The 57671-nt window shown below is 58.4% G+C and carries 33 protein-coding genes (1 of these 33 running past the window's edge); 20 read left to right on the top strand and 13 right to left on the bottom strand.

Features of this window, described 5'->3' with window-relative positions; translation table 11 throughout:
* On the bottom strand, positions 1-69 hold the 5' portion of the coding sequence (locus QEH54_RS14195; protein WP_309019355.1) for a response regulator. 1536 nt of this gene lie to the left of the window's left edge; 69 of the gene's 1605 nt are visible here — the first part of the coding sequence; the start codon lies at positions 67-69; its stop codon lies off the left edge, out of view.
* A gap of 306 nt (positions 70-375) precedes the next feature.
* Between QEH54_RS14195 and QEH54_RS14190 the strand changes: the two genes are divergently transcribed.
* From QEH54_RS14190 to QEH54_RS14180, 3 genes are all read left to right on the top strand, one after another.
* The gene (locus tag QEH54_RS14190; RefSeq protein WP_309019354.1) at positions 376-3675 is read left to right on the top strand and encodes a chemotaxis protein CheB; all 3300 of its coding nucleotides are present in this window, start codon (positions 376-378) and stop codon (positions 3673-3675) included.
* Positions 3676-3741: 66 nt separating this feature from the next.
* Complete coding sequence (locus QEH54_RS14185; protein WP_309019353.1) at positions 3742-4869, top strand: ATP-binding protein; 1128 nt, start codon at positions 3742-3744, stop codon at positions 4867-4869.
* 62 nt (positions 4870-4931) lie between these two features.
* Positions 4932-5942: a metal-dependent hydrolase gene (locus QEH54_RS14180; RefSeq protein WP_309019352.1), complete on the top strand. Its 1011-nt coding sequence runs from the start codon at positions 4932-4934 to the stop codon at positions 5940-5942.
* A 34-nt stretch (positions 5943-5976) separates the two neighbouring features.
* Here QEH54_RS14180 and nhaC read toward each other — a convergent pair whose 3' ends face one another.
* Entirely contained in the window at positions 5977-7437 is a 1461-nt protein-coding gene (gene nhaC, locus QEH54_RS14175; RefSeq protein WP_309019351.1) for a Na+/H+ antiporter NhaC, read from the bottom strand.
* 210 nt (positions 7438-7647) lie between these two features.
* Here nhaC and QEH54_RS14170 point away from each other — a divergent pair, with 210 nt between their 5' ends.
* The 3 genes from QEH54_RS14170 (at position 7648) to QEH54_RS14160 (ending at position 12145) form a co-directional block, all read left to right on the top strand.
* Complete coding sequence (locus QEH54_RS14170; RefSeq protein WP_309019350.1) at positions 7648-9348, top strand: serine hydrolase domain-containing protein; 1701 nt, start codon at positions 7648-7650, stop codon at positions 9346-9348.
* 91 nt (positions 9349-9439) lie between these two features.
* A complete protein-coding gene (locus tag QEH54_RS14165) occupies positions 9440-9826 on the top strand; it encodes a hypothetical protein (protein ID WP_309019349.1) in 387 nt (128 codons plus the stop codon).
* A gap of 234 nt (positions 9827-10060) precedes the next feature.
* On the top strand, positions 10061-12145 hold the full coding sequence (locus QEH54_RS14160; protein WP_309019348.1) for a TonB-dependent copper receptor: 2085 nt from the start codon (positions 10061-10063) through the stop codon (positions 12143-12145).
* Positions 12146-12168: 23 nt separating this feature from the next.
* Here QEH54_RS14160 and QEH54_RS14155 read toward each other — a convergent pair whose 3' ends face one another.
* Positions 12169-13239, bottom strand: coding sequence for a methylated-DNA--[protein]-cysteine S-methyltransferase (locus tag QEH54_RS14155; RefSeq protein WP_309019347.1), 1071 nt, complete (start codon positions 13237-13239; stop codon positions 12169-12171).
* A 226-nt stretch (positions 13240-13465) separates the two neighbouring features.
* Between QEH54_RS14155 and QEH54_RS14150 the strand changes: the two genes are divergently transcribed.
* Together QEH54_RS14150 and QEH54_RS14145 are read left to right on the top strand one after the other, a co-directional pair.
* Positions 13466-14317 (top strand): RluA family pseudouridine synthase, encoded by an 852-nt coding sequence (locus tag QEH54_RS14150; protein ID WP_309019346.1) that lies wholly within the window; start codon positions 13466-13468, stop codon positions 14315-14317.
* A gap of 133 nt (positions 14318-14450) precedes the next feature.
* Positions 14451-14768 carry a DUF4405 domain-containing protein gene (locus QEH54_RS14145; RefSeq protein ID WP_309019345.1) on the top strand — a complete coding sequence of 106 codons (318 nt, stop codon included), beginning with the start codon at positions 14451-14453 and terminating at the stop codon, positions 14766-14768.
* Positions 14769-14881: 113 nt separating this feature from the next.
* Here the strand turns inward: QEH54_RS14145 and QEH54_RS14140 are convergent, their stop codons facing one another.
* The 9 genes from QEH54_RS14140 to QEH54_RS14100 all read right to left on the bottom strand — a co-directional run bounded on the left by QEH54_RS14140 (position 14882) and on the right by QEH54_RS14100 (position 28939).
* Complete coding sequence (locus QEH54_RS14140) at positions 14882-19999, bottom strand: fibronectin type III domain-containing protein (RefSeq protein WP_309019344.1); 5118 nt, start codon at positions 19997-19999, stop codon at positions 14882-14884.
* Positions 20000-20191: 192 nt separating this feature from the next.
* Positions 20192-20371: a CsbD family protein gene (locus tag QEH54_RS14135; protein WP_309019343.1), complete on the bottom strand. Its 180-nt coding sequence runs from the start codon at positions 20369-20371 to the stop codon at positions 20192-20194.
* Between the two features lie 392 nt (positions 20372-20763).
* On the bottom strand, positions 20764-22992 hold the full coding sequence (locus QEH54_RS14130; protein WP_309019342.1) for an NADP-dependent isocitrate dehydrogenase: 2229 nt from the start codon (positions 22990-22992) through the stop codon (positions 20764-20766).
* Positions 22993-23133: 141 nt separating this feature from the next.
* Positions 23134-24399, bottom strand: a complete 1266-nt coding sequence (locus QEH54_RS14125) for a glycine betaine ABC transporter substrate-binding protein (RefSeq protein WP_309019341.1) — start codon at positions 24397-24399, stop codon at positions 23134-23136.
* Between the two features lie 7 nt (positions 24400-24406).
* Complete coding sequence (locus tag QEH54_RS14120; RefSeq protein ID WP_309019340.1) at positions 24407-25510, bottom strand: transporter substrate-binding domain-containing protein; 1104 nt, start codon at positions 25508-25510, stop codon at positions 24407-24409.
* Positions 25511-25719: 209 nt separating this feature from the next.
* On the bottom strand, positions 25720-25989 hold the full coding sequence (locus QEH54_RS14115) for a hypothetical protein (protein WP_309019339.1): 270 nt from the start codon (positions 25987-25989) through the stop codon (positions 25720-25722).
* A 255-nt stretch (positions 25990-26244) separates the two neighbouring features.
* Positions 26245-26634, bottom strand: coding sequence for an ACT domain-containing protein (locus QEH54_RS14110; protein WP_309019338.1), 390 nt, complete (start codon positions 26632-26634; stop codon positions 26245-26247).
* A 142-nt stretch (positions 26635-26776) separates the two neighbouring features.
* The gene (locus QEH54_RS14105; protein ID WP_309019337.1) at positions 26777-27619 is read right to left on the bottom strand and encodes a sialate O-acetylesterase; all 843 of its coding nucleotides are present in this window, start codon (positions 27617-27619) and stop codon (positions 26777-26779) included.
* A 138-nt stretch (positions 27620-27757) separates the two neighbouring features.
* Positions 27758-28939, bottom strand: coding sequence for an alpha/beta hydrolase-fold protein (locus QEH54_RS14100; RefSeq protein ID WP_309019336.1), 1182 nt, complete (start codon positions 28937-28939; stop codon positions 27758-27760).
* Between the two features lie 776 nt (positions 28940-29715).
* Here QEH54_RS14100 and QEH54_RS14095 point away from each other — a divergent pair.
* The 11 genes from QEH54_RS14095 to QEH54_RS14045 all read left to right on the top strand — a co-directional run bounded on the left by QEH54_RS14095 (position 29716) and on the right by QEH54_RS14045 (position 48691).
* The gene (locus tag QEH54_RS14095; protein WP_309019335.1) at positions 29716-33414 is read left to right on the top strand and encodes a TonB-dependent receptor plug domain-containing protein; all 3699 of its coding nucleotides are present in this window, start codon (positions 29716-29718) and stop codon (positions 33412-33414) included.
* Between the two features lie 11 nt (positions 33415-33425).
* The gene (locus tag QEH54_RS14090) at positions 33426-34421 is read left to right on the top strand and encodes an HAD-IA family hydrolase (protein ID WP_309019334.1); all 996 of its coding nucleotides are present in this window, start codon (positions 33426-33428) and stop codon (positions 34419-34421) included.
* Positions 34414-35958: an MFS transporter gene (locus QEH54_RS14085; RefSeq protein ID WP_309019333.1), complete on the top strand. Its 1545-nt coding sequence runs from the start codon at positions 34414-34416 to the stop codon at positions 35956-35958. The genes QEH54_RS14090 and QEH54_RS14085 overlap by 8 nt, the downstream gene beginning before the upstream one ends.
* 3 nt (positions 35959-35961) lie before the next feature.
* Entirely contained in the window at positions 35962-38277 is a 2316-nt protein-coding gene (locus tag QEH54_RS14080) for a glycosyl hydrolase family 65 protein (RefSeq protein ID WP_309019332.1), read from the top strand.
* A 36-nt stretch (positions 38278-38313) separates the two neighbouring features.
* Entirely contained in the window at positions 38314-40038 is a 1725-nt protein-coding gene (locus QEH54_RS14075; protein ID WP_309019331.1) for a glycosyl hydrolase family 28-related protein, read from the top strand.
* Between the two features lie 272 nt (positions 40039-40310).
* The gene (locus tag QEH54_RS14070; RefSeq protein ID WP_309019330.1) at positions 40311-41393 is read left to right on the top strand and encodes a glycoside hydrolase family 71/99-like protein; all 1083 of its coding nucleotides are present in this window, start codon (positions 40311-40313) and stop codon (positions 41391-41393) included.
* Between the two features lie 237 nt (positions 41394-41630).
* Positions 41631-44618, top strand: a complete 2988-nt coding sequence (locus tag QEH54_RS14065; RefSeq protein ID WP_309019329.1) for an ATP-binding protein — start codon at positions 41631-41633, stop codon at positions 44616-44618.
* Positions 44615-45268 carry a response regulator transcription factor gene (locus QEH54_RS14060; RefSeq protein WP_309019328.1) on the top strand — a complete coding sequence of 218 codons (654 nt, stop codon included), beginning with the start codon at positions 44615-44617 and terminating at the stop codon, positions 45266-45268. Before QEH54_RS14065 ends, QEH54_RS14060 begins: the two co-directional genes overlap by 4 nt.
* Positions 45269-45363: 95 nt before the next feature.
* Positions 45364-45963, top strand: coding sequence for a chalcone isomerase family protein (locus tag QEH54_RS14055; RefSeq protein ID WP_309019327.1), 600 nt, complete (start codon positions 45364-45366; stop codon positions 45961-45963).
* A gap of 133 nt (positions 45964-46096) precedes the next feature.
* Positions 46097-47092, top strand: coding sequence for a hypothetical protein (locus tag QEH54_RS14050; RefSeq protein ID WP_309019326.1), 996 nt, complete (start codon positions 46097-46099; stop codon positions 47090-47092).
* Positions 47093-47356: 264 nt separating this feature from the next.
* Positions 47357-48691 carry an NAD(P)/FAD-dependent oxidoreductase gene (locus QEH54_RS14045; RefSeq protein ID WP_309019325.1) on the top strand — a complete coding sequence of 445 codons (1335 nt, stop codon included), beginning with the start codon at positions 47357-47359 and terminating at the stop codon, positions 48689-48691.
* Positions 48692-48757: 66 nt separating this feature from the next.
* Here QEH54_RS14045 and QEH54_RS14040 read toward each other — a convergent pair whose 3' ends face one another.
* Positions 48758-51265, bottom strand: coding sequence for a flagellin (locus tag QEH54_RS14040; RefSeq protein ID WP_309019324.1), 2508 nt, complete (start codon positions 51263-51265; stop codon positions 48758-48760).
* A 361-nt stretch (positions 51266-51626) separates the two neighbouring features.
* Here QEH54_RS14040 and QEH54_RS14035 point away from each other — a divergent pair, with 361 nt between their 5' ends.
* A complete protein-coding gene (locus QEH54_RS14035; protein WP_309019323.1) occupies positions 51627-57473 on the top strand; it encodes a S8 family serine peptidase in 5847 nt (1948 codons plus the stop codon).
* The last annotated feature ends 198 nt before the right edge of the window (positions 57474-57671 follow it).

Raw genomic sequence — 57671 nt, 5'->3', positions numbered from 1 at the left:
GCTGTCGTCGACCAAGAGCGTCTCGAGGGCTGAAGTCTCTTCCGGAGATCGTTGGTTAGAGCGTGTCATGGTTACTCCTAAGCGGCGAGGAGGTTGGGAGCACTATGTCTAAAAAGCGGTCCTTCGCAACCGAGTGAACGATGGTCGATCCGAAATCGGGCTCCTGGGCTTGGCGTTTTCCGGGATCTCGCTTAGCTGCCTGCCGGACTCGCGATTGCGGGGCTCAGGTCTAGCCGGAATTCGATTCGTGGCGAGATCGGAAGAATCGTCTCGCTGAAAAGACGCCTGAATTTCGCGTCCCCCATTTGCAAACTCCGGCAAGAGGCGGCCCCTTTATGCTTCGCAACCCGTTGCCCGACTGAGCTCGTTTACCCAATGAACTTCCAAGACAACCCCAACCCCACCCGACAGGAATCCGGAAAGCGCGGCGTCAGAAAACCTGAATACATCGTTGGCATCGGAGCCTCCGCGGGCGGATTGGAGGCGCTCGGCCGCTTTTTCTCCCAGATGCCGTCTCGCACCGGTTTGGCCTACGTGGTGGTCCAGCACCTCGCTCCCGATTTCAAGAGCGTGATGGACGAGGTGCTGGCTCGCCGCACGGTCATGCCGGTTCGCATGGTCACAGGTAGGACGGAGATCGAAGCGGATTGCGTCTACCTGATTCCGCCCAACAAGGAAATGTTTCTCGTAGATCGTTGTCTCCTGCTAAAGGACAAGGATTCGACGCGTTCCTCGAGTCTTCCCATCGACCTCCTCTTCACTTCCATGGCCTCGGACCTTGGGGACCGAGCTATCGCCATCGTGCTTTCGGGAACGGGGTCCGATGGAACGGCAGGGATTTCGTGCATCCACGAAGCTGGAGGAATGGTGATCGCCCAAAGCGAGGAGTCGGCGAAGTTCGATGGCATGCCGCAAAGCGCCATCGCGACCGGATTGGTCGATTGCGTGACCTCGCCCCAGCGCATGCCACAGGTCTTGCTTCGGCGCATCGGGAGCCCGCTCGCCGAGGAGATCGATGCAGGGAAGGATCCCGCAGATTCGGCTGTTCGGGAAGATCAGCGCCAGGCGCTCTTCGAGCGGTTGCGCTCCGCCTTCAAGACGGACTTCTCGCACTATAAGCTCGGCACCGTAAACCGTCGAATCGAACGCCGCATGGCCAGCCATCGGGTCGAAACCATGGAGCAATACCTTCGGATTCTGGACAACGACCCGGAGGAAGTCCGCTTGCTCTACAAGGACTTGCTGATCGGGGTGACCACGTTCTTTCGGGACGCGGAAGCTTTCGCGTTGCTGGAGCAGGAGATCATCCCTGCCCTCTTGGCGAGCAGGGACCCGGGCGAGCAAATCCGGGTTTGGGTGCCAGCCTGCGCAAGCGGGGAAGAGGCCTACTCCATCGCGATCCTTTTCCATGAGGCGATGCAGCGGTCGGGCGCTCTCCATGACATCACGATTTTCGCCACGGATTTGCATGCTGAGTCGGTGAAACATGCGGCCGATGGCCTCTACGAGCGGGAAGGTTTGAAAACCATCTCCCCCGAGCGCCTCGCACGCTACTTCACGCCCCACGGCGATCGGTTTCAGGTGGATTCGGAGCTGCGGCGCCTGATGGTTTTTACCGAGCAGAACCTCCTGAAGGACGCGCCGTTCACCAATATGGATCTGGTGAGCTGCCGAAATCTGCTGATCTATCTAACGCCAGCCGCCCAGAAGAAGACGCTTTCCATGCTTCACGTCTCGCTAAACGCTGGCGGGACCCTGTTTTTAGGACCCAGCGAAGCGCTCGGAGAGCTGGATGGGGCGTTCGAGTGCCTGAGTAGAACTTGGAATCTGTACCGGAAACGCCCAGAGAACGATGGTTCGTCGTACCTGCCTGGATCCGAGCGCTCGAGCGCTCAGTATTCAAATGATGGTGACGAAACGTCGTCGGAGTTGGACGCGTTTTCTGCCTTTCGCGAGCCCCGTCTGGAAGCGGAGCTGATCCAAGTCTACGACGCCCTGCTGTCGGAGTGCATGCCGCCGAGCCTCCTGATCGGTCCTGAGAACGAGCTGGTACAGGTCTTTGGGGATGCCCAACGGTACATCCGCCTGTCGCGCGGACAGGCGTCGCGGAACATTCTCGATCTGCTAGAGGGAAGCCTGCGTCTCGCTGTCGGCGAAGCTCTGAAGCGATTGGGCGAGCGAAATGCGCCTGTCACCTTGCGCGACATCCCCGTGGATGAGCAGGCCGAAGAAACGGAGTTGCTCACCCTCACCGCCAAGTCGCTAGCGGACCAACCGTATACCGTGATCCAATTCGCCAGGAAGCAATCCTTCGAGCAAGGGACGCGCAGCGATGCGTCGAAGTCGGACGATTTCGGCGCGAGCGGTTATTCGGAGCGTCGCATCCTCGCATTGGAAAACGAACTGAAACGCACCAAAGAAGGGCTGCAAACGACCATTGCGGAACTCGAATCGACCGGCGAGGAGTTGCAGGCCGCAAACGAGGAGTTGCTGGCATCCAACGAAGAGCTGCAGACGACGAACGAGGAGCTTCATTCGGTGAATGAAGAGCTCTTCGCCGTGAACGCGGAGTTCGAAAAGAAGAACCTCGAACTCGAATTGCTCAATGCGGACGTCGATAACCTCCTGAAGAGCACCGACATCGGCACGGTTTTCATCGACGATAGATTCTGTATCCGGAAATTCACTCCAGCGATTGCGGCGGTTTTCAATCTGCTGCCAGTGGATATTGGAAGGTCTTTCGATCACATCACGGTCAATCTCGTTGGCGGTGAAGAGATGCGCGACTTGGTGAAGGAAGTCGTATCCACGAAGCGGACGGTTGTCCGGGAGACCAGGGATCGCGCGGGCGCTTGGTACCTGACGCGTATCGGTCCATACATGACAGATAAGGACAGGTCGGCCGGGGTAGTGCTGACGTTGGTGGACATAACCGGGATCAAGAAGACCGAACGCGAATTGAGGTCTCATGCTAAGGCCCTTGAGAACGCCAAGCAGGACTTAGAACAGTTTGCGTATTCGGTTTCCCATGACTTGCAGACCCCGCTTCGAGCGGTCAGCGGATATCTGGACTTGCTCAGAAAACGAAGCGGCGCTGCGGATGCGGAATTGGGCGAGTACATCGATTGCGCCTTCGATGGCGCGCTGCGCCTGAAGAACATGATCAACGGATTGCTGACTTACACGCGGATCGAGACCCGGGCCTCCGATTTCGAGAAGTTCACATTGGATTCGGCGCTGGAGGAATCGATCGAAGCCAAGCAAGAGGAAATCGAGAAGGCTGACTGCGAAATCACTCGGGAGTTTACCAATTTGGTGGTGTACGGCGAGCGCCGCTTTATCGTGTACGCATTCACGGAACTGCTGGAAAACGCTCTGCGATACCGGGGCTCGGCTCGTCTGAGAATCCATATCCGAGCTGAGGTGCGGGATGGGCGCACGCTCGTCTCCTTTCGAGATAACGGCTTGGGCATCGAACCGGTCAATCATGCCTCCGTTTTCAACATTTTCTATCAGGAGGATCCTGCCGCGAATTCGGATGGAATCGGGGTGGGCTTGGCCATCTGCAAGCGCATTGTCCTCAAACATGGCGGCTCCATCGAATTGGATTCCGCGAAAGGAATGGGGACTACGATTCGCTTCACTCTGCCAAACAAGGAAGCTGAGATTGCCTGATGCAGAAGTTAAGATGTGGATACGAATGAAACGACGTTCTGGCGGAGCCACGTGAGTATGGGAGTTATGAAGACTGATTTGAAGGCGAAGACAGAAGGCGTAGCGAATGCCAGCCTTGGGAGCGAGGGAGCTGCAAGCGATTTCCATATCGAACAGGCGGCGCGAGCGGCCAACTTTGGCATCTGGACCTTCGAGGGTGAAGCGCTGCGATTCGAGTGCGATCGTCGAGGGACGGAGTTGCTTGGTCTCACGGAGAAGACCTCCGAGCAGCGACAGGCGGCCCTACGACGCATCGACTTTTGCCCGGAAACGTTTCTAAAACAGGAGGAATCGGATGCGCCTCTTGAGGATGGAGCGATTTATCGGGCCTGGAGCTTCGTCACCGAAACCGGCGTTAAGCGTTATTTGGCGACACGGGCTTTGGTGAGTCGCGATGATCAGGGACGAGTGTCGCGAATCAGCGGTGTGGTCTGGGACGAAACGGTTGCCAAGGAGAGCGCGTCTCAAGTCCTGGAAAAGAAGAAGGAGCTGGAAACCCTGCTCTATGTGATCTCGCATGACTTGCGGGAGCCATTGAGAGCGATCCGGAGCTATTCTTCCCTATTGCAGGATCGACATGGCGATTCGCTCGATGAACAGGCGACTGAGTTCGTGGACAGGATTCGCCAGGGTGGAGAGCGCATGTCGCGTTTGCTCGATGACGTGCTAAATCTTTCGCGTATTTATCAGATGAATACCGAGCGCGAACAGGTGCCGGCGCGGGGGCTGGTGGAATCGGCGCTGGAGTCGCTGAATCATCGCATCGCTGAAACGAAGGCAAAGATCGTGGTGGCGGACGACCTCCCCGAGCTGCGCGTGAATCCCGTCTACGCCAAACAGGCGTTGACCCATCTGATCGGAAACGCTCTGAAGTTCACACGATCGGGAGAGGCTCCCGAGTTGGAAATCGCTCCCTATGGCGCTGGCGGCGATCGCGTCGCAGGACTTGTTTTTAAGGATCGCGGACCGGGCATTCCGGAGGATCGCGTCGAACGCGTTTTCACTCTCTTCCAACGAGGGGTGGGCCGCGACGTCGAGGGCACGGGAGCTGGTTTGGCCATCGTGAGGCAGATCGCTCGCAAGCACGGAGGCGAGCTGTGGCACGAGCCGCGCGAAAGTGGCGGATCGCAGTTTACGGTGACCTTCGCTAAATAGGTGACGGGGGCAGCGAGTTCGTTCTTCTCATTTTCCGGAAATCGCTAGAGAACTCCAACCATATGGATCCAGTTTCTCAAGGGGCGCTCGGAGCGACGGCGGCGGCGCTCGGAGCCAAGAAGGATGAAGTGCGTCTCGCAGCTTTGGTAGGCTGGATCGGAGGCATGCTGGCCGACGCGGATGTTTTCATCCGCTCCTCCGAGGACCCGTTGCTGCAGATCGAATACCACCGCCATTTCACTCATTCGCTGCTGTTCATCCCGGTCGGCGGACTGATCGCCGCTGGGCTGCTGTTTCCGTTTTTGCGAAAGCGGATCTCGTTCGCGCGACTCTATCTGTATTCGTTATTTGGTTACGCGACATCGGGCTTGCTGGATGCCTGCACCAGTTATGGCACGCAGCTGCTTTGGCCGTTTTCGGATATGAGGGTAGCGTGGAATATCATTTCCATCATCGACCCCATCTACACCGGAGCGCTGTTGTTGGGTCTGGGGCTGGCCTGTTTTCGAAAACGACGCAAATGGGTGGTGGTGTCGGCCGCGTTTTCGATCGCCTATCTGCTGGTGGGCGTGGCCCAGAATCACCGAGCGACGCGACTGCTGGAGGAACTGGCCGAGTCGCGTGGACACCAAGAGATTGAAAAGCTCACGGTGAAGCCGTCCTTCGCCAATCTGCTGCTTTGGCGAGGCATCTACTCGTACGATGGGCGTTTCTACATCGACGCGATCCGCGTCCCTTTTTGGGGCGAAGGGCGTGTGTATGAGGGAGTGGATACGGAGCGAGTGGCAGTCGAGCCCTTGCTGCAGGGGCTTTCGGAAACGAGCGCCTTGGCTCACGACCTCAGGCGGTTCGACCACTTCTCAGACGGCTATCTGGTTTGGCATCCGGAGCGTCCCGAAGTGCTCGGTGACGCTCGTTATGCCATGGTGCCGGACAGCGACTTGCCGCTTTGGGGCATTGCCATCGATCGGTCGGGGCCCAACCAGCACGCTCCGTTTCTGAATTTCCGGGATCGAGACGCGGAAGCCCTCGCGCGCTTCGGAGATATGCTGGTGGGACGTGAAGTGGAGTAGCCGCCTCGCGGGGGCTACCCCCGATCGGTTGAGTCTAGACCTCGGCGATCTTCTCTCCCTTGGCCTTCCAATCGGCTATTTCCTCCTCGGTTGCCTTGGGGGAGAACAAGCCGGTGAAGGCGTAGAAGATGCCGATCAACGGAGCCAGCCAGCAGGCGAAGGACAGCGGGATGTAGAGCAAGTTCTCCATATGTCCATCGGCGATGCCGAGTCCCAAGGTGAGAATGACGAAGGATCCGCCAGCGTTCCATGGGATGAGGGGCGAGATCAGCGTGCCGCCTTCCTCGACTGCGCGGGACAGGTTGAGGGTGGAGTACTTGAGACCTCGATACACCGGGGCGTACATGCGGCCCGGAAGAGCGATGGAGAGATAGGGATCGCCCGCAACCAGATTGGTGGAGACGGAGGTGAGAATGGCTGAGGTTTGCAGTCCTGCGAAGCTATGCACCTTGCTGCGAATGGCGGCGATGATGGCCTGAAGACAACCTGTCCGCTCCAGAGCTCCCCCGAATCCGAGGGCGATCAGGATGAGCGAAATGGTCCACATCATGGACTGGATGCCGCCGCGGCTGAGCAGGGAATCGATGGACTCCACTCCGGATTCGATGGTGTAGCCGTAGTTCGCGAAAGTGAAGAAGTCGTGCAAGCCGACGCCTTGGGCGAAGTAGGCGGTGATGCCACCTGCGATGACGCCGGCGAAAAGCGAGGGGATGGGAGGCTGTTTCATCACCGCCAAACCGATCACCAGCAGCGCTGGCAGAAGGAGAATCGGCGAGATGTAGAAGTTGGCCTGCAGGGACTCGGTGATGGCCTGGATGCGGTCGAAGGAGGCCCCCTTGTCTTCGATGGAGACGAAGCCGATGACCGTATAGATGATCAGGGCGATCAGCATGGCGGGCAGGGTGGTCGGAATCATGTTCTTGATATGGTCGAACACGGTGACGCCGGTGACCGCAGGCGCCAGGTTGGTGGTATCCGAAAGCGGTGAAACCTTGTCGCCGAAAAAAGCGCCTGAAACCACCGCGCCAGCCGTCAAGTAGGGCGGAATGCCGAAGCCAGCCCCGATGCCCATGAGAGCGAGCCCCACGGTGCCCACGGTGCCCCAGGATGTGCCGAGGGAGACGGAAACCACCGCGCAAAGAATCATGCCCGCTGCGAGGAAGATCTCCGGAGAAAGGATCTTCAGCCCGTAGTAGATCAGAGTGGGAACGGTGCCGCTCGCGATCCAGATCCCGACGATCATGCCCACTGTGATGAGCACTGAAACCGAGGGTAGAGCCACATGGATGACGTGGAAAACGCCCTCTCGGATGCCTAGCCAGGTGTGCCCAAGCTTGATGCCCACCAAGGAGGTGATGGCCAGTCCGATGGCTAGAGGCACATGCGGACTAAAATCGTGAAAGTGGAAGATCTGGACACCCAAGATGCCGAGCGAAAGGACGATCGGCGTGAGGGCCAGGAGCAGTCCAGGTTGTTTTGGCTCTGTGTTACTCATTCTGCAGTTTTTTTGCTTGGGAGTTATGCGCTGCGCCAGGCGCGAAGGTGTTAGTTTGCCTAATGGGAGGCACAAAAAGGCCGAAAGGGTAGGCGCCCTCCTGGTAAAATGTCCACAGGAAATGTAAAAACGGCTCTCCGTCACCCTCTGCGCCCGAGCTTCGACCAGCGATTTTGAAGGGTTTTGAGCCGGAACGAGATAGACCCTGCTGTGCCCTTTTTCTCTCGCTCAAGTCTGGTTCGCCTAGGCTCGATTTGGCTGCTCGTGGTTTGTCGCGGAGCTGGCGAGGAGCTGCGTACGCTTGACGACGCTTTGGCGGCAGCGTTGCAGGCGAAGCTGGAACAGGGCGCCGCTCAGGGCACCTTTCGCGGAGTGAGTTATTCCATCTCGATCCCCGGGTATCGGACCTGGACCGGCGTGTATGGGGATGTGGGGGATGCGGAGGCGACTCCGGTCGATGCCGCGAGCGTTTTCGGCATCGCCAGCATCACCAAGACCTACGTGGCGGCGATTGCCCTGCAGCTAAGAGACGAGGGCCGCCTGCAGCTGGACGACTTGGTCTCCTCCTATTTGGGAAGGATAGAAAACGTGCCCGAGACGGCGACCTTGAGGCACCTGCTCAGCATGACCAGCGGCGTCGCGAATTTCTCCGACCACCCGTCCAGTCCGATTCGAGTCGCGGTGGCTAGCCCGGAGCGGAGGTGGAGTCCGCGCGAGGTTCTGGAAACGTATCTCTTGCCGCCGCGATTCGAGCCGGGCGAGCGCTACAGTTATTCCAATACGAACTTCATTCTGCTCGGCATGGTGGTGGAGGAGGTGACGGGCCAAGCCTTCGTGGAGACCTTGCGTGAGCGATTGCTCGAGCCATTGGGCCTCTGCTCGACCTACTTGGGCGGATTCGACGCCTTGCCGGATCAGCTGGTGATGACCGACTACAACAGGGATGGACGAATCGAAGCGGAAAAGGATACAGCCCAGGCTTCGATCAGCTCCCTGTTCTGGACATCTGGCGGCATGTTCACCACCTCGAGCGACTTGGTGAAGTGGGGCCGGGCGCTCTATGGCGGCGAAGTCTTGAGCACGTCCTCTCTCGAACAGATGGTGGACTTCGAGGCTCAGGGCTTCGGCCAATACGGGCTCGGCGCCATGCCGGACGCGCGGCAGGGCGTATCCTTTTGGGGACATGGCGGCTTGCTGAGTTACGCCTCGTCCGTCGGCTACGCTCCGGATTCCGGAATTGCGATTGGGTTTATCGCCAACATGGACCGCATGTTCGGGAGCATCACCTATTGGCCGCACGATGACATGGTGGGTGTGCTGAAGGAGCATGGTATCGAGCAGTCGATCGAGATTCAGGCGCATAGAATCCAGTTTACCAACGCTCCTGAAGTAGGGGTGCGGCTCAAGATGGCGAAGGGAGTCCCGCCGGATCTACCCCGCCTGGAGATCGTCGAGGGGCCAGCATCCTTGGTGGATGGGCGAGTGCGCACGGGGGAAGCGCCGGGGCAAGTCGTGCTTAGGGCGTCCTTTCCCACGGGGCCGTTCTACCGAGGCGAGTCGCAGCGCTTCGAGTTCGAGGTGTATTCGCGTTTTGGAGACGAAGATGGAGACGGGGTGGCGAACGCCATGGAAGCGCTGTTGGGCTCCGATTTGTTCGACGCTGGCCAGCGCGGCGAACTCGGCCTCTCCATTGTGGATGAGCGATTTCAACTGGCCCTGTTTCGAAGCCAGAGCGAGGTTCCCTATGTGCTCGAGCATTCCACGGATCTGAGGAGCTGGGAGAGGCTGGATTGGCAGCCTTCGACGCTCGACGGCGAAGCGTTTCCCTACTTTCTGCGGTCGCCAAGCCCAATTGCTCCAGAGGAGAGCGTTTTTCTGCGCCTTGGATTGTTAGGCGAAACGGAAGATTAGGCGTTTCGCGTCGCCGCAACGTTTTGGGAAAGAGCTGCGTCTACAAAAAAACGTGTTGCCTCCTGGTGGAGCATGAGCATGCCCTTGGAACGTGACTAAGGCTGTTAGACTCGTTCTAGTGTTGTGCGTTTGGTTGATGTCGACCGGCGTGCATTGGGACGTTTTGCAGCTGGCGGGGTGGACGCGCATGATCGCGCTCTACGCCCAGGAGATGAGTTTCAAGGAAGCTCTGAGCAAGACCTTCGATGGCGAAGAGCTTTGCGGCGTGTGCGAGACGGTTTCGCAAGCACGCTGGGAAACCGAGTTCGACCTGATCACGGGAAGCGATTCCAAAAAGGAGCCTTTGATGCTTGCTCGCACCGAAGAACGATTGCCTGTCGGGATCGCGATCGCGGCAGGGTTTAGCAGCAGAGAGATCGCTGCGCCAGATCCGTGGAGGCTGAGACCTCCGTCGCCCCCGCCCAAACGTTTGAGCTAGTTTCCTCCTACGTTGGCTGTCGCGTGCGGTCGACTGCTGAGTCGGTGTATCCATTTGTTGGTGGTGCTGGCAGAGGAGGATCGTACCTTTTGTGCGATAGTCGGGTTGTACCCAAACGATGGGTACCTTCGCCGTATGGCGAACGCGTTTCTCTCAAGTGAACCGAGAGGACGATCGAGCATGGAGAGTCGTCCATGCGAATGCTAAATCGAACGCAACAATCTCTTTCTGAAAATGAATATCTTTCACTCACGCCCTTTCAATCGGGCAACTCTCGCTTATCTCGCTCTCTTTCCAAACGTGCTCTCTGCAGCGGAGTCCGCGAGCGAACCGGAAACTCCAGTGGTGGAACTGCAACCCGTCGTGGTCACCATTCCCGAGTCGGTTCACCCTTTGGAGCTCACCTTGGACGCCAAGGCGCCTGTTCAGCCATTGCCCGCCCAGGATGGAGCGGACTTGCTGAAAAGCGTGCCCGGATTCTCGGTCGTTCGCAAGGGGGGCACGGACGGCGATCCGGTGCTGCGAGGCATGGCCGGCTCGCGGCTGGTGATTGCTGTGGAGGGGCAGCCTATCTATGGAGGATGTGGCTACCGGATGGACCCGCCCACCGCCTACGTTTTTCCTGCCGCATACGACACGGTGACGATTCTAAAAGGGCCGCAGACGGTCGCCCAGGGGCCGGGCAATTCCGCAGGGGTGGTACGCTTCGAGTCGCGCCACGAACGGCCATCGGAGAACAGCCTATCCGGCGAGGCCCATCTGTTGGCGGGCAGCTTCGGTCGCAGGGATCTGGCTGCTGCAGCTTCCGCGGAGAGCCCTCGTTTCTTTTCCCGAGTGACCCTAAACCGAGCCGACTCGGATGATTACGAAGATGGATCGGGGCAAGCGGTTCATTCCGAGCACATGCGGTGGAACGCGAATCTCAGTTTCGGGTGGACGCCCGACGAAGATTCTCTGCTGCAGGTGGGCTTAACCCGCAGCGATGGTGAAGCAGCCTATGCCGACCGGGCGATGGATGGCGTGCGCTTTGATCGAGAATCGCTAACCCTCCGTTTTCGCAAGGAATCGCTGAGTGATACGCTGCGTTCGGTGGAGTTGGAATATGGATACAACTATGTGGATCATGTCATGGACAACTATAGCCTGCGGTCCTTTTCGCCGAACATGATGATGCCGAATCCTACGGTTTCAAATCCCGATCGGCGAACTCAGGGAGGCAAGGTCTCGGCGCGGCTTGAACCGAGCAATCGACTCGAGCTTCTGATCGGCGCGGATGCTCAGTCAAACGACCACTCGATACGAGGCAGTATGAATCAGGAGCGAATGCCCTATCAAACCCAAGTTCGAATGAAGGACGCTCAGTTCGAGCAGTGGGGTCTCTTCGCGGAATCGCGCTATGCCCTTGGGGAAACGGATACCTTAGCGGCGGGTGTGCGAGTGGATCGCTGGAGAGCCGAGGATCTACGCTCCAGCGTGAATCTGTCCATGATGTCAATGGCTCCTAATCCTACATCCGGTTTGAAGCGAGAAACCACTCTCGGCAGTGGCTTCCTTCGTTACGAAAGAGAACGAGAAACAGGCCAGTTCTACGCGGGTGTTGGCTCTGTGGAGCGCTTTCCTGACTATTGGGAGCTGGTTCGCTACGAAAGCGAGTCAGACGTGAGTGGATTCGAAACGGACCCGGAGCGAACCGTGCAAGTAGATGTTGGATACGTTTATAGCAAGGGGCGTATCCGATATTCAATTGCGGGATTCTATAGCGAAATCGACGATTTCATACTCATTGAGAGTGGCGTTCTGAAAACCTCAGCAGGGGGAGGTGCGCGTGCAGCCACGGTAGTGCGAAATATCGATGCGAAAACGGTCGGCGGCGAAGCGTCGGCGGTCTGGCGGATTGACGAGTTTTGGAAGGCTGACGCGAGCCTGGCCTACGTGCGGGGGCGAAACCTGAGCGACGATCTGCCGCTCGCCCAAATGCCTCCGCTCGAGGCACGATTGGGACTCTCCTACACGCGGCGGAACTGGAGTATAGGCTCCCTTTGGAGAATCGTTTCGTCTCAAGAGCGAGTGGCCGTCGGACAGGGCAGTATAGTGGGTCAGGATATCGGACCCTCGGATGCATTCGACGTTTTTTCGCTCAACGCGTCGTGGTACTTTACCGACCACGCTCGAGTGTCGCTAGGCATCGATAATGTATACGATTCTGAATACAGCGAGCATATCAGCCGGGCCGGCTCTGCGGTCGCAGGCTACTGGCAGACCTTGCGGGTGAATGAGCCGGGACGTCAGCTCTGGGCTCGGGTGGATACGCGATTCTGAGCGAAGGTATGAATAGGTCGCTACTACAGAAGCGTTTTCCCTAGAATGTTCCGCTCGTGCTCCAGGAGAAACCGCTTTCGCCAGAGTCCGCCGCCGTAGCCGGTGAGTTTTCCATCCGCTCCAACGATGCGGTGGCAGGGGATGACGATGGCGAAACGGTTTTCTCCCACCGCTCGGGCCACGGACCGCACCGCAGAACGCTTCCCGATACGGGCTGCGAGCTCGCCGTAGGACCAGGTTTCGCCATAAGGGGTCGCCAGCAGCTCTTTCCAGACGAGCTGCTGGTGCTCGGTGCCGGGAAAGCGAATAGGCGTTTCGAAGCGCCGCAAAGCGCCGGTGAAGTAGGCTTGCAGCTCCTTCGCGATCTGACGCGTGGCTGAGGAGCTGCCTGGGAAGAAAACGGCGTGTAGTCGTTTTTCAAGGACGGAAAACTGGGTTTCCAGCATGCGGCGATCCCAGAATTCGACGAGGTACACCGCTTCGTCGTCTCCCGCGACCATGATGGGCCCGAGGGGCGAGGCGACTTGTTCGACCTTGAGCGGGAGGCGATCTTTGATCCGCGTTGCGGAGGCGCCCGCCCGCTTTCGCAGGGCGTCGCAGAAGCCGCTCACCGAATCGAAATCCGCCGAGGCCGCCGCTTCCAGCAGATCGCTGCCTTCTTTTATGCGCGAAAACGCGTCGCCGAGCCGTCGAGACCTAAGGTAGGCCAGAAAAGTCATACCATGTTCTGCTCGGAACCAACGTCGGGCGCGAGCGGGATCGATGCCTAGGTCGCGAATGTCTTGGGCGGTCCAGCGCTTCGTCGGATCGGCTTCGACCGCCTTCATGAGTGGCGCCAGCCAAGCAGGAGCGCTCCCTTTGGCTTCGAGCGGTCGGCAGCGCTTGCACGGGCGGTAGCCAGCGGCCAAGGCGTCCCCAGGGCGCGGGAAGAACTCCACGTTTTCCGGTTTCGGTTTGCGAGCGGGGCAGGTGGGGCGACAGAAGATGCCGGTGGTACGCACGCCCATCACGAAGAGCCCTTCGAAGGAGGCGTCCTTCTCCACGAAGGCGCGGTACATGGTTTGAGGATCTGGCAGGAGGGCTTGCGGTGTCATCGAGGGCAAGTTTAGCGCATCAGTTCGCCGTCGTACCACCGATTTTGCGACAGGGAACTTTCACGTCAGGCGAGGGCTAGCATTCAGCTACGGCGGCGGAGCAGTCAATGGAGGAGGCGAAGATCGAGCGAGCATGATTCGCCTCAGGAAAATTCGAGCGTGAGCGGCTCGTTTTAGCTGGGAAATTTCCTCCTGGCGGGCATTTGCATTGGGGGAACGAAACTTTATGCATGGTCAGCGTTTGCCGTCTCCTTCAATCGACTGTGGTTTGCTCGAGCATTTGCTAGCCAGCTTGCCAGGCTGGAAGCGGCTGCGGGTGAAGGAGTTGCTGAAGAGCGGACGGGTGCATGTCAACGGGCGCTCCTACTCGCGCCATGATGCGAAGGTCTCTCCAGGGGACGAGGTAGAGATCCGCGATCAAGTGGAGGCGGCGGGGCGATCGTTTCCATATCCGGTGCTTTACGAGGACAAGTGGCTGATCGCCATCAACAAGCCCAATGGGTTGCTCACGGTTGCGACTGCCTACGAGAAGGCCCAAACGGCCTATGCCCGGGTGAACCGAGCCCTGGCCGCCTATCGGGAGCGAGCCTTCGTGGTGCATCGTCTAGATCGCTATACTTCCGGGGTGCTACTCTTCGCCAAGACGGAGGACGCCCAAGCGGTGGTGGAGAAGAATTGGGGAAAGGCCAGCAAGGTCTACTACGCCCTGGTGGAAGGGAGCCCGCGCGGCGAGACGGGGCGCCTGGAGCATTACCTGAAGGAGAATGACCGCTTGGTCATGAAAGCCTACGATCGGCCGATGCCCGGCGCGGTGCGGGCCAGCCTGTCCTGGAAGCGAGTGGCGTCGAGCGAGACGAATTCGCTGCTGCGCATCCAGCTGGAAACGGGCAAGAAGAACCAGATCCGGGCCCAGCTCGCAGCTCTCGGGTATCCAATCGCTGGAGACAGGAAATACGGGGCCCAGACGGATCCACTCGGGCGGCTGGCCCTGCACGCGGCCCAGCTGGAGCTGCCGCATCCGAAAACGGGTTATATGGTTCTGATCGAAGCTCCTTTGCCGAGCGGCTTCGCGCTCTAGTCGGCGGAAGGAGATTAGAAGCTCTTTTGAGCGTGGGAAGCGGGAGCGCTAGTTTTTCGTCCCAGGAATTCGGGAGGAAGGGAGGGGCGTTTTGTTGCTTATGAGCGCAACTCTTTTTTCTCGATCCGGACTTTTGAAAACGATCAACGTGCTGCTGTTCATGGGCAGCGCCTTCATGTTGGGGACGGGCTTCGCCTTGGAGCTGCGTTTGCCCAGAGGGCGGCAGGGGCATGGTCTGGAGGTGCTGGGTCTAGGACGGCATGACTGGGGCGAGCTGCACTGGTGGGTGGGGCTGTTTTTGGGCGCTTTGGTGATCGTGCATCTGGCCATGCACTGGAAATGGATCCAGCGGGCCCTTCTCGGGGCCAAGCAGAAGATCGGCTTGATCGGCATCGCGGCCGGGCTGGTGATCTTTTTGCTGCCCTTGCTAGCTCCGGTGACGGGGCGCTAGAGGAGCTAGGTTTGGCCGCTGTTGGAGCGTTGAGGGAATCGGAAATGAAAAAGGGCAGCCGGCGAAGGCTGCCCTGAGGAGATTGTCAAAACGGTCTTTGACCGAGGATTGCGTCACTCGGTGTCGGGGCGAATCTTTATGAACTCGGCTTCGCTCTCCGGGTCGTTTTCGAACTCGATGGTGAAGGGATGCTCGGTCCAGTCGATGAGGTCGGAGCTGCGGTAGAGGATCCAGCCGAAACTGATCAAGTCGCCCTTGATTTGCACCGGCTCGCTGCTGAGGCGGTAGTAGAGGTTGGAGATGAACTCTTGCTGATAAAGACCGAATCCGCCCGGGTTGTTTTGCACGTCGAGGTGTCCCTGCTCGCGGGCTTCCTCCAAGTGAGTCGCGTTGTAGAGCTGATAGGTGTCCGGATCGGCGATCACTTTATCGATGCCCATCTGAACTGCGTCGGCGAGCTCGACGCTGGATGCTGCCGCGTTGGATAGAGTGGGCTCGGATTGGCCTGTCGAGTTGGCGGCGATGACGCGGTAGATGCTCTCCTCGTTGTAGGGCGATGGCTCGTGGTAGTGGGTTTGATTCTCGAGCGCTAGGAATGCGAACTGCCAGCTCTCGCCCTGGTCCGTGCTGACTTCGACCAGATAGCTTTTGGCGTACAACGAAGGTGTCCAGAAAACGGATACGCCGCCGTCCGGAGCTGATTTCGCTGCCACCGTGAGCGGAGGCAATGGGATCGGGGGAGCGGCTCTGCTGACGACGATATTGTCGAAAAGAAAGCGGTTTGTGTATTGGTAAGTTTGGAAATGCCGTAGGATGACATAGGTCTCGGTGCCGCTCATGCCTTCGGGTATGTTGACCGAGTAGCGGGTCCAGCTGTTGGTCAGTCTCTGGGTCGCTTCGATGGATGCGGCCCTTGGCTGAGAGTTGTTTACCCCTAGGTCGATCGTTAGCACGTTGTTGCTGAGGGACACAGGGGAGCCCTCGAATTTTAGGTCGAAGCTTAGGGTCCCGCCGTTTCGAAGATCCAGGGGCAGCGTCATGATGCTCGAGTAGGAGCTTTCCATTTTCAGGTAGTTGCCGATGTCGCTATCTTCATCGGTGGCGATGCTTCCTTGGATCAGGTTGTAGCTAGCACGGTCGATGCCGTTGGTGAAGTCGTCTTGGAAGACGATTTGCTGTGGCATGATCGTTATGATTGACCTGACCGCGTAGGGGGACTCGCCTGCGGGGTTGCTGGCGATCGCGGTGTAGACGTAGGTCGACCCAATCTCCAGACCGGTGTCGAGGTAGCTCTGAGAGTCGGGGTCCTCGATTTCCAGCTCGGTCCATTCCGTCTCCTCGACTAGTCTACGCAGGATGCGGTGCTCGGCGTCCCAGGACGTGTTGGACCAGTTTAGCAGGACGGCGTCGTCGCCTTGCTGGCCGGCGATGAGTTTGGGCGCTTGGGGGGGCAAGCGCTTTGGGGTGACGATGGTACTGGAGAGCTTCGGAGCCGATGTGCCGCTTGGATTGATGGCGCTCACGCGGTATTGGTAGCGCGTGTCCTCTTCGAGAGGAACGTCGTAGTAGTTGCGTGTCGACGCTTCCAGAGTCGCGATGGTGGTCCATTCTGGGCTGCTGTCTGGTTGCTTGCGTTCGAGCAGGTAGCCCGTCGCTCGGTAGGTCTCCGACCAGTTCAGGGAGACGGAGAGGAAATCGATCGGAGTGGCTACGAGCGAATCTGGAGCGGCCGGCTTTTCGAGGTCTTCGTAGAGGGTGATGGATTCACTCACTGCGGTTTGCCCGAATGAGCCGACGGCCCGAACGCGCAGGAGCCAGATCTGGTTTGTGGAGATGGTCAGAGCGCCTTCAGGCTCAGAAAGGTACAGGCCTGACTGGTGATTATTCCAGGACGAGCCTGCGTTTGTGGAGTAGCGAATCTGGTAGTACAGAGCGTTTTCGGAGGCTTGCCATTCCAGTCTATAGGTGCGCTCGCCGATTTTCGTGGCCTTTAGCGCGGTGGGGGCTTTGGGCGGGTCGGACGGGATGGCGACCGTGTCGGAAAGGCTAGAGGGGGTGTCTCCATTGATGCCTCGAATGCGATAGGAGTAGGTGTTGCCGGAGGTGATGTCGGGGTCGGTGTAGGAGGTGGAGTCCTTGTCGAGCTCGGCGATTTTCTCCCATTTCCCCGCGTTTGTTCGCCGCTCGAGCTGATAGCCCAATTCGCCTCCGATGTCGTTCCACTGGAGGACGTTTTGGTGGGAATAGGCATTCTGAATCCTGAATGAAGGTGGGGCGGCGAGGGTGTCGGGTGGCGAGGTTTTCAGGTCTGGATCGAGGACGACGATGTCTGGACTGCTCGAGTAGTCGCCTTGCAACAGGGCGAATCGGCCGTCGGAAAGCGGCAGCAGGGAGCGGCGGTCTTTTTCGAGCGGCAGGGAGTCAGTGACTTCGAAGGTGGAGGGGGCGCGCTTTTGAATCGATGCGCTGGCGATTGTGATGAGCTCCTCTCCGAGCCAGAGGGCGGACTCCACATGGTCGGCCAGGGAATAGAGCTTTCCAAATGTGTTTGCGGAGTAGAGGTTTCCGGACTGGGAAAGAAAGAGGCTGTGGTCGTCGTTGCTTGCGATGAAGCGATCGTTGTTTTCGATGGGCTTGTAGCTGCTCTCGATCGATCCGTTAGGTCCGACTTTGACTTCGTAGACCCTGGACGACTCGCTCCACGAGTAGGATCGCTTGGCTTCGTCCCAGACGATGATGGCATTGCTGTCGATCGGATAGACGGAGTTTTCGCTTAGGAGGTTTCCGAGGGGATCGTAGAGGTAGTGGCTGCTGTAGTTGGTAAGCAGAACGAAGTCTTCCGTGGCCAGTCGGATGTTTCCGCTGAAGTAGTTGGAGAAATTCTTGAAGGGAACGGCGACAAGGGGCGTTCCCTTGAGGTTGACCTCCATGATGCCTTGGTCGCTCTCGTTGAAGAAGAGGGAATGACGGGCATCGCTGTAGTAGAGGTTGCTCGGGTTGTAGGTGGTGGGAATGCCCTCGAGCCAGGTCTGTTTCTGCAGGTCGTATCGGTAGATGCCTTTTTGGCTGTTGATGGTGACGTACAGGATATCGTTGGCATCGACGACCGCGGAGCTGACGTATCGAGAAATCTGTGACGGATCGCTGATTTCGCCGGTAGAGGGATCGCGACTCGTATCGACGGCGATGACGTTCGAGTAGGCTGACTCGAGCGATCCGTTGGTGGCTTTCACTCGATAGTAGTAGGTTTCTCCGACCGCTATATCGATGTCTGCGAAAGTACCGGAATCGAAGCCGAGAGAAGCGACTTGCTGCCAGGGCCCCTCGCTGGAGATGCTTCTTTCCACCAGGTAGTTTTGCGCTCCGGGGCAGGGAGTCCATTCCACGCTCAGGGCGCTGGCGTTCATCTGGCCAAAGGAGAGCTCGGGATCTGGAATATCGTCGAGCGACTGGATATTGAATCCCGTATCCAGAATGCTGATGCGAGGTTTTCCGTTGCTAGGCAGGGTTACCAAAGCGAGTTTCCCGTCGTGGGTGCTGCTAAGGGCGTATGGCGGGCTCTGGAGAGCGAGGCTGCTTTTCTCAGAGTAGGTCGGCTGGTTCCAGGTTTTGAGGGCGCTGCGGTGCAGGGTGAACAGCTGGCCGTCGATCCAGGTCGCCCCGACCACAGACTCCGGCAGCACGCCGTCGATATCCTTTTCCAGAGGGTTGTAGAGCACGCCGCTGCTGGTGAGAACGAGCTGCTGGCCTGGATGTGGAAAGAGCGCCCCGGATACGCTGATGTCGTTGAAGCTCTTCGAGCCATTGGTGCCGGTGGCCCCGGATTCTTGCACGACGAAGTCGTAGAGGGTGGAATAGTTTCCTCTGTTGGAGACGACTCTGCCCGTTGCCCAAACTGCGTCGAAGGTATCGATTTGGTGTTGGACGGAGCCGGTTTCTTCTCCGCTCAGGTCGTAGATTTTTATTCCGTACCAGGAGTTGCCGCTGATCGAGGTGTAGATGAAGGATCCCGCGGCCACCAGGGAGTTGATCTGGCTCTCCGTATCCACGATGAGGCTCTCGCTCGGATTTGAAGCGCTAGGATCGATCTTGTTTATTCGTCCATCTGGGTAGGCGAGGTAGATGAGCTCGTTTTCAGAGGAGTAGCGAATGGCCGATGGCAGGCCGTCGAGCTCGATGGTCGAGTCCCAGTCCTGGGTGGCGATGTCCCAAGTGAAGAGGGCGCTGAGCTTGTGATACGACAGGTAGAGCTTTCCGTTCGAGGCGGCGAAGACTTCATCTGGCTCGAAGGCGAATTTCGCAGGATCGATCGGGGCGCTTGGGTCATCGATCGCAAGCTCGGAGAAGGCGATGCGCTGCAGGGTGTAGCCATGATCGGAAGCGGAGTCTGGATAGAAAACCGAGGCCGTCTGACCGTGAAGGAACAGGTTGCCATTCGCGGCTTGCAGCTGGATTCGGTCGGTTTCCCTCAGGTCTTTGGAGTAGACGAGCAATTGATCTGAGGAAACGATGATCGGCAGTTCTCCCTCGACGAAAGCGAGGCTATCGACCTCCGCTAGCTGTCCGATGGTTTCCAAGGTGACGCTGTCGTAGACCCAGCCGCGCCGGCCGATCTGGCGGCTCTTTCCAGACCAGAGGAAGAGTTTGCTGCCGATGGTCGCGTTGCCGGAGTATTGCGATCTGAGGCTCGTGCTGAATTCTCCGTTGTCTTCGTATCCGATGGCGAAGCGTCTCTCGTTTCCATAGACGCTGTAGATCTCGTTGAGATTTGGCTCGATCACCGCATCGGCGTTGAAAGGGTCGTAGGCGGTGAAGCTGTCTAGTCTGCCGAGTGTGTTCTGGTCATAGGAATCGATATACGCGTAACCGCTGGAAGAGTGGTTGACGAAGAGCAGGTCGCCGTCTGTGTGGAGAGAGAGGATGGGATGCAGGAAGTTTCCCAAGTGAGTGGCGTCGCTGCCATCGAGGGCATAGCGGTAGAGAATCTTGCCGTAGGCGACGAAGAGGAAGTCGTCTGCGACGACGAAACAGCTGGCTGACTCGTCGATGGCGATGGGGTCGAGCCAGGTCTGGTTCTCGAGGTCGTAGCGGCTGATCTGGTCGGCGTCGCTGTGCAGAAAGTAGGCGATCTCGGCCACTTCCAAGGAGTTTCGGGAATTGCCGCCGGCGGCTATCAGAAGCGTGGGGCAAAGGAGGAGCAAGAGGGCGCGAAGAATCGAGAGAGGGTTCATAATAAGGGAGTCCACTGATGCCGACTCTTGCAGGGAATTCTGTCAAGGATATGTAAGCGTATATGCGTATTCTAGGGGTGTTTCGTAGGGGATGGAAGCCGCGCCCCGGCCGTGGGTTGGCACGCGAAAAAGGGCAGCCGGTGAGGGCTGCCCTTGAAAGGGGGTCGTGCAGGGTTTGCTGCGCGGGTCGGTTTACTTATCGACGGCCTTCTTGATTTCGCCGCGGGCCTTCTGGCCCTTGCCTTCGGCTTGCTCGAGGTTGCCCTCGGACTGCATCTTCTTGTTGTCGGACTTTTCGCCGACTTTTTCCTTAATTTTCCCTTTGGCGTCCTTTGCGGCGCCTTCGGCTTTGTCTCTGATTCCGGATTTCATGGTGTCTTTCGTTTCAATAGGTTGATGTTTGGCGAGCGGCTGGACCGTCGTTGGTTCGCTGCCTTCCCTGCTCGCTCTGGGTTTCCCGGTAGGTTGCATGCCTTGCGCCAAGGCCGTTGAGCGACAATGGTTAACTCTATTAACTGTTTGGATACGAGAGACTTAGGGGACATTTGTCGATATGTTAAGCAGGGGGAGCTCAGCTAGCGCTGCTGCGATCTGCACTGCCCATTCCATGGCGACGTGGTGGTTTGAACTGCAACTGGCTCGGGGAGGCGAGCGGGCATGAAAAAGGGCAGCCGGCGAGGGCTGCCCTAGGGAATTGGGTTGGTGGAGAGCGGCGTGCCCGGCGGTGCGTGTCGAGCGGCGTGCCCGGCGGTCACGCCCTACCTTTAGATGACGGCGAGGATGGTGTTGAGGGTCTGGCTGGGACGCATCGCAGCGGAGGCCTTCTGGTCGTCGGGGTGGTAGTAGCCGCCGATGTCGGCAGGCTTGCCCTGCACGGCGATCAGTTCGTCCACGATCTTGGCTTCGTTTTCCGCCAGCTTTTCGGCCACCGGGGTGAATATGTTCTTCAGGTCGCTGTCCTGGTCCTGCGCGGCGAGGGCCTGAGCCCAGTAGAGGCACAGGTAGAAGTGTGAACCGCGGTTGTCGATGCCGCCGAGGCGGCGGGTGGGCGATTTGTTTTCTTCCAGGAACTTTCCGGTCGCGGCGTCGAGGGTTTCGGCGAGAACCTTGGCTTTCGGATTCTCGTCGACGTTTGCCAGGTGCTCGAAGGAAACGGCTAGGGCGAGGAACTCGCCTAGGGAGTCCCAGCGCAGGTAGTTCTGATCGAGGAACTGCTGCACGTGCTTGGGAGCGGAGCCTCCGGCTCCCGTCTCGAAGAGACCGCCACCGTTCATGAGGGGGACGATGGAGAGCATCTTGGCGGAGGTGCCCAGCTCCAGGATGGGGAAAAGGTCGGTATTGTAGTCGCGCAGCACGTTTCCGGTGACCGATATGGTGTCCTCGCCCTTTGCCATGCGCTCGACGGAGAGCTTGCAGGCGTCCGCTGGAGCGAGGATGCGAATATCAAGACCTTCCGTGTCATGGTCCTTCAAGTACGTGTTCACCTTTTCGATCAGCTGGGCGTCGTGGGCTCGTGTGGCGTCGAGCCAGAAGACGGCTGGCGTATCGGTGGCTCGGGCCCGGGCCACGGCGAGTTTGACCCAGTCGCGGATAGGGGCGTCTTTGGCCTGGCAGGCCCGCCAGATGTCGCCCGCTTCCACTTGGTGCGAGAAGAGCGTTTTTCCGGAAGCGTCGACCACCGAGACGGTGCCAGCCTCGGGGATTTCGAAGGTTTTGTCGTGCGAGCCGTATTCCTCCGCTTTCTGGGCCATGAGGCCGACGTTGGGCACGGTGCCCATGGTCTTGGGATCGAGGGCTCCGTTTTCCTTGCAGAAGTCGATGACGGCTTGATAGACGCCGGCGTAGGAGCTGTCGGGAATGACCGCGAGAGTGTCGCGGGTGTCGCCATTTTTGTCCCACATGATGCCGCCGCTGCGGATCATGGCCGGCATGGAGGCGTCGATGATGACGTCGGATGGGACGTGGAGATTGGTGATGCCCTTGTCGGAGTTGACCATGGCCAGGTCGGGTCCGGCTTCGTAGGCGGCTTGGATGTCGGCTTCGATTTCCGCCTTCTTGTCGGCGGGGAGTGATTGGATTTTGGATACTAGATCGCCGAAGCCGTTCGCTGGGTTGAACTTGAGCTCAGCCAGGGTATCGGCGTGTTTTTCGAGAAGCGGCTTGAAGTAGGCCTGCACGCCGTGGCCGAAGATGATGGGGTCGGAGACCTTCATCATGGTGGCCTTCATGTGCAGGGAGAAGAGGGTGCCCTCGGCTTTGGCCGCTTCGACCTGCTCGGCGAGGAAGGCGTCGAGGGCCTTGGCGGACATGAAGGTGCCGTCGATGACTTCGCCCTCCAGAAGCTTGATGCCGGACTTGAGGGTCTTGTTTTCGCCGGAGGCGGTTTTCAGCACGATGTCGACGCTGGTGGCTTTGGAGACGGTGACGGACTTTTCGTTGGAGCGGAAATCGTTTTCTCCCATGGTGGCCACGCGGGTCTTGGAGGAGGGTTTCCATTCGCCCATGGAGTGCGGGTTCTTTTTGGCGTATTCCTTGACCGCCTTGGGGGCGCGGCGGTCGGAGTTGCCCTCGCGCAGCACTGGATTCACTGCCGACCCGAGCACCTTGGCGTAGCGGGACTTGACCTCCTCCTCTTCGGGCGAGGAGGGGTTGGCTGGGTAGTCGGGAATGTCGTAGCCGTGCTCCTGCAGCTCCTTGATCGCTGCGGTGAGCTGCGGGATGGAGGCGGAGATGTTGGGCAGCTTGATGATGTTGGCTTCAGGGGTCTTAGCCAGCTCGCCCAGTTCGGCGAGGTGGTCGCCGATCTTCTGCTCGTCGCTGAGCTTTTCCGGGAAGTGGGCGATGATGCGGCCGGCGAGGGAGATGTCGCGTGTCTCTACGGCGACGCCTGCGGACTTGGCGAAGGCCTGCACCATGGGCAGGAAGGAGTAAGTGGCGAGCGCGGGCGCTTCGTCCGTTTTGGTGTAGATGATGGTGGAATTGGCTTTGCTCATGATGCTACGAGACCGTGGTTAGCTGTCCCTCTTTCTTTAAGAGGGGAGTTCACGAGTATTCGCTTGGAGCGAAGGGTCAACAAGATAGGCGGATTGCGTGGAACGAATCCTTTCGGATTCGGCGCTTGGAAGGCTCTCTGGCTAGCCCGCGGGCGCGGCTTCGGGGCTGGACGGGGCTTGTGTCGGGTCGAGCAGGTCGGCGGCTACGGTGCGGTAGTCGTCCTCTCGGTCGCCTCGGTTGAGGGCCAGCTCGCAGTTCGTTCGCAGGGCGTCGGTGTCGATGCGCTTGTCGAAGCTGGACCAGACTTGGAGGATTTCCGGGTGGATTTCCAAGATCTCCGCTCTGACTACCGGGAGGGCCATGTAGTTCGGGAAGTAGTTTCGATCGTCGATGAGGAAGGCGTACTTGTCCTTGCGATCGCGTTCGATGTGCGACTCCCAGCCGATGGTGGCGTCCGCTTCGCCTTCGTCGAGCAGCTTGTATCCGCTGGCGATGCGGTTCTCCACGTTTTTGAAGTTGAAGCCGTAGTGATGGCGGAGGCCCTCGTAGCCGTCGGCTCGTCCGAAGAATTCGTTGAGGGCGGCGAAGGTGAGATCGGGGGAGTGGGTGGCGAGCTGGCTGACGGTGCGGATGCCGCGACTCTCCGCCACGTCGCGCCGAATGATGATGAAGTAGTTGTCGCGAGCGTTGAAGGGCTTGAGCCAGCGTATGCCGCGGTCGAAGCAGCGCTCGTTCAGTTCCTCCACCACCGTATCCACATCCTTGTTACGCGGGTCGACCTTGAGGAAGGGGGCGGCGGTGGCGGTGTATTCCACGTAGGCGTCGATGTGGCCGTAGGCGATGCCGGCGAAGTTGTTGAGGGTGCTGCCGTTGGGGAAGACCACGCGAGCTGGGATGTCGACGCCGTCGCGGATCAGTTTTTGCTGCAGCAGGTGAGCCAGCAGGCGGGAGGAGCGGAACTGCTTGCTGCCGATGAGCAAGGGCCCTTGCTTGGCGCGCCGCGAGGCTTCGCCTAGGGAGCCGCCGAGGATGGTGAAGAGGATTTCCTGCGAATCGCCCAGGCGATCCGCGACTTCGTTTCCCATCTGGCGAAACTCTCCGTCGACCCGCTTCTTGAGCTCGTTGAACTCCATTTCCATCTCGTGCCCTTGCAGGTTGAGGCGCAGCGACTTGAGGGTGGAAGAGAGGGCCAGCACCACGAAAGGGAGGAAAAACAAGGCCACCAGCATCAGCGCTTGGTTGGTGGCTCGCAGGTTCCCTACCGCGAGCACGTCCAGTTCGACCAGGAGGAAGAGCACCAGCAGGATTTCGTAGAGGCCGATCAGGAGGGCGGGACCGAATCGGTTTGCCCAGGATCGCAGGGAGCGATCCTTTTGGTGCAGGCGTCTGTATTCGTCGGTTTTCATAGGAGGGTCATTGAGTTGGATGAAAGTCGACGGTCTCCCCGTCGATGGTGGCTCGGCTTCCGGCAACTGGACCGGTGACGAAGCGAATCTGGGTTTTGAAGTCGGACGAGGCCCTGGGCTCTTTCGCTGGATAGAAGGCGTCGCCCCAGCGCTCGACCACCACCAGGGTGCCGCTGGGAACCACGAAGCGGCCGCGGGCAGATTCCGCCAGAATGTTGGCGTTGGGATCGCGGGAGGCGATGGAATAGGTCCAGGCCGAGTCGAGCTCCCGGTTGACCCGGTTGAAGATCTCCTCGTACTCGCCCGAGGCCTTCAGTTCGAGCAAGGCCCGGTCGAACGACTGTCGAAGCTTTTGATTGTTGGGGTTTCCGCGAGCCCAGAGCAGGAAGAGCGGATTGCGGTCTTCGGGGTCCTCGAAGAGCAAGGAGCGCAGGTACTGGGTGCGGCCGGCGAAGTGGTTGCGAACGGTTTGCAGGGCCACCTCCGTTGATTCGAGCAGGACGTGGGGCGAATCGTTGGCCAGCAGGATCGCGAGGGCTTCCACCGCGTTGGGCGCGGAGATCGACCCGTTTTTCCGGGCTTGGGCCTGATACGACTCCGGGTAGGCGTAGCCTGAAACCAGGATGACGGGCAGCGTTTCCAGGTAGTCGCGGATCTGACCGCCTCCCGTAGGCGGCTCAGGGGGCTGCAGGTAGAACAGGGAGGACTCGAGCTCCAACAGCGGAACCTCGCAGTAGTCGAATCGGGCTTGCCGCTCCGGACTGAGCCGGAAGGGGAAGGCGGCTCGGGCTTCGGTATCGGTTTCGCTGGCCTCCAGGCGGTTGAGGCCCTCTTCCCAAGGGCTGAAGATGAACTCCGCTTGGTAGCCCATGCGGCGAAAGGTGGCTTCCACCACGGCGGACAGGGTGCCGTTTTCCGCCAGTGACTGCCCGGTGTAGGGTTTGAAGTCGCCCGTGATCAGGTAGATGGTCTTGCCGAGATCGGCTTCCTTCTGCGAGCGAATGTAGAAGATGGCGATCAAGGTGGTGAAAACGGAAATCGCCAGAGCGAAGGAGACCGCGGCGGAGGTCGCGTCCTCGGAGCGGCGCATCTTGATCAGGGCTTTCAGCATGGTGAGACGAGCGGTCCAGGCATGGCGAGGCCGTGGGAGGGCGGCTCGACATTTGCAGGGGATGAAGAGTTGGCAGGCGGAATCGATTTCAGAGATACCTGCTCTTCGCTTGCGGGTCAAGACTGCGGCTGCTGTCGCTAGAAAGCGAAAAAACCGGTCGTCGCCTTCGAGGCGGACCGGTTGTCATGAAAAGTGGATACGGCGTCGCCCTAGTCGACGCTTCGATTTCGCTGGTTCAGCGTGAAGGAGCGTTCGCGCATCGATTCCGGGCGCGAGCCGAGCGAGGCGTAGCGTTTGCCTCCGAGCGGTCCGATGCAAAGCGGTAGGTCGGACTTTTTGCCGTTCGTTTGGCCATTCGCCGTAGTTGGCATCTGGATGCGAGGGCGGCTCTTGGTCGGATTCGCCCACAGAGTGGACGGGCTAGGGACCAGCGGTTCGGCTGGGGTGTTGGTGTAATCAGGCGTTGGCGATGCGTTCATAGACGTTTGGATTCGACGCGCAGATTCGCTTAAAATTCGTGTAAAATGAAGTCCAAAGCGCCTGCGAGCCCCACCATTCTCAGGTCGGGCTGCCGCCTAGGATCGGCTACTCAGAGAGCGTACTCTAGCGCTCGCGGTTGACTGGCTCGCAGGGGAAGGAAGCGAAACCGTATCGCAAGCGAGCTTCCGCCGTCAGCGAGCGACGCTTCAAAACCGTTCGCTGAAGCTGCGGTAGATCTCCGCGGGAGGCGAGGTCTAGGCGAACGACCGCAGGACCTGAAGGGCCTGCTCGGCTTGGGGAACGGGGATGAAGAGGTGGTCGTGATAGAATGCGGATACCACGTTGCAGGGGATTTCCGCTGCTGCTAGAGCGTGGGAAATGGCGGCGAGGAATCCGACCGCTTGCAGAGAGGAATGAACGTTGAGCGTGATGCGCCGGTATTGGCAATCGTAGGACAGGTTGTGCTTCAAGGCTTCTCGCTCCTCGCAGATGAGGGTGATGCCTTCAGCTTCCTTGAAGCGACCGCATGACACCAGCGTCGATGGTATGGCTTCGTGAAGAATCGAAACGAAAACGAAGGTTTCTTGCGAAGCCACCGGATCCATCGTTCGAAGCAAGGTGTTCAGGTCTGAAATGCCGCTCATGAAAGGTGATCCGAGTAGAACGGCAAAGCGGCGCTTCGTCACTCGCAAATCGCCAGATTGAGAGAATGATATGGCTCGAGCCGTCAAGCCCAAGTCTGTGAGATGTGCTGTGTAGTTGAAATAAAACTACAGTGAGACGGAGCTATTCGCTCTCTTCCAGAAGATCGAGCATGACCTTCGCATAGCGCTCGCCCAGCATCTGATAGCCCTCGGGCGAGAAGTGCAGGTCGTCCTCGGTGTCCGGACAGCCCTCGGAAGAAACGACGTGGGCGGTGGGAATGGTTTCCGGCAGGGTGCGAATGATCTCGTTCATGCTGGCGCATTTTCCGTTTTGGTCGGCGGCGACCACTTCGCCTGCGATGAGGGGGACGTCTTCCGCCTGCAGGTCGAGATCGCTCAGGAGGTTTCGGTAGATGGTCTTGACCTTGGCGGGCCACTCCTGATCGCCGGTGTTGGACTCGCCTTGGTGCAGCAGGATGCCTTTGATCACTCCGTCCTTTTGGGCCAGCTTGCCCATCTCAACGAGGCGAGCGTAGGGATCCTTGTCGTAGGCGCTGGCGATGCCGTGCAGCCAGTCCGGAGCGTCGGCGAGGTAGGCCTCGCGGGTCGTTTCGTCGAAGAGCTCGATCTTGGTGCCACCCACGGCGACGTTGATGACGCCCACCTTCTTGTCCTCAGGCAACTCTGCTACCAGGGCGCGGCCGAAGTAGTCGGCAGGGCTCAGTCCAGCTGGTGGGCGGCTGAGCGGCGGCACGGCGGTGTACCATTGGCCTTTCTCGCGGCCCATCTCTGGAAAGTCGACCGCTGCGAGCACCTGAAAGCGTGGATCGACCGGACCCTTCTCGGACTCCGGTATGCCGGGGTAACCTTCCATGTTGGACTGGCCGAAGCACAGGAAGATATAGAAGTCCTCGTCTTGGGCTGATAGATTGGCGGCTCCTAGAACGACGCCAACGAAGGTGAGAGTGAGAAGCAGTTTTTTCATGAGAATTGAAAGGGGGGGCGGGGCTCGAAACGGAACCACGGTCGCAAATACGATAGGCACGTCTATAGCTGTAAACGTTTGTCTCGACCAGAAACCGCCAGCAAGATTGCGCTCTCTTTATAGGCTGCGAGCGGGAGCTTACTCCCTCCACAGATTCGGAAGGAAACGATAGTAGAGCAGGTGGCGCCAGGTGGACCAGTCGTGGCCGCCGTATCCGCCCACGTAATACTCGTGCTCGATCTGATGGTTCTCCAAGGCTTTGATCAAACCGTCGACTCGGGCACCGAAAAAGCCTTCAGCCTCCAGTTTGCCCTGGCCCACGAAGAGGTAGTCGACTTTTTCGTTAGCTTGCGGGTCGTTGAGGAAGTCGGCCAAGGATTCCTCGGCATCGACGTCGCCAGCGCTGAGAATGCCGAAAGAGCCGAAGAGGTCGAGTGAGTTGAGCCCAACGAACATGGTGTGGCGTCCGCCCATGGAGAGACCCGACAACGCTCGACCCTCTGGCTCCGGAATGGTGGAGTAGGTTTCGTCCACGAGAGGGACGACATGTTCGCGCAGCTCGCGTTCGAAGAGGTCGAAGGTATGCTCGACGTGTTGCGGGTGGTTTCGGTGGATGACCTGATTGTTGGGGATGGCGATGATCATGGGCTCCGCTTTTCCCTCCGCGATCAGGTTGTCCATGATGAAATTCGCTCGCCCGTCGTACATCCAGTTGTGCGGGAGCTCGCCGCTGCCGCCTACGAGGTAGAGCACAGGGTAGGATTTCGAAGCGTCGTATCCAGGAGGCGTATACACATAGATATCGCGTTCGCCGCCGGTGACGTCGGAGTGGTAGATGTGGCGGGTGATGGAGCCATGCGGAACCTCACGAGCGTCGTAGTAGGCGGGACCGTCTCCATGCACTACCAGCTGGCTGTAGGGCGGCATGCCGGTGAAGGAGGCGATGGTGTTGGCCGGGTCGGCGACTTGCACGTCATCGATGAGGATAAGGTAGGCGTACATGTCGGGGCGAAGAGGGCCGATAGTGAGCTCCCAGATGCCGTCGTCGCCCTTGGCGAAGGGAAGGGTGTCTCCCCAGGACTTTCCCACCGCGGCCAGGATAGCTCCGTTGAGCTGAACATCTAGCGCTTCAGGAGCTTTGACGCGAAAGGTCACGGTCTGGTCATCGTGAACTTCCGGCGAGTTGAGAGGAGCGCTGAAAGGGGTGAGGTTTTCCGTGTTCGCCTGTGGATTCCAGTCGAGGTTCACGTTGGCTTGCTGAGCGTGAGCGCTTGTGAGCAGCAATGATGCGAGAGCGATGAGGGGTAAGGGGCGTACCATGTTTGGATGATTTGAACGATTGGAGGTGGATAGAATGTCGAATTGACGGAGTAGGGGGTGGAATGTTTGCGCGACGGATGCGGACATGTCGCAAATTTTCTTATTTGTCGCAAAATACGTAGTGGCGAAAAGGATACGAATCGAGGGCGGGTTGTTAAGACAAAATGGACGCGATCGCCTTTGGGAATAGGTGGTTCACGGGGCGATCGCGACTAGGTGTTCCCGCTGCTTCCAAGAGTGGGCGGACGAGCGTCGCCATTAGTTACGAGGGGACGATCGCCGGGCATTCTAGCGCGAAAGCCCTGGGGTGTTCGTAAGCTGCAGATTGTCAGCATCTAATAGTGGGGGGTATCAAAACTACCAATATAGGGGGCTAGTCATCTGCAGGCCAAGCTGATAATCTACAGGCGGTTCGACCGAGTTGGGCCATCGACGTCGCTCTGGCTAAGGCTGAGGGGCGGAGGATGGTCTTGATTGGCTGAGCTCCAGAGTTCGTTCCGGGCTTTGGGCATCCCAAAACGACTAACACCCCAAGTACCTGTCTTCTCAGCCGATGTTGGCGCCCTCCCATTCCTTTTGTCGCTGCTACAACGTTCCATCGCTTTCGGGCGATGGTCATTTGGATGAGCGAACGAAGAGCGGCGAAGGGCGGGGTGATCTGATCTTGTTGCGAGCTAGGCCCTTATCGCTAGGTTCGACGAGAGGTCCGGTCATTCGACGGGAGAGCTAGACAGCCGGAAACGAGCGATCCCATGAATGAACAAATCTAGGAACCTATGAACATCAAATCGAACACCCCAATCCGGGCTGGCTTTTGCGCCGCCCTGCTCGTCCCGCTGGCCTGCGCGAATGCCCAGTCGACGCCGGACGATGAAGAGGAGATCTTTACCCTGTCTCCTTTCGAAGTGACTGGCGATGAAACCCAAGGCTACAACGCTGCCACCACTCTCGCCGGCAACCGACTCTCCACCGAGCTACGCGACATCGGCAGCGCCGTTTCCGTCGTCACCAAAGAGTTTTTAAACGATGTCGGCGCCACCGACAACTCCTCTCTTCTCCAGTACACGACTGGCACCGAAGTTGGGGGAACCAAGGGAAACTTCGCGGGGCTCGGCGACGCCTCTCAGCTGAACGAGGACACCATTTCCCCCAATCAGAACACTCGCGTGCGAGGCTTGGCGGAAGCCGACAACACTCGCGATTTCTTCCGTAGCGACATTCCTTGGGATTCCTACAACGTCGAACGCGTCGACCTGCAACGCGGTGCGAATTCCATCCTTTTCGGACAGGGCAGTCCGGCCGGTATCATCAACGCCGGCTTGAAGGGCGCGAGCTTCGACAATTCCGGTCAGGTCGAGCTCAGGTTCGGCAGCTACGGAACCATTCGCAGCAGCTTCGACTTGAATCGCGTGATCCTCGAAGACGAACTGGCGGTCCGCGTGAACGCTCTGTATGAAGATGAGAAATACAAACAGGATCAGGCCTTCTCCGAGGATCAACGCCTCTACGCCGCCTTGCGCTACGAGCCGAAGGCCCTGAATAGAAATGGCTCCCATGCGATCCTGAAGGCCAATTTCGAATCGGGAAACATCGATAGCAACAATCCGCGCTTCCTTCCCCCGGCGGACGCGATCACGCCATGGTTTACCGATTTGAATCAGGCCACCTACAATCAGTTTCAAGCCTACGACCACCTATCCGGTCGGGCGAATCATGGGCAGTCGCGCGTCAATCTCGCCTCCGGGCCAGCCAACCCGGCCTACGAACCGGTGATCGGGAACTTCGGGTTTCCCGCAGCTCGACCCGGCCCGGCAGTCTTCTTCGATGGCAGCGGCCAGAGCATGTATGTTACCGACATCATCGGCGCTTTCGTCGCCGGCGGAATCGGTCCGGATGGAAACGTCGATGGCGGTATCGACGCCATTCCCGACAATGGTTGGGTGTCTCTACAGGGTACCGGACAATGGGCGATCAACGCGAACGCTCCGTATTCGAAGGCCGGCCTTTGGAAGAACAATCTGATAACCGATCCCTCGATCTTCGACTTCTATAACAACCTGATCGACGGGGATTCCAAACGCGAGTGGCAGGACTTCTCGGTCACGAATATCAGCTTCTCCCAGACCTTCTTGGAGAATACGGTCGGCTACTCGATCGACTACAACGCCGAGCAGTACGAGAACGGTCAAAAGGCTCTCCTTCCCGGCGAGGTTCGCCTACAGATCGATCCAATGGCGGTTTATGGCGACGGCACGCCGGACGCGGGCCAGGTGGAAGGCGGCGAGCCTTATGCCAACGGTACGCCTAATCCCAACGTAGGCCGTCCCTTCGTTTCGTCGAACAACGCCTGGTCGAACCGCTCCAACGACCGCGACCGCGAAGCCCTTCGGGCCACGGCGTTCGTCGAGTATGACTTCGACAAGGGTGATGGTAATTGGCTCGGGCGTATCCTTGGAACGCATACGGCCACGGGATTCCTCGGTAAGGAAACGTTGGAGACAGACGCTCGGGCGTGGCAGCGCTATGGCATCTTCGATGACGCGTTCTACACCCTTTCCGGTCGCCAAGCGGATCGCTTCAACGCCATGACGCCGGTGCAGATGGTCTACCTGGGCGATTCCCTGCTCGGGCGGTCGATGCAAGGCGCCAACATCCCCGTCGTATCAGGGGATCTCACTATGAATAGCGGTTCGATCAACTACTTCGATTCCACTTGGAATAGTAGCGTCGATCCGGCAGCGCCATGGATCAACGGATTTTATCTACCCGGGAGTGGCGACGAGCTGTCCACCCAGTCGGAGAACCCTGCGAACTACGTGGGCTGGACCAGCATGCCGCTGTCTATCGTGGACGTGGAAGCCTCCGCTGCGAATCGTGATCGCCTCACCACTTCGGCGGCGCTGAACAAGGCGGAGACGGAATCTCAAGCGCTCATCCTGCAGTCCAAGTGGCTCGACCGTTCCATCGTCACCACCTACGGCTGGCGAAAGGACGACGCGTCGTCCTGGGCCTTCAGCATGACGCCCAACGACTTCGACGCGGCGAACGATCGTGGGGCCATGGACTTGAGTCCGAGCAGCTACAAGCTGCCGAGCGTGGGCAAGGAAGTTGAAGTACAGTCTCGATCTTACGGGATCGTAGCGCACGTGACGGATATTCCAGGCTTGCGCGAAATCGGACAAAAGCTGCCTGTCGAACTCAGTCTCTACTACAATCAGTCGACTAACTTCAAGCCGGACTCCAGTCGGGTCGATCTTTACGGTCTACCGCACCCCGCTCCCTCTGGAAAGACGGTCGATAAGGGGATCAGACTTGAAACGCGCGATGGCCGCTATTCGCTGCGCGTCAATCATTACGAGACCACCAACTCGAACGCTTCCAGTACGCAAATCAACGCGGCTTCGATTGGAAACTGGATGCAGCTGAATCAAAACTTCGCGAACGTATTCGAATATAACATACTGCCTTGGGGTTACGACGCGAGCCAGGCGGGAAGCGATACCGATGTGTTTGGCGACGATGGCCTCCCGATGCGTTACAACTACCATCGTTTCTACACCGATGAGCTGGCCGCAGAGCCAGGAGCGATCGTTTCAGACGACGGAAACTGGGTGGTGAATCCAAATTTCGAGCACGCAGTGCTTGACGCGGTTCGCGCTTTTCAACGCTCGGTCGATCCTCGCTTCTACGAAGCTTGGGGAATCAATACGTTCGGCGATTTTGGCCCGTCTACCGGCGAAGTCTTCTACAGCGTCCCCGATGGGTTTACCATCATCGAAGACAACGTCTCGGAAGGCTGGGAATACGAGCTCAGCGCTCAACCGACAGACAATTGGCGCATCTCCTTCAACGCTAGCAAGACCGACGCTCGCCGGCTCAATGTCGGCAACGAGAACATTCGCGAATTCATGAATCTGGTGAGCGAAGCCCTCAGCGTGCAAAATGGTCTCGGCCGCATGCATCACTATTGGGGTACGGAAGACGTGGTCACCGCTGGCAAGAATTGGTACGACGGGGAAGGCCTGGTCGGGGCTCCTGGCTCGGAGTGGAGACTGGCCCAGCTCGTGGAAGGCGCGACAGTACCGGAATTGCGCGAATGGCGCATGAACCTCGTTACCAATTACGCCTTCGACGATGGCAGGTTCAGCGGACTCAATCTCGGTGGCGGCGTGCGCTACCAGAGCAGCGTTATCATCGCCTATCCGCCCACGGGCGATCCTAATGATCCCACTACCGTCGAGTACGATCTGGACGACCCGATCGAAGGACCATCAGAAACGAACTACGACCTGTGGGTCGGTTATGGCAAGACGCTCTCCGAGAATCTCGACTGGAGAATCCAATTGAACGTTTCTAACGCTTTCAGTGGCGGTGATGACTTGATACCGATCACCGCGCAACCGGACGGTACCTTCGCGGCGTACCGTATTGCGCCGACCCGCACTTGGAGCATTTCCAATACGTTCTCCTTCTAGATAGCTAGCCGATGTGTGCGGAGTCATCGTTCTCCGTACGCATCCTGTATACGAAGTATAAATACGCTTGGCGTGGCTCCGACCCGCTCGAGGTGGAGCCTTGCCTTTGCGTAGACGATCGCAGCTTAGGCGTGCTGCGAGATCCTCCTTTTTCCGATTTTTCAAATCAAACAGATTTCATGGTATCCAAAGACCATATACAGGCCCAACCCCAGCCGTCTTGCTGCTCCCCAAAGACGCCCTTGGAATACGAGGCGGTCATCTTCGATATGGATGGCGTCGTCACCAGGACCGCGTCAGCGCACGCCAACGCCTGGAAAAGGACCTTCGACGAGTTCCTCCGCGCTCGTTCGGAGGCGACTGGTGAGGCGCATCGTCCTTTCGAGCACCCGCAGGACTATCTCGCCCATGTCGATGGGCGTCCGCGTTATCAAGGTGTGGATGCCTTCCTTAAGTCGCGGGGTATTGAGCTGCCGTTTGGCAAGTCGGCTGATGCTCCGGGGTTCGAAACCGTTTGCGCGGTGGGAAATCGGAAAAACGAGGTCTTCAATGAGGTCATCGCCCTCGATGGCGTCGGTCTTTACGACTCCACCCTATCACTCATCCACCAGCTTCGTCAGCAAGGGGTGCGGATCGGGCTCGCCACATCGAGTCGAAATGCGGACCTAATTCTTTCGAAGTCGGGAGTCGAGGAACTCTTCGAGACGGTAGTCGATGGAATTGTATCCGCGAAACTGGGACTGAAGGGAAAGCCTGAACCCGATATCTTCACCACTGCAGCTTTCTGTCTCGGCATCGATCCCTCGCGTGCGATTGTCGTCGAGGACGCGGTCTCTGGTGTGCAGGCAGGATCACGAGGTGGGTTCGCCCTGACTCTGGGGCTCGCTCGGGAGGACAACGAGGCGGAATTGCGTGAAGGCGGCGCGAATGTCGTGGTAAACGACCTCGCCTGCCTCAGTCCGGAGACGCTCAACGACTACGTGATCGAAAGGAAGCCTCATGTCTAAGTCCGCGGTCCTCCCTCAATCGGCGGCGCCTGCGAGACGCAAGCCGCTCCTGAACTTCTGGCAGCTCTGGAATATGAGCTTCGGCTATGTGGGCATCCAGTTCGGCTTCGCCTTGCAGAACGCCAACGTCAGTCGCATCTTCGAAACGCTCGGCGCGGCGATCGACGACATCCCCATTCTTTGGATTGCGGGACCGGTGACAGGTTTGGTCGTGCAACCAATTGTCGGATACATGTCGGATAAGACCTGGAACCGGCTCGGTCGCCGAAAACCGTATTTTCTCATCGGAGCGCTGCTCGCTTCGCTGGGACTGCTGGTCATGCCAAACTCGCCGACGCTCTGGTTCGCCGCAGGCATGCTTTGGATGTTGGACGCATCGATCAACATCACCATGGAGCCGATGAGGGCGTTCGTGGGCGACATGCTTCCAGACGAGCAGCGAACAGCAGGCTTCGCGGTGCAAACCTTTTTCATCGGAGCGAGCTCGGTGGTTGGCTCTCTCATGCCCTGGTTGCTGACCAATGTATTCAATATCGCGAACACCGCTCCCGAAGGAGTTGTTCCGGATTCGGTGAAATGGTCCTTCAGCCTCGGGGGGATCGTCTATCTAGCCACCGTTCTCTGGACGATCTTCTCGGTGAGGGAGTACTCGCCTGAAGAGCAGGAGGCCTTTCATGGGAAGGATGAGGAGAACGCTGCGAGTGACGATGCGATCCAGTTGAACCAGAAGCTTTACACTCTCGTGGGAAGCTGCCTGGTGGCAATTGGTTTTGTATTCAGTTTTTTGATCGAAGAGCTTTCGTGGGATAAGGGGCTCTTTATCTTGTCTTTCGGGCTCAGCGCTTATGGCGGGCTTCAGCTTCTAGCTGCGTGGCGCTACCGTAATGGCAAAAAGCGCGGACTGGTCGAGATGATTTATGACTTTAACAACATGCCCGGTCCCATGCGGCAGCTGGCATTGGCCCAGATGTTCACCTGGTTCGCTTTGTTCTCCTTTTTCATCTACTCGACCGCTGCCGTGACCAGCCACCACTTCGGCAGCAGCGATCCGCAGTCGGTAGCTTACAATCAGGGAGCCAATTGGGTCGGCGTGCTGATGTCGGTCTACAACGGGGTGGCTGCTCTCGTGGCATTTCTCCTTCCGGTGATGGCCAAGCGTATCAGCCGTGTGAAGACGCATATGGTTTGTCTCGTCTTGGGCGGAGCAGGTCTTGCGTCGATGTATCTCTTTCGCGATCCCAAGCTGCTGATCATATCCATGATTGGACTCGGTATCGCCTGGGCCAGTCTGCTGACGTTGCCGTATGCGATTCTCAGCAGTGTGGTGCCGTATCGCAAGATGGGGATCTATATGGGCCTGTTCAACTTCTTCATTGTGATTCCGCAAATACTGGCAGCTGCAGTCTTGGGATTGCTAGTGCGAACCCTGTTTGGCGGACAACCCATATTCGCTTTGGCGCTCGGTGGCGCGTCCATGGTGTTGGCAGCGTTGCTGATGCTGCGCGTCAAAGATGAAAAGTCTCAACCGAGCATCTAACACATGAAATTGTGGGAAATAAACTCTTCAGAGATCGAGGGCGACGCTCAGAGCGTGATGCGTCTCGGTACGCAATACCAGATTAGCAATGGATACATGGGGTATCGAGGCACGCTCGATGAATACCGTAGCGAACAGCAGGTGGGCGTGACCATCGCTGGGCTCTTCGACCAGGTGGGCGACGCTTGGAGAGAGCCTGTGAATGCTCCAAACGGTGGATACACGTCGGTGGAGATCGACGGCAGTCCAGTGGGCGTCTTGACAAGCGAAGTTGCTTCCCATCGCCAGAGGCTCGATTTCCATCGGGCGGAGTTCGAACGTGAAACGTGTTTCAAGCTTGGGACCAAACGGGTGACGATCCGATCCAAACGCTTCCTGAGTTCCGTGACGCCGAACCTGTGCGTCATTCGTTTTTCTATATCCTGCGATCAGGATGCGAAGGTTGTCGTTCGGACTGGAATCGACGGAAAGATCTGGGATTTGAATGGGCCGCATCTGGTTGATCAGGTGTTTTCCAAAAACGATGATGCCTTGCTGGTGAACGCCTGGACACAGGAGACCGGTCAGCAATTGACGGTGGCGGAAGCGCTGCATTGTCCGTTCGGAAAAGAAGTCTACGAGGTCGAAGATCAGCTTAATCTACGGGTGATCGAATGGGAAACTCAAGCCGGCGAGGTGTATTCGTTCGATAAGTACTTCGCGGTGGTATGCGAAAAGGACAAGCTTGGAGAAAGTGTGCCACGGACGGCTTTAGCGATCGCTCGAGAAGCATGTCGCCAGGGATATGATCGCTGCCTTCGAGATCATCAGCAGGAGTGGGCGGAGCGATGGCTTCGCAGCGATGTGGTGCTGGAAGGGGATGACGACGCTCAGCTCGCATTGAGGTATAGCATCTTGCAGCTGCTTATGGTGGCGCCGGTGCGGGGGAGCGGCAACTCAATCCCTGCTCGGGCGCTTTCGGGACAGGTTTACAAAGGGGCGGTGTTCTGGGATACGGAGATGTTCATGTATCCGTTTTACTTGCACACGAATCCGAGCGTGGCGAGGGATCTCTTGCGTTATCGGATTCGGACTTTGGAAGGAGCCCGACGAAAGGCGCGTTCCGAAGGGCCAGGCTTTCGAGGCGCCTTCTACGCCTGGGAGAGCCAGGAAACTGGGGACGACGCGTGCAGCTATTTCAACGTGGGCGATCCAGTGACCGGTCGGGAGCTGCGAACGCATTTTCGCGATAAGCAAATTCATATCAGCGGAGATGTGGCGATCGCTTTTTGGAGGTACTTTGAGCATACGGGCGATGATTCGCTGCTGCTAGAGGGAGGCGCCGAAGTGATGCTCGAGTGCGCTCGATTCTATGCGTCCTACGCCTATTTCAAGAAAGACAAGAATCGATACGAGCTCCTCGATGTGATCGGCCCTGACGAGTATCACGAACGCGTTAACAACAACGCGTTCACGAACCAGGTGGCAAAGGAGACTTTCGATATCGCGTTGAAAGCAGTCGAGCATCTCCGAGCGACGTATCCAGAATTCTTGGAAGAATTGCTTTCCCGTTTGGACATCGAAAGCGAGCTAGTGGAATTTGCTGAAGTGGCGAAGCTACTCTACGTGCCGCGGCCGGATGAAACGACCTCCTTGATCGAGCAGTTCGACGGATATTGGAAACTGCGTGACGCCACATTGGAGGAGGTTAAAGGTCAACTGGTCCATCCGAATGAATACTGGGGAGCAGGGCAAGGGGTTGCGGTGCCGACCCAGATAATCAAGCAGGCCGACGTGGTGATGATGTTGACCCTTTTCAGGGACCGATATGACGCCAAGGTGAAGGAAGCGAACTGGAAGTACTACGAGCAACGAACCGAGCACGGATCCAGTTTGAGCGCCTGCGCCTACGCTCTGGTGGCCCTCGAGTTTGGAGAATGCGATTTCGCCTATCGCTATTTTCTCAAGACCGCTAAGGTGGATCTGGAAGGGAACTACAAGCTCTATGCAGGCACGATCTTCATCGGCGGATCCCACCCTGCGGCGAACGGGGGAGCCTGGATGACTGCGGTGTTTGGATTCGCAGGTCTACAGGTCACGGAACGTGGTCTGTCGATAACGCCGAGGCTTTTCAAGAAATGGAAGAGGATGCAGATCCCGATCTCCTATCGAGGCGAACAGTTCGTGATAACGATCACCCGACGCGAAGTGATTGTCAGCTCCTCGCCTAAGAATCGGAACACGCATCGAGTGCTGGTGGCGGGACGAGAAGTGACTTGTAGCCCGGGTTCGAGCGTTTTGACGGAAATCCAGGAAAACGCTCTGGAGGGAGCGTGTTAGCAAAATATGAATACGAAACGAAACTTTGAGAGAGCTATGCGGCTTTCCGTTGCGGGTATCCTCGTCGTCGCGAATTGCGTAGCGTTTGCGAGCGGCGATCAAATAGGAGCTGAACTCCCATGGGTCAGTTATGAAGCTGAGTCGATGGTGACGAATGGGGCGATCTTCGGGCCGAACTATCAGCCGCATACGATCGAAACGGAATCTTCGGCTCAACGCTACGTCGAGTTGCAGGAAGCTGGCGACTATGTGGAGTTCGAGGCGACTATCGAAGCTCAAGGAGTCGTGCTGCGATTTAGCCTGCCGGACGCTCCAGAGGGAGGCGGACTCGAATCGGAGGTGGAGCTTCATGTTAACGGAAGGTCGGTTCGCGACCTATCGCTGAGCTCGCGGAATTCGTGGCTGTATGGTGTGTATCCGTTTTCTAATGATCCAGAGAAAGGCAAGCCGAGAAACGCTTACGATGAAATGCGTGTGAAGGGTCTGGATATCAAGATAGGCGATACCGTACGTATACAGAAATCGATTTCGGACGGAGTGCCCTGCATTGTCGATATTGTCGATTTGGAACCTGTTCCAGCCCCATTGCCCAAGCCAGATGGAGCAATCTCCGTGCGAGCGTTCGGGGCGAAAGGCGATGGCGTGACCGACGACACTCAGGCCTTGCTAGACTGTTTGCAAGAGGCCCGTAGCGTGGGAGCGAGCGTTTTTGTGCCTGAGGGAGATTTCAAGATCACGCGTGACATCGTGTTGACCGACGGAGATCGTATTCAAGGTTCAGGCATGTGGCACACGACCTTTGTCGGTGATAAAGATTTATACAGCCAAGCCGATCGGCGCGTGCGCTTCAAACTGACAGGTGAGAATTGTCAACTGGCGGATTTCGCGATTGTAGGAGAGCTCAACTACCGGAATGACCAGGAAGCGAATGACGGCGTTATCGGCTCAGGTTGCAGCGACGCGACGATTGAGCGTATTTGGATAGAGCATACGAAAGTCGGCGTCTGGGTCTATAATGGCAGGGGCGTTGCGATAGAAGGATGCCGATTCCGTAACCTATTGGCCGATGGTACGAACTTCTGCGTGGGAACCACGGATTCGGTTGTCGACAATTGCAGCGCTCGCGGCACGGGAGACGATTGCTACGCGATTTGGCCGGCGGCATTCGATCAGGGCTACGTGGATGACTGCGTGGTGCCGGGCAACAACGTGATTCGCCGCTCGACGGGGCAGCTAACATTTCTGGCTAACGGAGCCTCTGTTTACGGAGGAGCGAACAATCGAGTGGAAAACTGTCGATTCGTCGACATTGGTACCGGGTGTGGTATCTTGATTAGCACTACCTTTCCAACATCGGACCCGGAGCGCGGTATCGACAACAACTTTAGCGGAACCACGCTGGTGGAGGGTAACGAACTGTTGCGCTGTGGTGGATACGACCATGGCTGGGCTTGGCGGGGCTCCTTTCAGATCTGTATGGATCGAAAGCGTATCTCCGGCCTGGCGATTCGCGATATGGTGATCCGCGATAGTATCTCGGAAGGATTCACCATCGTCGCCCCTGGAGCGGAAAAGGGCGAAGGAACGCTATCGGACACGAGTCTGAAATCGGTACGCATTTTCAATTCTGGCATCAGGGTCGATGGGGCTGCCGACTTGTTCATAAGAAGCGATGCGCAGGGAGACTTGATCATTCGAGACAGTCGAATCGAAGACATTGAAAACCTGTCCCCTTCCTTCTCCATCCAGAAAAGCCATTGATGGGCGCGAAGCGATCGATGGAGCGAATTTCTTGGACCCCGAATCAAAGGCATAAGCCGCAGTTCCTCTGGGTGGGGGACCGTGGTCTGTAGTCGTGAACTCGACGCGCCTAAACAGCGCGTCGAGTTCTTTTGTTGAAGTGAGAACGTGATATAAAAGTGAATACGAAAAAGTGTAAATTGAGAGCTCTGGTTGTCGGGGTCTTTTGTTGGCTGGCGATAGGCGCTTGCTGCGCTGGTGAGAGAAATGATAGGCAAGTGCTAGCTCATTATATGCCTTGGTATCAAAGCGAGCCGGTGAGCGGATATTGGGGCTGGCACTGGACGATGAATTCTCAAAATCCTGATCGACTGGAGGACGGACGCTACGAGCTCGCGTCTCACTTTCGGCCCTTGATTGGACCTTATGATTCCTCCGATGAGCATGTATTGGAATATCACCTACTTCTGATGAAGCTAGCTGGCGTCGATGGGGTGATCATAGACTGGTATGGTCTATCAGATTTTCGAGACTATCCCCAGCTCCATCGGGCCAGCGTGGAGCTCGTGCGTCAGGTGGAGAGACTGGGCATGACCTTTGCTATTTGCTACGAGGATCAGACCATTTCCGCTCTGGTTGACGAGGACTTGCTCGATGAAACGGAGCGAGTTTCCCACGCCGTTTCCGAGATCGAGTGGCTCGCGCGAAACTGGTTTTCCAAGGAAAGCTACTTGGACCTCGATGGAGCTCCGGTTTTGCTTTCCTTCGGGCTCGATGGTCTGAGCGATTCGGAGTGGAGCTCCAGTTTGCAGAAGCTGGCGATGCCGGTCGCTTACTTCAGCGAGCATCACAAACGTACCGCGGCGATAGGGGCGTTCGATTGGCCGATTCCCTCAGAGGGCATCGCCTATGTCGAGCGATTTCAAGCGGAGTCCCAGCAATGGCCCCACAGCATCCCCGCTGCCTTTCCACGCTTCGTGGACTTTTACGAGCAAGCGGGCGTGGGCAGGAGTTGGGGGAGCATTCCGGACGACAATGGGCGAACCTTTCGCCAAACACTGGACCTGGCTCTGGATAGCCAGGCTCCTATTATCCAGCTCGTGACTTGGAATGATTGGGGAGAAGGCACTGCGATCGAACCAAGCGTCGAGTTTGGATACCGCGACTTGGAGTACCTGCAGAAACGACTCAAGGGGCAGGATGCTGGAGCCGCTCTGATTCGATCGGCCGATTTGAGGTTGCCTTATAAACTGCTCCAGTTGCGTCGTGAAGGGGCGAATACGGACCGATTGGAGGAGGCCTCTATCGCCCTGGCTCGCGGCGACCTCCGACGCGCTCGCGAGGTTCTGGATCGGGAGGCGCTCTCCCAGAAATAGTGCGCTCCCGAACGGATTTCAGGCTCATTTTCTTCGACAGGCGTGGCCTTTGGGGTGATGATCGTTTCTCGTAATTACCCCGTTTCACCCTTCGTTTACCCCCCCTTGCTAAGAGTGCTCCCAGAGTTCGCAACCTTCATGCTCCGCTCCCGTTCACTTCGCTTCGTTTTGACAGCGATGTTCGCATTGTTTGCGGGAGCTCTTGCCCTCGAGTGTTTCGCTGCGAGGGTTGAATCGTTGGAACAACTCAAGCAGCTTGCCCGTCCGGAAGCGCAAAGGCACGCGTTCGACCTAGAGGGCACGGTGTTATTCGTGGACGCCCAATCGGGACGCTTGGTGCTGGGGGACGAGGAAGAGGCGGTGGAACTCTCCTTGGATTGGGGTGGGGAGGAAATCGATCTGGGAGACCGTATCGAAATTGAGGGTACGGGAGTGTTGATCGACCACGGAGGACGTTACGAATTGACTCGGCTCGCGTTGGTCGACAACGATGGACTCCACGGCGAGGTTGAGCAAACGGCGACTCTCGCCCTCGAAGCCGGAGTCCATCCGATCCGCGTTGAATGGTTCAATGCTATCGGGGAACCGGGGCTTTCCGTGGAGATTCAGGGGCCGGAGTTGCCTCGCCAGTCGATTCCCGCGAACTGGCTCAGTGCGGTTGGGGCAGATGGCGAGGAGGTTTCTGGGCTTCGGTATCGATCCTACTTTAGGGAGTGGTGGAGCTTGCCGGCGAGCATGGGCAGCCTCGTGCCCGATGAGAACGGATGGGTCGAAGATTTCGATGTATCGAAAAGTCAACGACAGGAGTTCGTGGGGATGTCCTTCGAAGGGTATCTGACCATCGATCGGGTGGGCGACTATGATTTCTTTCTTTTGTCCGACGATGGAAGCCGCTTGTTTTTGGGACCCGCTTCGTTGACCGTTTCGGTGGAGGACGGAGCTGGGTTTGAGCATCGAACGCTTCCTCAACTGATGGCGGGGCAAGTCCTCGAGGACGATCAAGGCATGACTTTGGCTGAGGTGGAGGGAAGCGTACTGCGTTTGAGCAAACAGAACGCGAACAGCGGATTTCTGATTTTAGCGTCGGTACTCGGTCAGGCTCGGGTGGACGTCGCGGACTGGTCGGAGCTTCCTGCAGAGGAGCTGATCGGTCGCAAGGTCCGGGCCCGGGGCGTACTCGCGCCGGGCATCGCTATGAGCGGAGAGCGGGTGGCAGCAAGCGTGCTTGTCCAGAACGCTTCTCAGATCGAGGTCCTTGGGGCAACGGGCTCTCCGGAAGGGATTACGCCGATTGCCCAGATCGAGCGTATGGACAAGGAGACGTTGGAATCTGGATACGAGGTAACGCTTCGAGGTGTAGTCATAAATCCGATACCCGGAGGATACGCTGTAGTGATTCAAGACCAGGAGCGAGCGATGTTCGTCGATCTGAATCAATTGCGGCCCGACGACATCGAATTGGGCGATCTCGTGGAGGTCGACGGCGTGGTGGAAGCGGGGGAGTTTTCGCCGATCGTCAACGCGACTGCCATGAGACGGCTAGGCGCGGGCGTGATGCCGGATCCGATCGAGGCCACACGGGAGGAACTGATCAACGGTAGCTTGCACAGTCAATACGTGGAGATCGAAGGCTACGTGCTTTCGCTCGATGAGCGCTCGATGACGCTCCGTTCGCGAGCCGGCGCGCTGGTTATCGGACTGGAGGGGGAGCCCGATCCGCTTTGGCTCAATGCCATGGTGCGGCTCCGTGGCTGTTTGCGGGCCTTCTGGGATGTGGAGAGCAGGCGAGTTGAGGTGGGGAAAATCGAACTCAACTCCGCGGAGATCAGTCTGGTTCATCCCGCTCCCAAGGACCTCTATGAGGCCCCTCGCAAGCGAGCTTCCGAGCTCTTGCGTTTCGATCCCAACGGAGGGCTGTTTCAGCGGGTAAGTTTGGTGGGGCAGGTTTTGTATAGCGAACCGGGGGTCCTGTTTCTGATGGATGATGGCCTCGGGGTGCGGGTCAGTCTGTTGGATGAGGAGAGCGTCTTCCAAAGGGGAAGCTTAGTTGAGGTGGTCGGTTTTCCTGAATTCGATAGCCCGGCTCCGAGATTCGCCCACGCGCTGGCTCGGCAGGTGGGACGGGCGGTGCTGCCGACGGCGGTCGAGCTGGATTCGGGTCGCTGGTTGGACGAGGATTTGGATTCCACGTGGGTGAAGGTCGAAGCGGACTTGATCGGCGTCGGATATCAGAACGGTCGTCAAACGCTGCAGCTGCGAGGGCAGGGCGACGTGTTTTCCGCGAGCGTTAGCGCATCGCCTGACTCGCTGAGGCCGTTTGAAGTTGGAAGTCGCCTACTACTGACAGGGGTTTACTTGGGGGTCGGTGGCAATCGGGCACTCAATGAACCGATCGAGAGCTTCGAGCTGCTGCTCGGGGCGGCCACGGATGCGCTCGTGCTTCAGACGCCCCCGTGGTGGACGATGCCGCGCTTGCTGACGCTTATCGGAGCCTTGAGCGTGGTGCTTCTGCTGGCCTTGCTCTGGATCAAGGCTCTGCAGCGTCAGGTGGCCATCCGAGGCCGTCAGCTGGAAGCGGCATTGGAGGAGCGCCACCATGCCGAGCAGGAGGAGGCCCTGAATCGGGAGCGCTCGCGACTGGCCTACGACTTGCACGATGAATTGGGAGCAGGGCTGACGGAGGTCGGACTATTGGGCACGCTGGCGGCGGCGCAACGCTTGCCGGTCGAAAAACGAGAGGATCACCTCTCGCGGCTTTCAGACAAGGTGAGGCATTTGGTGATGTCGCTCGATGAAATCGTCTGGGCGGTGAACCCGCGCTACGACTCGATTTCTTCATTCGTCAGCTACTACACCTCCTACGCCCAGCAGTTTTTGGAGCTGGCGGATGTGCGTTGCCGTTTCGATGTGGACGAGAACCTTCCGGAGGAGCCGCTGACCTCTCGCGTGCGCCACACCTTGTTTCTATGTTACAAGGAGGCTTTGACCAACGTGGCCCGCCACGCCCACGCCAGCGAAGTGGTGATCCGGATCGGGGCGAAGGATCGCGAGCTGGAGCTTTCCGTTTGCGACAACGGATGCGGTATCCAAACTGAAGCTACAGACCCTGGACACGATGGTTTGGACAGCATCCGCGAACGACTTTCTCAACTCGGAGGGAGCGTCGCTTTGCGGCGTGGCGATCCTTCGGGAACTGTTGTGACTCTTAAACTCCCCCTGCAATGAGCGAAGGCCCCATCCGAATAGCGATCGTTGAAGATCAAGACACCACGCGCGAAACCTTTGAAGCGATCATCAACCTCGAGCCGAGCATGGAGTGCATCCTCACCTGCTCCAGTGGCGAGGAAGCCCTGCGCAAACTGCCCAAGGTCAAGCCGGACGTGGTGCTGATGGATATCATGATGCCGCATATGACCGGCATCGAATGCGCCACTCGGCTGAAGGAAGTGGAGCCGGAGATCGAGATCGTGATGATCACCGTCTATCAGGATCCGGACCTTATCTTTGGAGCCTTGCGGGCAGGGGCCTGCGGCTATTTGCTCAAACGCTCGTCGCCCGATCAGGTGAAGGCAGCCATCCGCGACGCCTACCGCGGCGGGGTGCCGATGTCGGTGGGCATCGCCCGCAAGGTCATCTCCTACTTTCGTCAGGAGGCTCAGGTGGCGAGCGACGTCGATAGCCTTTCCGCTCGGGAACGCGAGGTTTTGGAGCACGTGGCGAAGGGCTTCACCAACAAGGAAATCGCGGCCAAGCTCTGCGTTACCTCCGAAACGGTGCACTGGCATCTGAGAAACTGCTATCGCAAACTGCACGTGCGCACCCGCACCGAAGCCGCCATGAAGCTGCGACAGGGCGTGCCCGGCGGTGGCGAATAGCGGTCGACGCCAGCGTTTTGTTGAATACGAACCGGGTCAAGCATCGTTAGCTCTCCAAGCCCTGCGGTATGCGATGCCGATGGGAGGGTCTAGCGATGAAACAGAAACCGACGGAAACGATTCTCACCATGCGGCCGGCCGCGCGAGCCAGGCGCCCTTGGGGCGTGCTCGGGCTGCTGTTCGTTATCGGTTTCGGGGCTTTGTTGGCCGGGGAAGGAAGCGGGCAGGATCAGGCTCTCAGCGGTCGCTACACCTACCGTTTCCTCGGTTTCATCAAGCTGTTCAGCATTTCGCTGTATTGGGAAACCGATGACGCGGCGCAGGCTCGCTTCGACGGTCGACCCTATGCCTTGCGTTTCGACTACTATCGCGGTTTTTCAGCGGAGCAGCTGGTGGCGGAAGGAAACAAAGCCCTGGCGAAGGAAGCCAGCGAGCAGGAGATGGCGCGCTTCGCGGAGTCCCTGGATCGGATCAACGCAAGCTACCTCGACGTGAGCAAGGGCGACCGCTACCGCTTGGACATCATCCCAGACGAGCGGCTGACGCTGTCCTTCAACGGGAAGGAGCTGATCGCTATCAGCCAGCCCGGCTTCGGCGAGTTCTACACGCGCATCTGGCTTGGCGAACGCGAGGAGTGCCAGGCGATCAAAAACGCTCTCCTGCCGGAGCGGCTTAGCGAAGCCTCTCAGGGCTAACCCCAAAATCGGCAAATAAAATACACTTTTGTATTAGTTTTGGCGCTACCCTGCAGTAGCCTGCTCTCATAGTTGCGTTCAAAAGTGACGCTTCGCCCGCCCCGGTCCGCTTTATGCAAATGCCGCTGGCATTATGGAAACCTTAGAAACGAGTTTTGGCACGCTGTCGGGGATCGCGAATTTTATGGCCTATGGGGACGGTTCATTGAAGTCGTGCATTCTCAACAAGGAAAATCGGATTCAGTCGGCGGCGGGCGAACTGATTCCTCAGTACCGGGCTGCGGAGCTGGGGCAGCGGCAGAAGAAGTATCGCAGCTCGCTGGACTTCTATCGCAATGGGGCGATCAAGAGCGCCGCTTTGCAGGAAGCCATGCCGCTGGCGACCCCGCTCGGCACCTTCAAGGCGGAGCTGGTCACCTTCTACGACGATGGGTCGATCAACCGTCTGTTTCCGCTCAACGGCCAGATCGACGGCTATTGGTCGGAGCAGCAGGAGGGGGCTTTGGCGGAGACTCTGGACTTCGATTTGCCGGTCGGAAAATTCAGGGCCAAGATCATCAGCCTGGCGTTCTATCGCAGCGGGGCTCTCAAGAGCGTGACCTTGTGGCCGGGCCAGCGCATCACCATCGACACTCCTGCTGGAGCCATGGACGCTCGCACGGGTTTTTCGCTGTTCGAAAGTGGGGCTCTGCGCTCCGTGGAGCCGGCGCGGCCCATCGAGCTCGCCACGCCCATCGGCTTGATCAAGGCCTACGACGAGGAGATGCTGGGCATGAACGCGGATCAGAACTCGGTGCAGTTTGCGGAGGATGGCTCCTTGCGTTCGCTCAAGACCATCCACACGGGTCTGCGGGTTCGGCTGCCGGAGGCGGTGGGCGAGATGACCATCGAGCCTTTGGAAGCCGCGAGCTATATCGACGTGACCGATACCCGGACCGTGCCCATGAGAATCGATTTCGAGAGCGAGCGCATTGTGGTGGAAGCCGCTCGAACCTATCGATTCGAGCTCTCGGAAACCAGGATCGCGACCTTCGAGCGAGCTCGAGTGATTCGCGAATCCTGCTGCGGCGGGTGCTCCGAAGGTCCCTGCGACGGATGCGAGGGAGGGGACGCTTGCTGTCGTAGTTGAGTCGCGGCCTTGGAGCCTGAAATTTTCGCCTCCGCGCTAGCGGTCAGGCTTTCCGGCAACGCTGCATTCTGCAGCGTTGCTTTCGTTTGGGTCGTGGGCTTTGCACAGCCGTCAACCTGTCCGGGATTTGATAGCTCGGTCGGAGATTTGTTAGTTTATCTAACGGAGTGACTTGCGAGATGCGCCTTCTATCGGGCTCAAGTCTGGCGCGGATTCGGCAGAGTCAGGGCCGGCTCTCGAGCGTAGAGTCTAACGGGAGGTATCATGACGAAGTATTCGAAACCAAACATCGTAGTGCTCGGAGGCGGCTTCGGCGGTCTGGAACTGGTCCGCAGGATCGACACCTCGCGGGCTCGAGTGACGCTGATCGACAAGCGCAACCACCACCTGTTTCAGCCGCTGTTGTATCAGGTGGCCACGGCAAGCTTAGCCGCTCCTGATATTGCGGAGCCGCTGCGCTCGATTTTTTCCAAGGACCAGAACGTGGAGGTGCTGATGGAGGAGGTGTTGGATTTCGATCTGGAGCGAAAGCAGGTCGTCACTCCGCGCAACCGAATCGGCTACGACTATCTGGTCGTGGCTCTCGGGGGGGAAACCAACTACTTCGGCAACGACCATTGGGCGAAGTACGCGACCGGTTTGAAAACGCTCGCCGACGCTCACCGCATCCGAAACGAGGTGCTCGGAGCCTACGAGGTGGCCGAGAACTTGCCGGGCAATTCGCGCGAGCGCCGACGTCTTCTCAACAGCGTGGTGATCGGCGGCGGACCGACTGGCGTGGAGATGGCGGGCACGCTCGCCGACCTCGCCAAGCGCTATTTTCAGAGAGACTTCCGCAACATCGACACGCGGGAGGCGAAGATCACGCTGATCGACGCGGTGGACCGCGTATTGCCGTCCTACTCCGAGGGGCTTTCCGCCAAGGCCAGGAAGCAGCTCGAGGAGTTGGGGGTGGAGGTCATCACCGGCAAGAAGGTGGAGGACATTCGCGATCGCTGCGTGGTGCTCGAGGATCGCGAGCTCGAGGCGGAAAACATCATTTGGACGGCCGGCGTTTCGGCCAACAAGATCACCCAGAAGCTCGACGTGCCCAAGGGCAAGGGCGGTCGTCTCGAAGTGGAGCCCGACTGCAGCCTGCCCGGCCATCGAAACGTGTTCGCCATCGGAGACATCGTCTCGCTCAAGGATGCCAATGGAACGCTGGTACCCGGCGTGGCCCCCGCGGCGACTCAGATGGCCCAGCACGTGGCCAAGATCATCAACCGGGAGATCGCGTCCGCTGAGCAGAAATCTCAACCCGGAGAAGGGGAGCGGCCAGCCTTCGCATACAAGGACAAGGGCAACATGGCCACCATCGGTCGAAGCCGGGCGGTGGCGGAAATCAAAGGCCGGGAATTCGCCGGTTTTTCCGCGTGGTTCCTCTGGCTCGCCGTTCACCTCGTACTGCTCGTCGGTATGCGCAACCGCATGCTGGTGCTGCTGCGATGGTTCTACGCCTACGTGCGCTTCAAGCCCGGGGCCCGCATCATCTGGCGCGCCCAAAAGGAGCGCCTGGAGGAGGAAGCGATGATGGAAGGCCGCGGCGAAACCGTGCACTGACGCATCTTGCCCTCAGCGGGGGGATTGGCTGTGTTTCCGGAAAATGGATACGTCGGGCGCCGCGCTTTAGGCTGCGAGGATCTTCAGGGCGATCTGCGAAGCGGCGTTGGCTTGCTGCAGCATCGACGCCCCGGCTTGGGCTAGGATGTTCGCTCTGGCGAGCCGTGTGGATTCCTCCGCTATGTCGACATCGACGATGCGGCTGTTGGCGGAGTTCAGGTTTTCTACATTGGCTGAGATCTGGTTCGCAGTGAAATCCAGCCGGCTCTGCTGGGCCCCGTTTTGCGCTCGGTAGGTCGCGATTTCTTCCAGAGCTCCTTTTATGGTATCGATGGAAAGGATACTGAGATCGTCCGCGGTCGCTACGGCCTCGTAGTTCGAACGGGCCACTATGAGCAGATTGTCCACGGTGGTTTGACCGGCCCCTGACGCGTGGGTGAAGCGCACCTTTGAAGGCGTGCTGCTCTGGCTGAGCTCGAGCTCGACCTCTTGCAGGTCCGTGTCGTTGCGGTAGCTGTACACGCGGTTGCTGGAGCTTCCGATCGTCGCGTCGAGCTTCGCTTCGTCGCTCCCGTTCTGATGGTCGAACTCCATGTGAAATGCGCCGCTAACGGTAGGCGTGAGCTCCGCCGCGCTCGGTTTGCTGTTGAGCCTCAGTTGTCCAGCGCTCACGGATACGTTTGGTGTGACGGCGCCGGTGCTCACTGTGGAGGGTGAGTCAAACGACTCGGTGATGGTCGTAAACAAAGGTGTTCCTTCTGTGGATACAATGTTCACGTTGTCGATCTGGGTGGTGGTGCCGCCGGTGGAATGCTCGAAGGAAAGGCTTCCGGAGTTGCTGGTGAGACCGGTGAGCGTGGCGGTGGGAGTGGGCGAGCCGTCGAGGTAGACGTTCGCGGCGCTGACTCCGTCGAAGACGACTTTCGCCGAGTGGTTGCTGGTGTCGCTGTCGAAGGAGAAGAGCTCCTCGCCGGGGGCATTTCCCAGCCTGACCCGCAGTGGGCTATGGGTGTCGGCCAGCTTGAAGTCGAAATCCAGCTCGAAGGCTCCAGACAGGCTGAAGTCGGATCTGGCGATGGCGATCGATGGGTCGAGCTTCAGCTCCCCATCCGAGACCTCCGCGTTAGGCAGCACGCTTTGATCCGTCCAGTTTTCGGATTCCGAGAAGTCCCGATTTATGTCGGCGAAAGGCGTTGCGGCGTCGTTGGTGACGCTCAGGTTGTCGACGGTGGTCGTTCCTCCGCCGGTTTCCTGCTGAAAGCTGAGCGGACCGAGTTCGTAGGGGAGGTTGAAGGAGTATTGGCTAGCGGATGAGCTGCCGTTCAGGTAGACAGCGGCGGTATTGGTCGATTCTCGATAGACGATGCGAGCGGAGTTGGCGGCGGTGTCGCCGGAGAACGCAAAGACCTCCTCGCCACCCAGGAAGGCTTTCAGCTCCTTGTCGGTTGAACCCATCTGGAAGTCGAAGTCTATGGTCATGTCGCCCTGCAGCGGTCCGGTTCTCACCGAGGAAGCGTCGCCGGACGCGCTGTCCAGGTTGAGCGTTCCGCTGGAGACCGAGGCTGAGCCGCCCGCGCTGGTGTCCGTCCAGGGGCTGGGGTCGTCGAAGGTGTCGCTGAACGTGGAGAAGTAGGGCACGCTGGTGACCTGAAGGTTGTCGAAGGTAGCCTTTCCGCCGGCGGCTTGCTCGATGTAGAGGTTTCCCGAGCGTCTCGTCAGACCGGTGTTGACGATGGATGGGCTAGGCTCCCCGTTCAGGTAGACCTCAGCGGTTTCGTTTCCGTCGAAGACGATGCGAGCTGAGTTGTTCGCGGTGTTGGAGGAGTAACTGAACAGCTCGCTGCCGGAGTCACCGTCGAAGGAGACCGAAATCGGGCTGCTGGTCGAATCGAGCTTGAAATCGAAGCTCATCTCGAAGGCCCCTTTGACGGGGGGAGCGATGATGGACTGGGCTCTTGATCGGGTGCCGTCGAGCTCCATGCGGCCGTCGATGTTGGCCGTCCGTTCGTATTCGCTGACGTTGGTCCAGTTGGCGGAACTGGAGAAGGTGTCTTCGATGAGCTCGAAGGGCGGCGGGTTGATTTCTCTCAGCTCGATCCCCTCCAGTTCGATGTCGGATTGCGATGAGGCGCCCAGGGTTTTGACGAAAAGCGAATCTTGTCGGAAAAGCGGGATTCCGTTGAAGGTGGAGTCCTCGATCTCCTTCAAGGCGTCTCGGATCTGCTTGAACTCGGTATTGTAGCTCTCCCGATCGGAGGCGTTCTTGGTCGGGTCTTCGCTCAGCACGGCGAGCTCGTTTATGCGCTCGAGCATGGCCGCGGCAGTCCCGAGGGCTCCGTCTTGCGTTTGCAGGTAGGACTTGGCGTTGGCGATGGACTGATTGGTCGCCGCGTATCGCTTGATGGCCGCTTCCATCTTCATGGAAACGGCGAGCCCGCCAGCGTCGTCCGCCGGAGATACGATCTTAGATCCGCTCGAAAGCCGATTGAGGCTGTTGCGCAGCATCGCGTTGCTACGCCGAAGGTTGTTTGCCGCAGCCGAGGCTGCGCCATTGAAGTTGATTACTACTGACATTGGACTTCCTTGTTGATGCGCCTGCGACGTCCTTGTCGCTTCGGGCCTGATCGAATGGAGAGGCCGCTCCGTGAGTTGGTTATACTAGGGGTGATCGGAAATCTACCTAGGTTCTTGAGGCTATCGAAACGGTTTTAGCTGGGGTTGTTCCAGGTATACGAACAGCTTATAAGCGGCTGGTGCATGGGGAGTAGCGAGTGGAGGCCGATGTCGCGAAGGGCGGGCATGAGGGGGAATCTCTCGAGCGATCTGTTTGAGTGGAATCCGTAGGGAGCGCCGGTGGGCTGATAGTCTTATCTAGGCAGTGGCTGGAATCTAGTATCGGCTTTACACCTAGGCTTGGCGAAAGGAGACTGACATAATGTTTCAGCTCCTCCCCATGCGAAAGCGCTTGTTCCTCGTCGCCGTTCTGATGGGCGTTTTCTGGTCGTATCAGCGGTTCGGATCCGGTCTGGAATCGGACATGGAGCGAAAGCAATCGATCGCGGAATCACGGGTCGCTGAGCGGCTGTTGGGGTCGGGGTCGGAGGAGGCGTCGGAGCTGGAGGAGTCGAGTGAAGCGGTTCCTCTCGATGAGCTTCGCCCGGTATCTCTAGACTGGAATCGGGAATCGTGGCGACGCTTCCCGCTTCTGGATCGAGTCGAGCGGGAAAGCGAAGGTGAGCCGGCGAGCCGGCGCGTGGCGGATCTGGTTTGGGTGGACAGCCTTGATTCGGCAGTCGTACTGGAAAGCCTGGTCCAGCTGGACGGGGCGGGCGGCGAGCTTTCGAATCGCATCTCATCGGCAAAGGTCGCGAACCAGCTGCTCGTCAAGACTGAGCATGGATTGGATATGCAATGGCTTGCGCGCGAGCTCGGGACGAGAGTGCTGCGCTATTCAGCAAAGGGCGGTTTTGCTGTTCTGGAATCCGAAAGCGTAGGATTGGAGAGGAGTTTGGAGCTCTTCGCTCAGGCGGAGCTGCTTTCCGAGCAGGTGGAAGGCTTGCTGGTCGAGCCGAATTTTCTTGTAGCCGCTTCGGTAGTCGAACCAAACGACCCAGCGTTTGCGAGAGGGGACCAGTGGGGACTGAATAACAATGCGTTTCCTGAAGGAGATATCGACGCTCCTGAAGCATGGGAGCTCGCTCGTGATGCTGAGGACGTGCTGATCGGTATTTTGGATACAGGCATTCGGATAACGCATGAGGACCTGCGGGATAACATTTTGCTGAATCCCGGAGAGGTGGACGGAAATGGCGTTGATGATGACGGAAACGGGTATTTGGATGATAGATACGGTTGGAATGCGATCGATCCGAATGAACCCCCGCTCGATGACAATGGTCACGGGACCCACGTGGCGGGTGTTCTTGGAGCGTCCGGCAACAACGGGTTAGGGATCTCCGGCGTCGTATGGGCGACGAATATCATCGCCATCAAAATGCTGAACGAAGAAGGACTGGGCACGATCGAAAACCTGGTGGAAGGGGTCGACTACGCGATCGATCGGAACGTCTCGGTGATCAACGCCAGCTTCGGCGGTCCTGACGATTCCAAGCTGCAGCAGGATGCGTTGATACGGGCGAAGGGAAGAGGCATCGTAGTGGCGGCCGCCGCGGGTAACGACGGAGATCGAAATCGAAAGGTGTATCCCGCCGCGTATCCGCTCGATAACGTCGTTTCGGTAGGGGCCCTCGATGCGAGCGGCTACATTGCTCCCTTTAGCAACTATGGAGCGGATACGGTGGAAGTGTTCGCTCCGGGAGAGGGAATCTTCTCTACCTACAATGGCAGAGATTCCGATTACGCGTATTCTGATGGCACCTCCATGGCTGTGCCCCTGGTCTCCGGAGCCTTGGCTCTACTTGCTCAGACGTATCCAGAGGAAACCTACGTCGATTGGGTGATCCGATTGGAGCTTTCGGCGCGTCGCTTCGACCATTTGGAGGAGGAGGCACGATTCAAGGGAGCTTTGAATCTCCATGCGGCTTTGCTCCTAGAGGACGCATTGCGGCGGCCTCGACTTGTATCCACCGGGGCTCGAAGGGCTGCCGTTTTCGAAGGGGAGGACGCTGAGTTCGAGGCCGAGTTCGAGAGCGATTCCGAAATGAGCTATCAATGGTATCACGAGCAGGAGCTTTTGGTTGGCCAAACCGATCGGCGCCTTAGAATCGAATCGGTCGAGGCGGGGCAGGAGGGCGAATACCGCTTGGTGGCGACGAACGACGAGGCGAGCTCGGAGGTCAGTTTCCGACTGGAGGTCGGATTCGTAAGCTCGGTTTTGACGGAGGCCATGGATGCGGTGGGGGTGAGCGTGGTCGAGTTCGAGGAGAACTTCTGGACCGTCGAAACGGATGGATTGAGCGAAGGCGGCTCGCATGTGGCTTCGTCTGATTTCGAACTGGGCAAGCGATACACCTTGGGGCTGGTGGTCGAGGGACCGAAAACGCTGCGTTTCGACAGTCGGCAAGGCTACTATTGGCAGCGGTTTCGCGAGCTGTCGGTGGAGCTCGACGGAGAAACGCCTTGGATCTCCCATGACGGGGCCTGGAGAAGCTATTCCTTGACGCTTCCGGAAGCGAAGCGATACCAGATCAGGATAGTCGCATCTCAAAGTTCGGAGGAGGGAAACGGGCTCGAGTCCATCGCCTTCGATCGTTTGAGAACCTACGAGTTGGGGAGCGAACCGCCGACCGCGGTGGCGATTCGCGGACGATTTGAACAACGCCCATTCGAATGGGCCTCTTTCGGAGGGAGATACCAAGCGAACTCTGAGCGCGAGGTCGCTCTGTCTTGGGAAAAGGACGGGCTGCCGATAGAGGGCGAGCAGGGAGCCAACCTCTATTTCCATTCGATCGAGCCAGAAGACGAAGGCATCTATCGCTTTGTCGTCAGCGATGAAAACGGAACGGAGAAGAGCAGGCGGTATTTTCTCAAAGTGCTGACCAGCGAGACGCCTGCCCGCTTCGAGGAGGTTTCCGAAGAGGAGAGAACCATCAAGGTGGCGTATGGCGACTCGGTGCTGATTGCGCCGCCACACGTGGGCAGTCCTCCTCTATCGTACAAGTGGTTCCTCCAGGGGCGCGAACTGCCGGAGCAGACGGGGCCGACGCTGTCGATAGGCTTCGTCAGAGAGCCGCACGGTGGCGACTACCAGGTGCAGGTTTCGAATCCCTTTGGAGATGACTGGTTGACCTACTCCGTAGCCGTCAGCCAGAGAGGACAACCTCCATTGCTAGCTATGGGGGAAGAGCAGGCCGAGCGGGTGGTCCAGGCTGGATTCGGGTTTCAGCTGAGTTTCAGCCTAGAAGCAGGATCCGAACCGATACGATATCAATGGTATCGGGATGGCGTTCCCTTGAAGGGGCGCGAAGAGCGCCTGCTGAAGATTGCTGAAATGACCCAGAGTGACTCCGGGCTCTATCAACTCGAGGCGCGAAACCTGTATGGCGTCGCGAGAAGCGAACCGGTATCCGTTTTTGTTGGTTTGGATGAAACGGAGGTCATGGACTTCGATGGACTGTCCTGGGATATTAACTACCATCCGGACGTTTTCGGACAAGCGGATGAGTCGAAGGACGGAGTGGACGCGCTCGAGTTCGATCTAAGCGTGTCGTCGGGCTTCTTGAGTCCTACGGCTTCGACGACCTTGTCCGGACCCGCGAATTACTCGTTCTGGTGGAAGCGCGAGCGTGACGGGCCCGTTTTTTCCTGCACTATCGAAAAAGACGAGCGCAAGCGAATGGTCGCCCAGCTGAAGGAGACTGGCGCTTGGGTCAGGCAGACGATCCACGTGCCCGAAGGCGATCACCTGGTCGCTTGGGAGTTCGCCGGCAGTCAGGAGCCGTATTCAGACGGCGGGCGCGCATGGCTGGATCTCCTGGAGAGAACCGATGCTCCGGCCTTCCATAATCAGGCGATCTGGACCGCCTTGGTTGCGGAAGAAACAGCCCATCTGAGTTGCCCTGCTATCGGCAAGGGAAACCTCGAGTATCAATGGTACCGAAACGAGGAGCCTATGGTTGGCGAAACGAGCTACGATCTTGCTTTGCAAGGTATCCAAATGCCGAGTACGGACGATTTCTATCTAGTCGCTCGATCTGAATACGGAGAGACGCGTTCGCAAGTGTTCACTCTGATGGACGCGGCTGAGCTTTTCCCTGGCTGGCAGGTGGGCAATCTTGAAATGAGTCCGGGGTGGCTGGTCGAAACGGATGCTCACGGATCGATCCTAGGCCTAGGCGGCCAGCATTACGATGAGGCTCCTTTGTGGCTCGAGTTCGACCTGACGGGTCCTGCGTCCGTTGTTTTGGATACCGAACAGCCATTCGTGCGTTCGATCTGGGCGGTACAGGTTGATGGCGCTGCTGAAACGATGCGGATCTGGGACGATAGCGACTTGGAATGGGAATGGAAGACGCGAGGATACGTGACTGTAGGCGAGGGCTCGCACCGGATTCGCATTTCCCTGAAGCGGAGTGGACTGGACAAGTGGAGGTACATCGATCGGATCCAGTCGATCGACGTCGGGGAGCGAACCCGCTTTCTGATGCAGCCCATTGCGGACGAGCGGGAAGCTTCGAGAAACTATCGGGCGACCTTCACTTCCGCTCCGGGTGCGGAGGTGAATTGGTTCAGGGTCGGCAGAGACGCTCCTATCAAGGCAGATGTGGAGGCGTCCTTCGCGGATCTTCATAGAAACATCGAAGTGGAGAATCATCAAGGTCAGTTCTATATCCGAATAACGGATACGGATGGAACGAATTATGAATCGGATACGGTTTCGGTTCCCTACCTCTTCGGAGGGGTGGATGCCCTGCTCGACTTTCCGATCTACGGATTCTCTACGAGCATGAGTCTAGCGGGGGATGATTCGATCAGCGTCAAAGGAGGAAGCTCCTTGACGCTCCATTCAAGCTTGGGCCAAGAGCGCGAGTGGGTCTCGCTGCGGATTGACGATGGGGAGCCATACGAGGATTTTGCCCATCGCTGCAGGATTCGAGTGGATTCCGAACATGCGGGGCTTGTCGCGAAGGTGTCTGGCCATAAGGCGAGTCCTGAACAGTTGGTGCTCGGGGAGGATTGGCAGACGATCGAGTTTCTATCTGATCTTGAAGTGGAGGTGCATAACCCTGATCGAGCGAACTTTACGGTTTGGCTCGATGCTGTAGAGCCGGACGGACGTATCGAGATCTTGGAGTCGCCCTATCACCATGCAACCTATCCCGGAGCGACCGTCGAGTTGCTGGTCAAGGTGACCTGCGTTGAGGAGGTGACTTATCAGTGGCGGAAAGATGGAGTCGCCATCGAGGGCGCTAGCGATTCCAAATTGAGGTTGGAAAACGTTTCAGCGAAGGACTTGGGGAGCTACGATGTCGTGTTCTCCACGGACTCGGATACCGCCGTGAGCTCGATAGGGGAGGTGAGCTTTGTCGAGGATCTCGCGAGCGCTATCGGCCAGCCCGGTTTGAAGATCACCACCTATGGCCACCGGCTGTGGGAGATCGATTACTCCGAGAGTTTCGCGGGAGACAGTTCGCTGCGAGCGGGCGAGGTGGAAAACGGCGAAGTGAGCGTTCTGGAGATTCACTTGGAGGAGGAAGCGTATGTTTCGTATGCCTCGGCCCGATTCGACGATGAGCTCGACCGTTGGTACGACGTCTCTCGTTTCGCCGAAAATGGCATCCTATCCATCGCTTACGCTCCTCAGAGGACTCCGAAAGATTGGTATGAGAAACGCCCATCGATCGACCGTCTGGAGTTCGCCTTTGCCGACTTCAACCGGTTTGAAAACTGGTTGAGGGGGTGGAACGACCAGGCGGCGAGCGCCCTGCAGGGCAAGGTGGATCGCAGCTCCGACCCCGATGGTGACGGGCTCTCGAACATCGTGGAATACGCCCTCGGGCTGGATCCTTTCACGCACGAGACGCCTCCTCGGTTTGAATGGACGAATAGCGAAAAGACCGCGCTCTCCATTCGCTATCGTGAAGCGCTCAGCGACGAAGTCAGGGTGTTGCTGGAGCTCAGCAGAGACCTGCGCAATTGGTCGGTGCTCGAGCCGGAAGAATTGGATGCCATCGCGGGAGAAGATCCGCGCTACAGAGAGTTGAGGGCGGACTTGGATTTGCGAGAGCATGGGATCGAGCCCCCGGACGGTCTCTTCTACCGCTTCAAGGTGTTCGTCCTTCGAGATGGCGAGCAATACTCGAATGGCGCCACCTCGCTGTGAGCGTTGCCTCGTAGTTCGAACAGGCATAGGCAAGAGGAAGCGAGGCAGTCGATACGCGCTCGTAGAAAGCAAGCGCGAGGCCTCCGCTGGTAAGGCGAACCCAGCCATCGAACCTTGGTTCGATTCCCATGAAAGCGTTCGGACACAAAAAAACGTAGACCGTTTGGACTGCGTTATAAAAAATGGTGCGGGTAGACG

It is taken from the genome of Pelagicoccus sp. SDUM812003, from assembly GCF_031127815.1.
GTDB lineage: Bacteria > Verrucomicrobiota > Verrucomicrobiia > Opitutales > Opitutaceae > Pelagicoccus.
The sequence above is the reverse complement of the archived record's forward strand: the minus strand, read 5'-3'. Positions and strand labels throughout refer to the sequence as shown.

What these genes read in the sequence shown, in the direction of transcription:
- QEH54_RS14190 (WP_309019354.1), top strand. Translation starts at nt 376, where the DNA reads ATGAACTTCCAAGACAACCCCAACCCCACCCGACAGGAATCCGGAAAG.
- QEH54_RS14185 (WP_309019353.1), top strand. Translation starts at nt 3,742, where the DNA reads ATGAAGACTGATTTGAAGGCGAAGACAGAAGGCGTAGCGAATGCCAGC.
- QEH54_RS14180 (WP_309019352.1), top strand. Translation starts at nt 4,932, where the DNA reads ATGGATCCAGTTTCTCAAGGGGCGCTCGGAGCGACGGCGGCGGCGCTC.
- nhaC (WP_309019351.1), bottom strand. Translation starts at nt 7,437, where the DNA reads ATGAGTAACACAGAGCCAAAACAACCTGGACTGCTCCTGGCCCTCACG.
- QEH54_RS14160 (WP_309019348.1), top strand. Translation starts at nt 10,061, where the DNA reads ATGAATATCTTTCACTCACGCCCTTTCAATCGGGCAACTCTCGCTTAT.
- QEH54_RS14155 (WP_309019347.1), bottom strand. Translation starts at nt 13,239, where the DNA reads ATGACACCGCAAGCCCTCCTGCCAGATCCTCAAACCATGTACCGCGCC.
- QEH54_RS14150 (WP_309019346.1), top strand. Translation starts at nt 13,466, where the DNA reads ATGCATGGTCAGCGTTTGCCGTCTCCTTCAATCGACTGTGGTTTGCTC.
- QEH54_RS14140 (WP_309019344.1), bottom strand. Translation starts at nt 19,999, where the DNA reads ATGAACCCTCTCTCGATTCTTCGCGCCCTCTTGCTCCTCCTTTGCCCC.
- QEH54_RS14135 (WP_309019343.1), bottom strand. Translation starts at nt 20,371, where the DNA reads ATGAAATCCGGAATCAGAGACAAAGCCGAAGGCGCCGCAAAGGACGCC.
- QEH54_RS14130 (WP_309019342.1), bottom strand. Translation starts at nt 22,992, where the DNA reads ATGAGCAAAGCCAATTCCACCATCATCTACACCAAAACGGACGAAGCG.
- QEH54_RS14125 (WP_309019341.1), bottom strand. Translation starts at nt 24,399, where the DNA reads ATGAAAACCGACGAATACAGACGCCTGCACCAAAAGGATCGCTCCCTG.
- QEH54_RS14120 (WP_309019340.1), bottom strand. Translation starts at nt 25,510, where the DNA reads ATGCTGAAAGCCCTGATCAAGATGCGCCGCTCCGAGGACGCGACCTCC.
- QEH54_RS14115 (WP_309019339.1), bottom strand. Translation starts at nt 25,989, where the DNA reads ATGAACGCATCGCCAACGCCTGATTACACCAACACCCCAGCCGAACCG.
- QEH54_RS14110 (WP_309019338.1), bottom strand. Translation starts at nt 26,634, where the DNA reads ATGAGCGGCATTTCAGACCTGAACACCTTGCTTCGAACGATGGATCCG.
- QEH54_RS14105 (WP_309019337.1), bottom strand. Translation starts at nt 27,619, where the DNA reads ATGAAAAAACTGCTTCTCACTCTCACCTTCGTTGGCGTCGTTCTAGGA.
- QEH54_RS14100 (WP_309019336.1), bottom strand. Translation starts at nt 28,939, where the DNA reads ATGGTACGCCCCTTACCCCTCATCGCTCTCGCATCATTGCTGCTCACA.
- QEH54_RS14095 (WP_309019335.1), top strand. Translation starts at nt 29,716, where the DNA reads ATGAACATCAAATCGAACACCCCAATCCGGGCTGGCTTTTGCGCCGCC.
- QEH54_RS14090 (WP_309019334.1), top strand. Translation starts at nt 33,426, where the DNA reads ATGTGTGCGGAGTCATCGTTCTCCGTACGCATCCTGTATACGAAGTAT.
- QEH54_RS14085 (WP_309019333.1), top strand. Translation starts at nt 34,414, where the DNA reads ATGTCTAAGTCCGCGGTCCTCCCTCAATCGGCGGCGCCTGCGAGACGC.
- QEH54_RS14080 (WP_309019332.1), top strand. Translation starts at nt 35,962, where the DNA reads ATGAAATTGTGGGAAATAAACTCTTCAGAGATCGAGGGCGACGCTCAG.
- QEH54_RS14075 (WP_309019331.1), top strand. Translation starts at nt 38,314, where the DNA reads ATGCGGCTTTCCGTTGCGGGTATCCTCGTCGTCGCGAATTGCGTAGCG.
- QEH54_RS14070 (WP_309019330.1), top strand. Translation starts at nt 40,311, where the DNA reads ATGCCTTGGTATCAAAGCGAGCCGGTGAGCGGATATTGGGGCTGGCAC.
- QEH54_RS14060 (WP_309019328.1), top strand. Translation starts at nt 44,615, where the DNA reads ATGAGCGAAGGCCCCATCCGAATAGCGATCGTTGAAGATCAAGACACC.
- QEH54_RS14055 (WP_309019327.1), top strand. Translation starts at nt 45,364, where the DNA reads ATGAAACAGAAACCGACGGAAACGATTCTCACCATGCGGCCGGCCGCG.
- QEH54_RS14050 (WP_309019326.1), top strand. Translation starts at nt 46,097, where the DNA reads ATGGAAACCTTAGAAACGAGTTTTGGCACGCTGTCGGGGATCGCGAAT.
- QEH54_RS14045 (WP_309019325.1), top strand. Translation starts at nt 47,357, where the DNA reads ATGACGAAGTATTCGAAACCAAACATCGTAGTGCTCGGAGGCGGCTTC.
- QEH54_RS14040 (WP_309019324.1), bottom strand. Translation starts at nt 51,265, where the DNA reads ATGTCAGTAGTAATCAACTTCAATGGCGCAGCCTCGGCTGCGGCAAAC.
- QEH54_RS14035 (WP_309019323.1), top strand. Translation starts at nt 51,627, where the DNA reads ATGTTTCAGCTCCTCCCCATGCGAAAGCGCTTGTTCCTCGTCGCCGTT.